The organism is Hymenobacter lapidarius, from assembly GCF_001816145.1.
GTDB classification, from domain to species: domain Bacteria; phylum Bacteroidota; class Bacteroidia; order Cytophagales; family Hymenobacteraceae; genus Hymenobacter; species Hymenobacter lapidarius.
In genome coordinates this window covers 1-57,068 of record NZ_MDZB01000094.1, presented here as the reverse complement: position 1 = coordinate 57,068, position 57,068 = coordinate 1, and the positions used below count along the sequence as shown (strand labels likewise).

General features: G+C 60.7%; 51 protein-coding genes and 1 pseudogene (1 of these 52 running past the window's edge). 25 read left to right on the top strand and 27 right to left on the bottom strand.

The window, feature by feature from the left end:
• The 13 genes and pseudogenes from BEN47_RS07390 to BEN47_RS07335 all read left to right on the top strand — a co-directional run.
• A protein-coding gene (locus tag BEN47_RS07390) for a putative endonuclease domain-containing protein (protein WP_070726776.1) crosses the window boundary here: on the top strand, nt 1–140 show its 3' end. 826 nt of this gene lie to the left of the window's left edge; 140 of the gene's 966 nt are visible here — the last part of the coding sequence; the start codon falls outside the window, past its left edge; it ends in the stop codon at nt 138–140.
• 205 nt (nt 141–345) lie between these two features.
• Nucleotides 346–1,062: a hypothetical protein gene (locus BEN47_RS07385; RefSeq protein WP_070726774.1), complete on the top strand. Its 717-nt coding sequence runs from the start codon at nt 346–348 to the stop codon at nt 1,060–1,062.
• Nucleotides 1,059–1,637 (top strand): recombinase family protein, encoded by a 579-nt coding sequence (locus tag BEN47_RS07380; protein ID WP_070726772.1) that lies wholly within the window; start codon nt 1,059–1,061, stop codon nt 1,635–1,637. Before BEN47_RS07385 ends, BEN47_RS07380 begins: the two co-directional genes overlap by 4 nt.
• A 138-nt stretch (nt 1,638–1,775) precedes the next feature.
• Nucleotides 1,776–3,203 carry an RNA/DNA-binding domain-containing protein gene (locus BEN47_RS07375; protein ID WP_070726770.1) on the top strand — a complete coding sequence of 476 codons (1,428 nt, stop codon included), beginning with the start codon at nt 1,776–1,778 and terminating at the stop codon, nt 3,201–3,203.
• A gap of 523 nt (nt 3,204–3,726) precedes the next feature.
• Entirely contained in the window at nt 3,727–5,283 is a 1,557-nt protein-coding gene (locus BEN47_RS07370; RefSeq protein ID WP_070726768.1) for a tellurite resistance TerB C-terminal domain-containing protein, read from the top strand.
• Nucleotides 5,277–6,602, top strand: a complete 1,326-nt coding sequence (locus BEN47_RS07365; protein WP_070726766.1) for an ATP-binding protein — start codon at nt 5,277–5,279, stop codon at nt 6,600–6,602. Before BEN47_RS07370 ends, BEN47_RS07365 begins: the two co-directional genes overlap by 7 nt.
• Nucleotides 6,602–8,761: a DEAD/DEAH box helicase gene (locus BEN47_RS07360; RefSeq protein WP_070726765.1), complete on the top strand. Its 2,160-nt coding sequence runs from the start codon at nt 6,602–6,604 to the stop codon at nt 8,759–8,761. Before BEN47_RS07365 ends, BEN47_RS07360 begins: the two co-directional genes overlap by 1 nt.
• A gap of 102 nt (nt 8,762–8,863) precedes the next feature.
• Nucleotides 8,864–9,673 carry a 3'-5' exonuclease gene (locus BEN47_RS07355; RefSeq protein WP_070726763.1) on the top strand — a complete coding sequence of 270 codons (810 nt, stop codon included), beginning with the start codon at nt 8,864–8,866 and terminating at the stop codon, nt 9,671–9,673.
• 87 nt (nt 9,674–9,760) lie between these two features.
• Nucleotides 9,761–10,411 (top strand): BRCT domain-containing protein, encoded by a 651-nt coding sequence (locus BEN47_RS07350; protein ID WP_070726760.1) that lies wholly within the window; start codon nt 9,761–9,763, stop codon nt 10,409–10,411.
• A 171-nt stretch (nt 10,412–10,582) separates the two neighbouring features.
• Nucleotides 10,583–11,269: a hypothetical protein gene (locus tag BEN47_RS07345; RefSeq protein ID WP_070726758.1), complete on the top strand. Its 687-nt coding sequence runs from the start codon at nt 10,583–10,585 to the stop codon at nt 11,267–11,269.
• Between the two features lie 26 nt (nt 11,270–11,295).
• A pseudogene (locus BEN47_RS22850) lies at nt 11,296–11,469 on the top strand (hypothetical protein); the annotation flags it as partial.
• A 212-nt stretch (nt 11,470–11,681) separates the two neighbouring features.
• Nucleotides 11,682–11,969 (top strand): transposase, encoded by a 288-nt coding sequence (locus tag BEN47_RS07340; RefSeq protein WP_070726757.1) that lies wholly within the window; start codon nt 11,682–11,684, stop codon nt 11,967–11,969.
• A 152-nt stretch (nt 11,970–12,121) separates the two neighbouring features.
• Nucleotides 12,122–12,871, top strand: coding sequence for an IS3 family transposase (locus BEN47_RS07335; protein ID WP_070726807.1), 750 nt, complete (start codon nt 12,122–12,124; stop codon nt 12,869–12,871).
• Between the two features lie 37 nt (nt 12,872–12,908).
• Here BEN47_RS07335 and BEN47_RS07330 read toward each other — a convergent pair whose 3' ends face one another.
• The 4 genes from BEN47_RS07330 to BEN47_RS07315 form a co-directional block, all read right to left on the bottom strand.
• On the bottom strand, nt 12,909–13,178 hold the full coding sequence (locus tag BEN47_RS07330; protein ID WP_070726755.1) for a hypothetical protein: 270 nt from the start codon (nt 13,176–13,178) through the stop codon (nt 12,909–12,911).
• Between the two features lie 215 nt (nt 13,179–13,393).
• Nucleotides 13,394–16,093 (bottom strand): NACHT domain-containing protein, encoded by a 2,700-nt coding sequence (locus tag BEN47_RS07325; RefSeq protein WP_070726753.1) that lies wholly within the window; start codon nt 16,091–16,093, stop codon nt 13,394–13,396.
• Nucleotides 16,094–16,170: 77 nt separating this feature from the next.
• A complete protein-coding gene (locus BEN47_RS07320) occupies nt 16,171–17,133 on the bottom strand; it encodes a tyrosine-type recombinase/integrase (protein ID WP_083322220.1) in 963 nt (320 codons plus the stop codon).
• 288 nt (nt 17,134–17,421) lie between these two features.
• Nucleotides 17,422–18,447: a 2-hydroxyacid dehydrogenase gene (locus BEN47_RS07315; RefSeq protein WP_070726751.1), complete on the bottom strand. Its 1,026-nt coding sequence runs from the start codon at nt 18,445–18,447 to the stop codon at nt 17,422–17,424.
• 229 nt (nt 18,448–18,676) lie between these two features.
• Between BEN47_RS07315 and BEN47_RS07310 the strand changes: the two genes are divergently transcribed.
• Complete coding sequence (locus tag BEN47_RS07310) at nt 18,677–19,501, top strand: universal stress protein (protein WP_125921561.1); 825 nt, start codon at nt 18,677–18,679, stop codon at nt 19,499–19,501.
• A gap of 318 nt (nt 19,502–19,819) precedes the next feature.
• Nucleotides 19,820–22,450 carry a cation-translocating P-type ATPase gene (locus BEN47_RS07305; RefSeq protein WP_070726748.1) on the top strand — a complete coding sequence of 877 codons (2,631 nt, stop codon included), beginning with the start codon at nt 19,820–19,822 and terminating at the stop codon, nt 22,448–22,450.
• A 59-nt stretch (nt 22,451–22,509) separates the two neighbouring features.
• Here the strand turns inward: BEN47_RS07305 and BEN47_RS07300 are convergent, their stop codons facing one another.
• Together BEN47_RS07300 and BEN47_RS07295 are read right to left on the bottom strand one after the other, a co-directional pair.
• Entirely contained in the window at nt 22,510–23,985 is a 1,476-nt protein-coding gene (locus BEN47_RS07300; RefSeq protein ID WP_125921560.1) for an alpha/beta hydrolase family protein, read from the bottom strand.
• Between the two features lie 47 nt (nt 23,986–24,032).
• Nucleotides 24,033–24,479, bottom strand: a complete 447-nt coding sequence (locus BEN47_RS07295; protein WP_070726745.1) for a hypothetical protein — start codon at nt 24,477–24,479, stop codon at nt 24,033–24,035.
• 184 nt (nt 24,480–24,663) lie between these two features.
• On the opposite strand from BEN47_RS07295, the gene hemA reads away from it, so the two are divergent.
• On the top strand, nt 24,664–25,935 hold the full coding sequence (gene hemA, locus BEN47_RS07290; protein ID WP_070726743.1) for a glutamyl-tRNA reductase: 1,272 nt from the start codon (nt 24,664–24,666) through the stop codon (nt 25,933–25,935).
• 82 nt (nt 25,936–26,017) lie between these two features.
• Here hemA and BEN47_RS07285 read toward each other — a convergent pair whose 3' ends face one another.
• The 8 genes from BEN47_RS07285 to ccoN form a co-directional block, all read right to left on the bottom strand.
• Complete coding sequence (locus BEN47_RS07285; RefSeq protein WP_070726740.1) at nt 26,018–26,725, bottom strand: hypothetical protein; 708 nt, start codon at nt 26,723–26,725, stop codon at nt 26,018–26,020.
• A 48-nt stretch (nt 26,726–26,773) separates the two neighbouring features.
• A complete protein-coding gene (locus tag BEN47_RS07280; RefSeq protein WP_070726738.1) occupies nt 26,774–27,694 on the bottom strand; it encodes a universal stress protein in 921 nt (306 codons plus the stop codon).
• Between the two features lie 43 nt (nt 27,695–27,737).
• Complete coding sequence (locus BEN47_RS07275; protein WP_070726736.1) at nt 27,738–28,469, bottom strand: sulfite exporter TauE/SafE family protein; 732 nt, start codon at nt 28,467–28,469, stop codon at nt 27,738–27,740.
• A gap of 3 nt (nt 28,470–28,472) precedes the next feature.
• Nucleotides 28,473–28,949 carry a FixH family protein gene (locus BEN47_RS07270; RefSeq protein WP_070726734.1) on the bottom strand — a complete coding sequence of 159 codons (477 nt, stop codon included), beginning with the start codon at nt 28,947–28,949 and terminating at the stop codon, nt 28,473–28,475.
• Between the two features lie 153 nt (nt 28,950–29,102).
• Complete coding sequence (ccoG, locus tag BEN47_RS07265) at nt 29,103–30,512, bottom strand: cytochrome c oxidase accessory protein CcoG (protein WP_070726732.1); 1,410 nt, start codon at nt 30,510–30,512, stop codon at nt 29,103–29,105.
• A gap of 162 nt (nt 30,513–30,674) precedes the next feature.
• Nucleotides 30,675–31,553, bottom strand: a complete 879-nt coding sequence (locus tag BEN47_RS07260; protein ID WP_239691531.1) for a cbb3-type cytochrome c oxidase N-terminal domain-containing protein — start codon at nt 31,551–31,553, stop codon at nt 30,675–30,677.
• Between the two features lie 5 nt (nt 31,554–31,558).
• The gene (locus BEN47_RS07255) at nt 31,559–31,756 is read right to left on the bottom strand and encodes a hypothetical protein (RefSeq protein WP_070726728.1); all 198 of its coding nucleotides are present in this window, start codon (nt 31,754–31,756) and stop codon (nt 31,559–31,561) included.
• 162 nt (nt 31,757–31,918) lie between these two features.
• Nucleotides 31,919–34,144 carry a cytochrome-c oxidase, cbb3-type subunit I gene (gene ccoN, locus BEN47_RS07250; RefSeq protein WP_083322219.1) on the bottom strand — a complete coding sequence of 742 codons (2,226 nt, stop codon included), beginning with the start codon at nt 34,142–34,144 and terminating at the stop codon, nt 31,919–31,921.
• 199 nt (nt 34,145–34,343) lie between these two features.
• Between ccoN and BEN47_RS07245 the strand changes: the two genes are divergently transcribed.
• Both BEN47_RS07245 and BEN47_RS07240 read left to right on the top strand, forming a co-directional pair.
• Nucleotides 34,344–35,477, top strand: coding sequence for a Fic family protein (locus BEN47_RS07245; protein ID WP_070726726.1), 1,134 nt, complete (start codon nt 34,344–34,346; stop codon nt 35,475–35,477).
• Nucleotides 35,478–35,613: 136 nt separating this feature from the next.
• Nucleotides 35,614–37,374, top strand: a complete 1,761-nt coding sequence (locus BEN47_RS07240) for a hypothetical protein (protein WP_125921559.1) — start codon at nt 35,614–35,616, stop codon at nt 37,372–37,374.
• Nucleotides 37,375–37,401: 27 nt separating this feature from the next.
• On the opposite strand, the gene ccoS is transcribed toward BEN47_RS07240, so the two are convergent.
• A complete protein-coding gene (gene ccoS / locus BEN47_RS07235) occupies nt 37,402–37,557 on the bottom strand; it encodes a cbb3-type cytochrome oxidase assembly protein CcoS (protein ID WP_070726722.1) in 156 nt (51 codons plus the stop codon).
• Between the two features lie 12 nt (nt 37,558–37,569).
• Nucleotides 37,570–39,993, bottom strand: a complete 2,424-nt coding sequence (locus tag BEN47_RS07230) for a heavy metal translocating P-type ATPase (protein ID WP_070726801.1) — start codon at nt 39,991–39,993, stop codon at nt 37,570–37,572.
• A 160-nt stretch (nt 39,994–40,153) separates the two neighbouring features.
• Here BEN47_RS07230 and BEN47_RS07225 point away from each other — a divergent pair, with 160 nt between their 5' ends.
• Nucleotides 40,154–40,543 (top strand): group III truncated hemoglobin, encoded by a 390-nt coding sequence (locus tag BEN47_RS07225; protein WP_070726719.1) that lies wholly within the window; start codon nt 40,154–40,156, stop codon nt 40,541–40,543.
• Nucleotides 40,544–40,704: 161 nt separating this feature from the next.
• On the opposite strand, the gene BEN47_RS07220 is transcribed toward BEN47_RS07225, so the two are convergent.
• From BEN47_RS07220 to BEN47_RS07200, 5 genes are all read right to left on the bottom strand, one after another.
• Nucleotides 40,705–41,769, bottom strand: coding sequence for an AI-2E family transporter (locus BEN47_RS07220; protein WP_070726718.1), 1,065 nt, complete (start codon nt 41,767–41,769; stop codon nt 40,705–40,707).
• Nucleotides 41,770–41,910: 141 nt separating this feature from the next.
• Nucleotides 41,911–42,228: a cupin domain-containing protein gene (locus BEN47_RS07215; RefSeq protein WP_083322218.1), complete on the bottom strand. Its 318-nt coding sequence runs from the start codon at nt 42,226–42,228 to the stop codon at nt 41,911–41,913.
• A 42-nt stretch (nt 42,229–42,270) separates the two neighbouring features.
• On the bottom strand, nt 42,271–42,654 hold the full coding sequence (locus BEN47_RS07210; protein WP_125921558.1) for a hypothetical protein: 384 nt from the start codon (nt 42,652–42,654) through the stop codon (nt 42,271–42,273).
• A gap of 130 nt (nt 42,655–42,784) precedes the next feature.
• Nucleotides 42,785–43,831, bottom strand: coding sequence for a response regulator (locus BEN47_RS07205; protein WP_070726713.1), 1,047 nt, complete (start codon nt 43,829–43,831; stop codon nt 42,785–42,787).
• Complete coding sequence (locus BEN47_RS07200; RefSeq protein WP_070726711.1) at nt 43,809–45,419, bottom strand: sensor histidine kinase; 1,611 nt, start codon at nt 45,417–45,419, stop codon at nt 43,809–43,811. The genes BEN47_RS07205 and BEN47_RS07200 overlap by 23 nt, the downstream gene beginning before the upstream one ends.
• Before the next feature lie 172 nt (nt 45,420–45,591).
• Between BEN47_RS07200 and BEN47_RS07195 the strand changes: the two genes are divergently transcribed.
• From BEN47_RS07195 to BEN47_RS07185, 3 genes are all read left to right on the top strand, one after another.
• On the top strand, nt 45,592–45,927 hold the full coding sequence (locus BEN47_RS07195; protein ID WP_070726709.1) for a hypothetical protein: 336 nt from the start codon (nt 45,592–45,594) through the stop codon (nt 45,925–45,927).
• 230 nt (nt 45,928–46,157) lie between these two features.
• A complete protein-coding gene (locus BEN47_RS07190) occupies nt 46,158–46,592 on the top strand; it encodes a BLUF domain-containing protein (RefSeq protein ID WP_070726707.1) in 435 nt (144 codons plus the stop codon).
• Nucleotides 46,593–46,743: 151 nt separating this feature from the next.
• Complete coding sequence (locus tag BEN47_RS07185) at nt 46,744–47,733, top strand: 1-phosphofructokinase family hexose kinase (protein ID WP_070726706.1); 990 nt, start codon at nt 46,744–46,746, stop codon at nt 47,731–47,733.
• Between the two features lie 85 nt (nt 47,734–47,818).
• Here the strand turns inward: BEN47_RS07185 and BEN47_RS07180 are convergent, their stop codons facing one another.
• The 6 genes from BEN47_RS07180 to ppsA all read right to left on the bottom strand — a co-directional run bounded on the left by BEN47_RS07180 (nt 47,819) and on the right by ppsA (nt 54,472).
• Nucleotides 47,819–48,127: a phosphoribosylpyrophosphate synthetase gene (locus BEN47_RS07180; protein ID WP_070726704.1), complete on the bottom strand. Its 309-nt coding sequence runs from the start codon at nt 48,125–48,127 to the stop codon at nt 47,819–47,821.
• Nucleotides 48,128–48,235: 108 nt separating this feature from the next.
• Entirely contained in the window at nt 48,236–49,213 is a 978-nt protein-coding gene (locus BEN47_RS07175) for an MlaD family protein (RefSeq protein WP_070726701.1), read from the bottom strand.
• 13 nt (nt 49,214–49,226) lie between these two features.
• Complete coding sequence (locus BEN47_RS07170) at nt 49,227–50,003, bottom strand: ABC transporter ATP-binding protein (RefSeq protein WP_070726699.1); 777 nt, start codon at nt 50,001–50,003, stop codon at nt 49,227–49,229.
• A gap of 137 nt (nt 50,004–50,140) precedes the next feature.
• Entirely contained in the window at nt 50,141–50,899 is a 759-nt protein-coding gene (locus BEN47_RS07165; RefSeq protein ID WP_070726698.1) for an MlaE family ABC transporter permease, read from the bottom strand.
• A gap of 53 nt (nt 50,900–50,952) precedes the next feature.
• Nucleotides 50,953–51,987, bottom strand: coding sequence for an alcohol dehydrogenase AdhP (adhP, locus tag BEN47_RS07160; protein WP_070726696.1), 1,035 nt, complete (start codon nt 51,985–51,987; stop codon nt 50,953–50,955).
• 43 nt (nt 51,988–52,030) lie between these two features.
• Entirely contained in the window at nt 52,031–54,472 is a 2,442-nt protein-coding gene (gene ppsA, locus BEN47_RS07155; protein ID WP_070726694.1) for a phosphoenolpyruvate synthase, read from the bottom strand.
• Nucleotides 54,473–54,703: 231 nt separating this feature from the next.
• Here ppsA and BEN47_RS07150 point away from each other — a divergent pair, with 231 nt between their 5' ends.
• The 3 genes from BEN47_RS07150 to BEN47_RS07140 all read left to right on the top strand — a co-directional run.
• Nucleotides 54,704–56,104, top strand: a complete 1,401-nt coding sequence (locus BEN47_RS07150; RefSeq protein ID WP_070726693.1) for an MBL fold metallo-hydrolase RNA specificity domain-containing protein — start codon at nt 54,704–54,706, stop codon at nt 56,102–56,104.
• 12 nt (nt 56,105–56,116) lie between these two features.
• Nucleotides 56,117–56,461, top strand: a complete 345-nt coding sequence (locus BEN47_RS07145; protein WP_070726691.1) for a hypothetical protein — start codon at nt 56,117–56,119, stop codon at nt 56,459–56,461.
• A 16-nt stretch (nt 56,462–56,477) separates the two neighbouring features.
• A partial coding sequence (locus tag BEN47_RS07140) for a calcium:cation antiporter family protein (protein ID WP_498365942.1) occupies nt 56,478–57,068 on the top strand: 591 nt, incomplete at its 3' end.

Sequence of the window (57,068 nt, the reverse complement as noted above, 5' to 3'; positions counted from 1 at the left end):
TGACGCAGCGGCACTACGCGGCCCGTTTCTACTGGGAGCGCTTGGTGCCGGTGCCCCAGTGGGATGAAGCCCACGCCCGGCGGATGGCTGTCCACCAGACCCGGGCCGCTTACCTGCCAGTCGCGCTGGCTAGGCCGTAAACCGGGGAAAGCCGCCAAACGGGTTCTTGGTAGGTACTGCGACCATGCTTTCGCCCACTGGCTGATGGAAGAACGTAGGCGTTCGAAAAACCCGGCAGCAAAAGGCCCACGAGACTGCGCGTTTGGGCCCTTTTGGATGCATTATTGGATGCATTAATAATGCTTTCGGAATTCGGTAGTTTTGGGAACAAATCACCGGGAACCTATGAGTAAAGAATCGTTGGATGTGCCTCAGGTAGATAGAGCTGACGCGGCACATTTAGTGGCCAGCACCATGATAGGGTTGATACCCTTCCTTGGGGGAGTTGACCTCTTCAAGTTTATTGTTTCGCCTTCACTTGAGAAGCGAAAGGAGCGGTGGATGCAGTTAGTAGCCGATGCAATTAGAGAACTTCAGGCACAGCCTGGGTTTTCGATAGAGTTGCTGCGCGAAAACGAAGAGTTCACGACGTTACTCATGCAGACCACGCATGCCGCGTATAAAACTCACCTAGAGGAAAAACATCTGCTTCTCAAAGACGGGCTACGCAATGCGTATTCCTCAGAGGCGCCTTTTGACATCAAGTACATTTACCTGAGCTTGCTGGACAAGTTTAACCCGGTGCACCTGGCCGTACTTCTAATGGTAGAGGAACATAAGGAGGCTTCAAAAAAATGCGATTCAGGAGGAGCTTTTTATGACCGATTGGTAGACTTGCGAGTGCCTACGGCCCTTGCAACCAACGGAATATTATTTCTGGCGGTGATGGAAGACCTGCACCAAGCTGGCCTTATCGTCGTGAGTTCAGATTTCATCATTACTGACGGAGACGTAAAGCAATCAGGCAGTCATCTATTAATTGGGAGCGAGCCAGCAGACATACAGAAGATTAATCTAACTGATTTGGGCCTGCATTTTCTGCATTTTATCAACAGTAAATGACCGCTGCTATCTACGCTCGTGTCTCGACCCGTGACAAGGGCCAAACCAATGACAACCAACTCCTGGAGTTGCGCGCTTTTGCCGGGCGTTTGGGCTACTCGGTCTACCAAGAGTATTGCGACCAGGAAAGCGGCGGCACCGCCGAGCGGCCCCAGTTCCAGCAACTCTTTCTGGACGCCCACCAACGGCGCTTCGACGTGGTGCTATTCTGGAGCCTAGACCGCTTCAGCCGGGAAGGAGTGGGGGAAACGCTCAACCACCTCCAGCGCTTGACTGTGGCCGGGGTGCAGTTCAAGTTCTTTACCGAGCAGTACCTCGACAGCACCGGGGTGTTCAAAGAGGCCATTATTGCCATCCTGGCCGCTATTGCCAAGCAAGAGCGGGTGCGTTTTTCCGAGCGCATCAAGGCGGGGCAGGCTCGTAGCACCAAGAAGCCCGGCCGTCCCGCGCTCGCCGCCACCAAACTGGCAGAAGTGCGGCGGTTAAGAGGGGAGGGGCTCAGCTTCAAAAAGATTCAGCTCGCTACGGGCGTACCCGTGGCCACGATGCACAAGTACTTGGTCGGCGAGCGGTGATTCCCATTTGGCAAATACGGTTGAGGGGGCTGTTTGCCAATGGTGCAGCAACCTGTTGCATAATGTTGAATAGCCTTCGCAGTTCAGTCGGCCTTTCTTTCAGATGAGTTGCGGCGTCCGCCGCCCGTACTTTGCGGGATGACTGCGGAAAACATCGCGCCGCTGCTCCGGCAAGGAGAGGGCATCGGCATTGAATACAAGCACGCGCGCCGGGGGCTACCGCGCGACGTTTTCGAGAGCGTGTGCGCGTTCTTGAACCGGCAGGGCGGGCACCTGATTTTGGGCGCGGACAACGCGGGCGCTCCCCTCGGCGTGGACGAGGCGGAGGCCGACCACTTGCAGCGGGATTTTGCGGCCCTGAGCAACAATCCGACGAAATTGCAGCCACCGTTTCTGCTGGAGTTAGAACCCGTCCGGGTGGGGGAAGCGCTGCTGTTGTACGCGTACGTCCCCCAGAGTTCGCAGGTCCACCGCGTGGACGGCGTGGTCTTTGACCGGGGACACGAAGGGGACTTCCGGGTGCTCGATCACGAGCGCATCGGGCAGCTCTACGCTCGCAAGAGCAACGCGTATTCCGAGGGGCGCATTTTTCCCCGTTTGGGGTTGTCGGACTTCAAGCCCGGCTTGCTGGACAAAGTGCGGGCGCTGCTGCGGGCCCGGCGATCCGACCATCCCTGGTTGCTGCTCCCCGACGAAGAATTGCTGCGCAGCGCGGGCTTGCACCAAACGGATCCGCTCACCGGGGAACAGGGCTACACGCTGGCGGCGGTGCTCTTGCTAGGCAGCGACCAAGTGCTGCAAACGGTCTTGCCCGCGTACCGCATCGACGCACTGGTGCAGCGGCAGGACCTCGACCGCTACGACGACCGCGTGGACATCCGCGGCAATCTGGTGGAGGCCTACGAGCAGTTAATGGCGTTTGTGGCCAAGCACCTGCCCGATCCGTTCTACCTGGAAGGCGACGTGCGCGTGAGCTTGCGCGATAAGATTTTTCGCGAGGTCGTCGCCAACCTGCTCGTGCACCGCGAGTACCTCAACCGCCGCCCCGCGCGCTTCGTCGTCTACGCCGACCGGGTGGAAGTTGACAACGCCAACCACGCGGTCAGCCATGGCCCGCTGGACCCGCGCGGCTTTGCGCCCTTTCCAAAAAACCCGACGCTGGCGCGCTTCTTCGCCCAACTCGGGCGGGTGGAGGAGTTGGGCTCAGGCGTACGCAACGTGACGCGCTACTTGCAGGCGTACCGTCCGGGTGGCCGCGCCGAGTTTGTGGAAGAAGACGTGTTTCGGACTATCGTGCCAGTACCGGCCACGGGCTCGTTGGTGCTCCCGGCGCCGACCTTAACGGATGCCCTGGCCACCGTCGGCGCCTTGAACATGACTGCCGCCGTCAAGCAGCGACTGCGGCGCGAACTCGAGTTGTTGAGCGTGGCCCCGCTGACCGCGGCGGCCGTAGCCGCTGAGCTCCAGGCCGAACCCCGCACGGTGCGGCGTGACTTGCAATTGTTGCGGGACGCGGGCCTGCTGGAGGCGGGAACCCTGTACGGCAGCTACCAATTCCGGCAATAGGAAAGTGGCCAAGTTGGCCAACTTGGCCAACTTGGCCAGGTGAGAGACGCATGGACCTCTCTATAAACCAGTAGCTCAGCAGTCCGCGGACGTATATATACCAATTCCGCTAAGACACTTAACTCGATAGCAAGCAACGATCTACGGAATATAGTTTCCGTATTCGCTTACGCTTGTGTAGCTTGGGACTCATTTTGCTTCCTAGTATCTATATACTTTGCTAATGCCCTCAGAAGCTATTGCCTTATTCTGGTTTAGTGCGATTATCATCTGCCTCGTGCGGGCGCGCAATCGGGGGCGCTCGATGCTGGGCTGGGGGCTATTTGCCTTCTTTTTGTGGCCGCTGGCCCTCCTGGCCACATGGTTAGTGGGACCGAAAAACCGGCTTCCTACGGTCGTTCCCCCCAAGCCGTCGCCACCAACGGTCCCTCTACCAGTTGCCGCAATGCCCGCCGCCCCGCGTGGGTTGGGAAACGCACACAAAACGCCCCCTGCTCATTTTCCGCCATTCCCGCCCGTTTCCGTGTCAGCCCCCGTACCCATTACCTCAAAGCTGGACGCCGCCATAATTGACGTAACCGGGCAGGACGTGCCCTTGTGCGGGCAGCTACTGGTTTCGGCAACCGAGCCGGTTCACCCGGCGACATCCACTGGGAGCTCTGACTACCCGGTGCCCGACTACGGCTACTACATGCCTAGGCTGGGCACGAAGTATCGCAAAAAATTGGGCTTGACCGCGCAGCAGGTAGAGTGGCTGGACAAGTTTTGGCCGCCGCACAACGTGTTTGTGGCCACCGAAGGCTGCTGCGTCGCGACGGTGCAGCTGTACCTGCGGGCCCTGCCCCTGCTGGAAGCGGAGCTGCTGCGCACGGGCGCGTCGTTGGCCCAAGTGGTGGCGCACAGCCAACAGGAAAGCCTACGGCTGCGCAAGGCGATGCCCAACCCTTACGGTTACGGGTGGGGCGAGTACGACGAGCGGTACCTGCAGGAGCAGACCGAAGCCGCCATCTATTCGACCCTGTTTCGGCGTTGCGAGAACGTGGTGCGCGAGGCCTACGGCAACAAACGAAAGTTGGCCGCGGAGTTCTCGGGGCTGGACGGGCCCCTAGCAGCGGCGGTAGAACAGCAGTTGGGGGAACCATTGGACGCACTGCTACCGAATTTGGTGGCAACCATCGCAGCACCCGACGAAGCCACTGAAGTGGAATTGAACCTGCAAAACGTGACCCGCTGGAAGCAGCAGCTCGACCAGTTGGCCGCTCAACTCAGCGCCGCAACCACGCGGGAGTTCGTCGAAGTGGTAAACCGATTGGGGCAGCGCAACGCCCGCAACCCAGCCCTCGAGCACATCTTCTTCGAAGCGTCCAAGCTCGTGGCCAAATTCGACCGGGAGGAAGCGCTGCGCTTCTACGTGCAATACGTGCACCATGACCTAAACTCGGCCACCGTCAACAATAAGCCCCTGACCAAGACGATTCAGAAAAGTCTGTTTCCGCAGCCCGAGCACTTACAGCGGTTTGAGGCCTTGATTAGCCAACTGACCCGCGATAAAGACGTATCCCAGGCCCTGAGTCAGGTGCCGACGGTGTACGCGCGTGAACGCCGAAAAATCGAGTTAAACCTAAGCGCCATTCGCGAAGTGCAGTATCAGCATGCGGGAACGGTAGAATTGCTCAACGAATACCTCCAAGACGAGCCGGAAGCCGCCGTGCCTTCCTTAGCCGACGCCCCACCGGCTCCGCTGGTAGTCGGAGCCGTTCCGGGAGACGAAATTCAATTATCCGTGCCGGTTCCGGCGCCTAACGAGTCGTTCGCGGCCGCAGGGGGCGCTTTCGTCGCTACGTGGGGCCTGAACGCGCCGCAGTCGGCCCTGCTGGCCTACTTTGGGGAGCAGGGGCTGGTGCTGCTGCAGTCAAGCGTGGAGACGTTCGCCAAACAGCACGGCACTTTGCGCAACCAACTCATCGACGGCATTAACGAGCGGTGCTATGCGCACCTAGATGACGTGCTGATCGAGGAAGACGGCGACACCTATACCATTTACGAACCCTACTACCAGCAACTGGCTACCCCATGTTAGAAAACGTCAAGCCCAAAGAAGCCACGGCCATCATCAATTCCCTACTCGGCGGCGTCGTGCCCAAGGTGGGGGTGCAGCACATCACGGTGGGGCGCTCGCCCGAGATCGAGGCATTCGTCAAGGCCCTCGACGACGTGAAGAACGGGCACAGCATGGTCAAGTTCTGGATTGGGGACTTTGGCTCGGGCAAGTCGTTTATGCTGCACCTGCTCAACACGGTCGCCCTGAAGCAAAAGTTTGTGGTGGCCAACGCGGACTTCACCCCCGATAACCGCCTGTACGCCAACGACGGCAAGGGCGTGGCCCTATACTCGTCCATCATGGACAACATCGCCATTCAAACCAAGCCCGAGGGCGGGGCGCTGGCCACGCTGCTGGAGAAATGGATTGAGCAGGTCATCACCAAAACGGCCCAGGAGCAGGGGCTTTCGCTGGGCGACATCCGCGACCCGCAGCACCTGCCCCGGATTCAGGCCGGCATCATGCAGACCATCCAGGAGCTGACCGACGTGGGCGGCTTCGACTTCGGCATTGTGGTGCTCAAGTACTACGAAGGCTACGTGACGGAAAACGACGGGTTGCGGCGCAACGCCCTGAAGTGGCTAAAAGGGGAATACCGCACCAAGACCGAGGCCCGCCAGGATCTGGGGGTGCGGGAAATCATCCACGACCTGAATTATTACGACATGCTCAAGAACTTCTGCCGGTTGTTCGTGAGCATGGGCTACAGCGGGTTCATGATCAACCTCGACGAAGCCATCAACCTGTACAAAATCTCCACCGCGGTGATGCGGGAGAAGAACTACGAGAAGATCCTGACCATCTACAACGACTGCTTCCAGGGCAAGGTCAGCAACTTCTTCCTCAACTTTGCCGGCACCCGCGAGGTGCTCGAAAACGACCGCCGGGGCCTGTTCAGCTACCAGGCGCTGAAGTCCCGCCTCGAAACCAACAAGTTTGAAACGGCCGGGGTACGCGACTTCGCCCAGCCGGTGATCCGGCTGCTGCCGCTCACCCACAACGAAGTCTTCGTGCTCCTGCAGAAGCTCAAGGAAATCTTCGATTTCAATTACAAAACGCAGCTGGACGTCACCGCCGATGACATTCAGGCCTTCATGGAGGAGATGTTCAACAAGCCCGGCGCCAGCGAATTCCTGACGCCGCGCGAAGTCATCCGCGACTTCCTCAACATCCTGAGCTTGCTCCGGCAGAACCCAGGCCTGGACAAGCAACAGCTGTTCGGCGACATCGAGATCCGCGACGAGCGCCCCAATGAGTCGGCCGTGGACCACCTGGTCGATAGCATCGAGGTGCTCTGATGTCCTTCGACCTGCTTGCCGAGCCCATCCGCCGCTACGTGCGCGACCAGCGCTGGGAATCGCTGCGTCCCATCCAGGCGGCGGCCATTCAGCACATCCTGGCCTCGAACGATAACTTCATCCTGGCCTCGCACACCGCGTCCGGCAAAACCGAAGCGGCCTTTCTGCCCATTCTCTCCAAGGTGGACTTCCGGCAGCCCGGCGTGCGGGTGCTCTACATCTCCCCGCTGATTGCCCTCATCAACGACCAATTTCACCGCATCGAGCAGCTTTGCAAGTACCTGGACGTGAAGGTGACCAAGTGGCACGGCGAAGCCAGCCGCGCCGAAAAGAAGAAATTGGTGCAGAAGCCCGAGGGCATCGTGCTCATCACGCCCGAGTCCTTAGAAGCCATGTTTGTCAATGCCCCGTACAGCGTCCACGCGCTGTTTGAGAACCTGCAGTACGTGGTGATTGACGAGATTCACTCCTTCCTGGGTACCGACCGGGGCATTCACTTAAAGTCGCTGCTTTCCCGGTTGGAAGCCGTGACAGCATCCCGTTCTTTTGCCATGGTGGGGCTTTCGGCCACCATCGGGGACTACGCGGAAGCCAAGCGCTTTACTGGCCATGAAGAGCGCACGAAGGTGTTGCTCGACCGGGCGAGCAAGGACATGCTGACCTCGTTTCGGTATTTCAGTGGTAAGGACGACAGCAGCGACGTGCCCTTGAGTCTGTTGAAAGACTTGTACAAGCAGACGAGCACCAGCAAAGTGCTCATCTTCCCCAATAGCCGGGGCCTTGCCGAAGTCATCGCTGTGAAGCTGCGGCAAATTGCCGACCGGGTCGGGGGGCACGATAAGTACTTCTCGCACCACTCGTCGGTGGACAAGGAAGTGCGCGAGTACGTCGAGCACTTCGCCAAGAACAACCAGCGCCAGCCCTTCTGCATTGCCTGCACCTCCACGCTGGAACTAGGCATCGACATTGGCTCCGTCGAGAAAGTCGTGCAGGTCGACGCGGCCCACTCCATCGCCTCGCTCATCCAGCGCGTGGGCCGCAGCGGACGCCGCGCGGGGGAGCAGAGCGAGCTGCTGCTCTACGCCACCAAACCCTGGAGTCTGCTGCAGTCGTTGGCCTGCTGGCTGCTTTACCGGGAAGGGTTTGTCGAACCGCTGCGCACAGCCACCAAGCCCTACGATCTGGTCTTGCACCAAGCGCTCTCCATTACCAAGCAGCTCTCGGGGTGCTCCGAGGCCGACCTAGTGGCCCGGTTGCAGGCCAATGCCGCCTTTGCCACCATTACCGCCGATGAAATAGCCGAAATCCTGGCGGAGTTGGTCCGCATCGACTGGCTGGAACGCCTGCCCCGGGAACTGATCATTGGGGTGGCAGGCGAGTTCACCGTCAACTCCCGGGACTTCTACAGCGTGTTCCAGACCGAGCTGGCCTTCAAGGTGCAGCACGCCGGCAAAACCATTGGGGAAATACCGCTCACGCCGCAGGTACGAGAAAATGAAAACCTGCTGCTGGCGGCCAAGATTTGGAAAATCAAGTACATCGACGTACCCACCAAGAAAATCGAGGTCATCCCCGCCCATGACGGCAAGCGGCCCATTTTTCTGGGGGGCGGCGGAGTAGTCGATGCCAGGGTGCGGGAAAAAATGCTCCAGCTGCTGCGCACCGCCAGCACCCATCCCGAGTTAGACCAGCCAAGTCAGCAGGAGTTGCGGGAGCTGCGGCAGGAATTCGCCGCCTTTGGCTTCACCGACGATCCCAACGACCGGCCCGTGCTCGTCAAGGAGGAAAAGCTGGTACTCTACACGTTCACCAGCACCAAGATCAACCGCAGCCTGGCTTTCTTGCTCAATGTCCTGGACGTACCCGTGCCGTACGACTACGACGAGCCGACGAGTAGCTTCACCCTTACGCTGCCGCCGGCCCGGTTGCCTGAGTTGCTGGAGCAACTGCGCTTGTATGCGCAGGACGTGGAGGTGCACTTAGTGGCAGCTATCCAAGAAAACCCCGGGTTGCTGGACTTTGCCAAGTGGGGCGCCTCCCTACCCACTTATTATCAGAGCGAAGTACTGAAAGAGCGCTACTTCGACTTTGAGGGAACGGCGACCTTTTTACAGAACCTGCGTCCTATCTTTTCCAGCGAATCAATCGCGGCTACCTAAGCCGGCAACCGCCATCCTGAATAGCTCCAAATGGGCGTATGCAAGGCCTATTGCCTCTCCTTATCCTTTGCTTCTCCAGCACCCTTTCACCTAACCTTCTGCATGCTAAAACTGACCCGTCCCCTAGCAATTTATGACCTGGAAACTACCGGCACCAACCCGGTGAGCGACCGGATCGTGGAAATCTCTATTTTGAAGGTTTTCCCGGATGGGACGCGGGAAGTGAAAACCCGCAAACTCAACCCCGAGCGGGCCATTCCCAGCGAAGCCACGGCCGTGCACGGCATTAGCGACGCTGACGTCGCGGAACAACCCCTCTTCAGGCACATTGCCAAGGGGTTGTTAAGCTACCTGTCCGACTGCGATTTATGCACCTTTAACGGGAAGCGATTTGATGTGCCCCTGCTGGCCGAGGAGTTTGCGCGGGTGCAGCTGGACTTCCCGGGTCGGGACGTGGCCATTCTCGATGTGTTTGACATCTACCGCATTTTAAACCCGCGGAGCTTGTCGGCCGCCGTGCAACAGTACCTGAACCGGGAGCACACTTTGGCCCACTCAGCCGAGGCCGACACGACCGTGACCTTCGAGCTGCTGGAAGCCATGATCACCGGTCCGTTGACCACTTTCATTGGGGCCGACCAGAAAGTCACCGCCGAAGAGTTGTTCTGCCCCAGCGGGCTGTGCGACTTCGGCGACGGGGTCCACCACGGCCGTAAGCGTACCGTGCGCATCGACCCTGCCGGCAAGCTCGTACGCAACCCCGAAGGGGCAATCGTCTGGAATTTTGGCAAGCACCTCGGCCTGCCGGTCAACAGCACCGACACGGGGTTTATCACCTGGATGCTGAACAATGACTTCCCGGAAACCACGAAAATGACGGTGCGAAAAGTCGTCGCCGGCGCCGTTGTCTAAGACGGAGTACTAATTAGCCACAAGGCCTGCAGCCCGAAACCTGATTCCATAGCAACTCACCATCCCATTTCTAACTGCCTAAAATTTATGGTAAACCCATTTACTCCCGTTGATGCCCATGGGCAGCCCGTTCGCCTCTTTAATCGGGCGAATAACAGCGCGAAAGCCATCGACCAACTCGTGGGCATCTGCACCGGCATCCTGGCCGACGGCGAAGTCAACGAAAACGAAGCCGTCTTTTTTGCCGAATGGGTGCGCAAACACGCGCCCGCGGAACCCGTGTGGCCCTTCACCGACATCCTTCAACGAGTGGAGCGGATTTTTGCGGATGGCGTGTGCGATGCCGAAGAGCGAGGAGAACTCAAGGACGTGATGGAGGCTCTTTGCGGATTTACCGAGCAACCCGTCCCGATGGCCGAGACGCTGTCAACCACCTTGCCGCTGTGTGTGCCGGCGCCACACCCCTTGGTGTTCCAGGATAAACAGTTTGTGGTCACGGGCAAGTTTGCTTATGGTGCCCGTACGGCGGTTTTTGACGCTATTGCGGCCCTAGGAGGACAGCCCACTGACTCGTCCCCAACGCGAGCTACCAATTACGTGGTGATTGGGGTTTTTGCCAGCCGCGACTGGATCAACACCAGCCACGGGCGCAAAATTGAGAAAGCCGTTCAATTGCGCGAGAAAGGGGTAGGGGTTAACATCATTTCAGAAGAGTATTGGCAGCAATTCGTGCGATAAGTCTTGGAAGCCATCCGTTCAAGTTAGTCCTCGGATTAAGTCATTTAAAGCAAACATTTCCAGCGCTGTAAGAGGGTCGCTAAATGTGTTCAAAAAAGAAATATATTATGAACGGCTTTGGAACGTCCCATTACATTTACTCCAGTAAGAAATTTGCATTACTTGGCACTTATGGAAATTAACCACAGCATTGTTCTCGAATACTTAAAGCTGATTCTTTCCTGGCCATGCATCACGCTCGTCATAGTACTTGTGGTGATGAAAAAATATGGGGAAACTATTAAAGGGCTTTTCCCTCGATTAAGAAGCGTAAAGGCTTTAGGCACTGAAGCTGCTTTTGACCCAACTGCATTAATTGAATCCGTAGCTGAGGAAACCATCCAGCAGAAGCGAGAAGAAATTCAAGAACTTCCAGAAAGCAGCGATAAAGAAAAGCAAATCGCGGCTTTAGAATTAGAGAAGCAACAGTTAAAGCTTAGACTCACAGAAGCAATATCAAGCCAATTAATTGGTGATATTCTGCCTCCACAGCAGGAAGCCGTCCCAGAAAATTTCAAGCAGCTCTTGCTGATGAACACCTTAATGCAAAGGTGTGGGGATGTGATAGCTCGTTGGATTGTCGAACATGATATCCGAGCTTCCAATAGCCGGAGAGCTACCTCTTACAGTCGACACATGATGGAAGAGTTGATTATGGAGTGCAGAAAAATACTTCCCGAATACCTTAATGATCACTCCTTTCATGCCATTGAAGTGGCCTTGTCTAAAATAATTCGGACTAAAGCACCCCTCTCAAATGGGCCTCTTATAGGAAAATCATCGCGAGATGGCGTTTTAAATGATAAAATAGAAGCATGAGAGTCGCCCTTTAGGCCCGCGTTTCGACCAGCGACAAGGACCAGAACCCAGAGAACCAGCTGGTGCTCCTGCGCAGGAAATCCGAGCACGCCGGCGACACCATATATAAAGAGTATGTTGACGAGAAGTCAGGCGGCAGCTCTAACCACAAGGCCTTCCAGGAAATGATTCGCTCTCCAACGCCTTTACCAGTGGAATAAAAGCACCGCTTCTTTTACATGTGGTAAACGTCGGTTAACAGCAAGCGAAAGCGTGCGTTGGGGTAGTCCCGGAAGTCGGACCAGCTGAAAGGAAGCGCGCAATAGCTTACAATCCCCTCAGTTAACAACATAGCCTCCCATTTAGGGAAAGGGAGGCTGTGTGAGGTGGTCTAGTTAAGCAGGAGAGAATTGGGTGCTAACTTCCCAAGCTCATGGAAAAAGCCCCTGCTACAAAACGGCCGCGTTATGATGCGGCCTTCCGCGCCGAAGCCCTGCGGCTGGCCAGCGAAAGCCGCTCGACGCTGGCCGCCGCCCGCGCCCTGAATATTGACGCCAAGCGCATTTATGCCTGGCAGAAAGCGGCCCAACCGCCCGTGCCCGCCGACCCGGCCGAAGCCGCTGAGGTGCGGGCGCTGCGCGCCGCCAACAAACGGTTGGCGCAGGAACTGGACATTTTAAAAAAAGCCATCGCCATCTTCTCACATTCCCCGGCCCTGTGAGTATGATGCAATTTGTTGATAAACAGCGTGCTTGTTATCAAGTTCAGCAGCTCTGCCAGGTGCTCGGGGTCGTGCCCAGCCGCTACTACGCCTAGCGGTTGGCGCATGGGAGCGGGGCGGTGGGCCCGCAAGAACCGGCCTGGGAAACGGACATGGTGGCGGTTTTTGACCACCACAAACGCCGCTACGGCACGCGCCGGCTCCGGGTCGAGTTGCGGGAAAAGGGCCACCGGGTGGGCCGCCAGGCCTTGCGCACGGGGCTGCGCCGCCACGGGCGGAAAGCCTTGCAGCCCAAGTCCTTCGTCCCGCGCACCACCGATTCCACCCACGGGCAGCGCTGCGCGCCCAATTTGCTGCTTGACCAGCCGCGCCCCACCCAGGCCAACCGGGTGTGGGTGAGCGACATCACCTACTTGCCGCTGGCCAGCGGGGCCTGGGCGTACCTGTGCGCCTTCCAGGACGCCTGCACCAAGCACGTGGTGAGCTGGCAGGTGCGCGCCGACATGTCCGAAGCCCTGGTCACCAGCGTCTTGCAGCGGGCGCTGCTGGCCCAACGGCCCGCTCCGGGCCTCGTCGTCCACTCCGACCGCGGCGGGCAATACGTGGGCAACGCCTACAAGGCCCTGCTGCGCGGCGCCCAGGCCCAGCTCTCGCACAGCCGGCGCGGCGAGTGCTACGACAATGCCCAGGCCGAAAGTCTCTGGTCCCGCCTCAAAACCGAGGAACTCGAAGCCCGCGACTGGCCCGTCTTTGCCGACCTGGCCGATGCCCAGGCCAGTGTCGCTGATTATTTTGACTATTATAATCACGAGCGTCGCCACTCCAGTATTGGCTATCAGAAGCCTTATCAATTTCACCACCAACAACAACTTACCAACATCACCCAATTCTCTCCTGCTTAACTAGACCACCTCAGTGTTATTGTCCTAGCTTGCGAGTTTAGGCAGTCTTCTTGGGGCGCCCGGGTTTCTTCGGAGCGGTGTCCTCTGCGGACCCTGTGCTATTCTCCCGGGGCGTGCGGGGCTTACGGAATTTCGGCGTGGCCACGTAGTCGTTCGAAAGCATGGTCTCCATTTCGGCCAGCGCCGCCTGCAGCGCTTCCAGGGCAGTAGTGGCCTTCCGTATGGTGCGCTTAAGCTCAGATTTAATCGTGTCCGCCTGCTGCGCAGTTTCTAGGACTTTTTGAATTTCATCAAAATTGAGGGCCATGTGGGAGTGGGGGTTCGTGAAGGGTGTGGTGCAAAAGTAAGGAGAGGGGAAACGACAGGTTATCGCCTCCTTATAGCCTTTAGTGAAAGGAAGGCTGGGCATTGAGATTAGGCAGACCCACAGACTTGCCTTAGTACCGATAGCAGGTCCTTGTCGGTAATGATTTAAAATACCCAGTTATCACAAAAGCTCATAGTTATAAAGAAAATTAATCTTTATTTCTTTTTTGCAAAGGCGTCTTTCAACTTTATAGCAAGTTCGTTATCTGACCCTTCAAACGCCCCCTCGTTAGGCTTTCTAACCTTATCATTCTTGCCAATAGATTCAATCTTATTAAGTTTTGAAATGAATGGCATCTGGTAATTCTGAGGCATTTCATCTAAAACTTTAATGCAAACTTGTTTGCCTATACTTCGGCGATTGTTCCTAATGGCAATTTCAACATAATGTGTAAGTCCATCTAACACCCAGTTTCTGCAGCTAGGCGATAAGCTCATTAGGTCAATATCTTTTACAATGTCGTAAAGCCGAGAGCCCGGATATCTGAATAACTCGCTCATCCGCTCCTTTTGTTCATCATAAAGTTTATTGTATTCCTTTCCTGAAATTTCCCCAAATTTATATTTAATTTTTAACTCATCCCGCTCAGAAACAACTATAACCCCTTTATAGGTAGTTAACATGCCTAACAACTCCAGATAGGTTTCCTGGTCCAATTTTGGCTTCGTAGTTAAGAAATCCTGTAAAATTTTAACAGCTTGATGTTTAGAGTTGCTATTTGAGCTCACCCATGCACAAACAGCAAAGCTCTCTATATATGCGGAGTCGGTTCTAAATAACTGATGGTAGTCCTGATACAGTTTTAATGCTTTATCTACTTTGTTTTTATTGGAAATTAGATATGAAGCAAAATTGATGAGCGCCGTACGCTTAATGTTATAAGGAGCTTTATCCCTGTTCAATATATAACGGTACTTGTTTTCAACCTCTGCCTCAGTTTCCAACATTCTACTCGCATCAGCATTATCCAGAAGGGCTTTTTCAGTAGGAGCACTTTTGTCTGCAATAATAAGACTAATTCTACTTACAACACTGCCATCGAATTCAGGCCCCTTTTTATGATAATATAATTTCATCAACTTGTAAATGTCAGGAGAATACACTTTGAAAAAATCCCTATTTTCAATAACAATAATCTTTAATTTAATTAGTTCATTCAATGAGTTTTGGAACTCATCTTCTCTCTCCTCTTTGCTCAAAATGAATTTAAGGTTACTAATCAATCCTGTTAAGTCGTTCTCTTCGACGAGAAGACTTATGCCCAAAAACATATTTTTAGCATTGGTTGAAAGGTAATCGTACAGCCTGTCATACAAAAAATTAATTGCAGACTTAGTGGATTTGATTTCCGAATTTAATGCCAAAGATAATGTGCCTTTTTGAGCAGCAAAAATGCCCAATTGCAATATAAAAAGAGGGCGACCTGAGGTTATTTCAAATACCTTAGATCTAATTTCTTTATTAGATAGTTCCCTTTGTAATAGCTCTGTGTCAAAACCGGGAACTTCGTTCTTGATGGATTCTTCTAAGAAAATAATTGTTTCATCCTCATCTAGTTCCTTGGTCTGAATTTCTTCCCCTGTAATCAGAATGGCCGCACGAGTTGTTAAAACTACTTTATGGTGATTTATGTCAAGCTTTTTGATGAAAGAAACAATTTTGTCTTTTTCTGTTTTAGAAAAGGTTTCAAAATCATCAATGACGATAAGTAGTTTGCCGTTGTAATTTATTAGTTGGTCTTCTTCCAGACTTGCTATGCCAAACATTATGAAGTTAGTCTTTGATAGTATATCCTCTAAGGATAGAATACCACCATCTATACTATCGACCTTACCTTGATAATAGTTATAAACGCGGTCTTTAGCAGATAAAAAGACTATATAATCAAAAAATTTGCTTTCTTGATTGCAAAGTATTTCACAAGCTCGTTGTATCGATGCCGTTTTGCCAACCCCGCCATGTCCCCATATAGTTGCGAAAACTGATGCTCTATTTTTCTCTAAAAACTGAATTATTCGTTTTGTTATACCAATATCAATGTATTTTTTAAAATTATTGTCAAAAACATTTATTACTGTACCGTTAGCAGATTTCCTTTTTACATTATCACTAAGTATCGAAAGTTTTTCGAATTCTTCGACATTTATTGTTAATGAGGCTGTTTTAAGTAGGCGATTAAATTTGGTTCTACCAGTTAACTTCTCTTCAACCGATACAAAAGAGAAAAACTCCGAGTCGCTTTCTATTAAAATAAACGGAGACAACCTAAAATACATACCTTGTTCCGTACATAGATAAACGTCCCCTACATTGAATTGACATGCGGCCTTTGGGCAACTCCAAGCAAGATATGTGGCCCCATCGGGCTTATAAGAAATGCCTTTATATGAGTCTACGTCTTCTCTTGATACTTTGATTATATCTAACTCGCTGAAGATAAGAGCTGTGTTGGACGACTCAATGATTTCGAAAAAAGACTCAAAGAATTGCAAATAATTTGCAATATCATCATCAAAAGAAAAGCCATGTCCAATCTTTTCATTTCTGAAATTGGGGTACTTATCTATAAACTGGCTTAGTTGTTTTAGACGCTTATTCCCGAAAAATTCATTATCAATGTCGAGTTGTCTAATTATTGACACTATTGTCCCAATTGAAGGCTTTAGTATTGACTTTGCAATACTTTCTCTTAGATCTAAATCAGCGTTTGTCCAGTTTTTGTTCCATAGGTATGAAAGGATATATATCAAATAATATTCGAACTTAGATTGATAGTGTGCTCTCAATTCGGACTTTTGGCCATCGGACTTTAGAAAATTAATTTTCTTATTTATCTGACTCGTGATGAAATTCATAAAAGTGCTGAAAATGAAGTTTCTATTGCTAAAGATGCAATTAAGTATTCTTTAAAAGTTATTTGTAATACAGTATTCTATAAGCCTAATTTCTGCGCAGCATTGTGTTGGCGCACATTATCTAGTCGAGTGTATCTGCGAATCATCTCACTAGTCTTGTGTTTGGTCTGGTTCATGACTTCGGAGTCATCTGCCCCAGCCAGCTTAGCCACTGTAACGAATGAAGCCCTAAGCGAATGAGCTGAATATTTAGGCCCAAGGTAGCGCTGCACAATCAAATTGAGGTGCTTGTCCGTCAGCCGCCGCTCCGTGAGCCGTTCGCCTTTGCGAAAAGACACAAACACCGGCCCCGCGGCGCGGTCCAGCCGCTTGACCCAGGCCTCCAGCGTGCGAATGGGGCACAGCTTGAAATCCGGCGAATAGAAAATGGCCTTTTCCTCGGCCGCGCTGTACTGGTTGGTTTTGCTCTTGGCCAGGTTCACAATCAGCCCTTCTTCAGAGAAAGACAAGTCCTCAATATTCAGTGCTGCCAATTCCGAGCGCCGAAAGGCCCCCGTAAAGCCCAGCAACAGAATCACTCGGTCTCGCATCCCCGCCAGTGTCTTGCCATCAATGCTTTTGACCGTGCGCTTGAAATTGGCCAGCGTAAAGGCCGGCGCCTGCTTTTGCCGCACACCCTTGAGCCGGGCAATGCCTTCCATCAGCACCTTAAACTTCTTGTCGTCGGTCGGTGAATCAATCCCGCGCAAAGCATGGGCTTTGGCCACTGCCGCGCAGTGCCGCTGAATGGTCGAGACCTTTTTGCCCGCTTCGGCCAAGTGCGTCACAAACCCCGCCAGTGTTTCCACCAATGCCGGCAACGGCTCCAGTCCATGTTCGGCGCACCACAAACCGAAACGCTTTAAATCCCCGGCGTACGCTCTGGCCGTATTCGCCGCGCCGCTCAGCCCGGCCTCGACATAGCGGTTGGTGTGCTCGGCCAGGTGCGCGAGCGCCGACGAGGCGTGACCGGAAATCGAGAGCTCGGCGGAGTTTTCCATGCAACCTATATATAAAGGAGTAAAACGCGACTTTTGGCGGCCAAAAGCGAAAGTAATAATAAGATCCGATAAGTAAGATTTATCGGACCTTATCATAGTCAGTAATTAGCGAATGATAATGGGGTGTTATCAGTCCTTATTGTGAACGTGTATGATTTAGTTGAACCTACGCACGGAACGTACAATAGTCTAAAAGCAGCCAACTTGTCCAGTGTAACAAGAGTTGGTTACGCCCGTGAATAAGTTCATGATATATGTGCAATGGTGGGTGCCCGCTACTTCCCGCATTTAATGGGTGGCCAGTTGGGCAACGGCAATTGGGGCCGCTACCAATTCGTTCGGAGCGGCCTCGCCGGAGAGCCAGCAGCGAAGGGTTTCGAGGGAAGTGGTGGCAATGCTGGTCAGCGCCTCCTGCGTGAGAAAACCCTGGTGGCCCGTTACCAGGACGTTGGGATGGGCCAGCAATTGCACAAGAAGTGCGTCCTGCAGGGGTTGCTGGGAATGGTCGTTGAAAAACAGGCCTTTTTCGTGCTCGTAGACATCCAGGCCCAGGTAGCCGAGCTGGCCGGAATCGAGGGCGGCCAGGGCGGCTTGGGTATCCAGCAGCGCCCCCCGGCCCGTGTTGATGAGCATCACGCCCCGCTTCATGGTGGCCAGCTGCCTTTCGTTCAGCATGTAGCGCGTTTGGGGCGTGAGCGGCGCGTGAATGGAAATGACGTCGGCCAGTGCGCAAAGCGTATCGAGCGGCACGTATTCCAGGCCGTAACGCTGCGTCAGCTCATCATTGGGCTGCACATCGGTGCCCAGCAGGCGGCAGCCGAAGCCGTGCAGCAGCCCCGCCAGCGTGCCGCCGATGGTGCCGCAGCCGATGATGCCCACGGTTTTGCCGTGCAGGTCGAAGCCCACGAGGTGGTCGAGCCGGAAGTCGGCGCGGCGCAGTTGCGCGTCGGCCTGGCGCAGGTGGCGGTTCAGGGCCAGCATGAGGGCCAGGGCGTGTTCGGCAATGGCGTAGGGTGAGTAGTGGGGCACTGTGGCCACGCGCAAGCCCAGGCGGTGGGCGGCGGGCAGGTCCACGTTGTCGTAGCCGGCGGCGCGCACCAGCAGGTAGCGCACCCCCAGGGCATACAGGCGTTCCAGCACCGGCGCGGAGGCATCATCGTTGACGAAAACAGCCACCGCGACGCTGCCGACGGCCCGCTCCGCGGTGGCCAGCGTTAGCGCCTCGTCCACAAAGTTCAAGTCATACTGCTGCTGGGCTGCTGCCAGCAGAAAAGGGCGCTCAAAAGGATAGGCGCTAAAAATGGTAATGTTCATAGGAGGGCATTGAGCGTGACAAGCGACGGGAGGCCGGAACAGCGGCAGCGCCCTTGTGGGGCCTGCTGCGGGTAACCCCTGTCCGGAAGGTAGGCCAGGCAAAAGTCGGGTGTGGAGGAACGCCGGAGTATGACACAAGTCAGGCAATCGGCCGATTTTGGACAGGGCTTTCCGAACGGCTGGGTTGGAACCTTGCGGCCGCACTTACGCTTCCAGCCCCGCCCTGACCATGACTCCTTCGCTGCTGATTCTGACCGACTTTTTTCAGGCCGCCAACCGGGCCCTCGACTACGCCACGAACCTGGCCGGGCCGCTCGGTGCCCGCCTGGTGCTGCTGCACGTGCGCCGCGACTCCATCATCGACCCGGAAATGTTTACGGGCAAGCTGTCTAACCTCGACAGCGAGGCCATCAAGATGGCGTTGAGCAGCGTTGCCAACGACCTGCCGGTGCCCGTAGTGGTGGAAGTAGGCCACGGCCGCGTGGCCTTTGCCGTGGCTGATGCCGTGAGCCGCCACCAGCCGCTGCTGGTGGTGCTGGGCCGGCCCGACTACTCGGCCACGCCCGACGAGCTGGTGCACACCACCGCCCTGGACATCCTGCGCACGGCGCCGTATCCCATGCTCATTGTGCCGCATAAGGTGACCAGCAACACGTTGCCCCGGCGCGTGCTGCTGGCCGTCGATGGGGAGGACTTCACCCTGGGCCCGCACGCCGGAGCCATGCGCCACCTGCTGAACACCCTGGGCGCGGAGCTGACCGTGCTCCACGTCGCGCCGGAGGCCACCGCCGCTGATTCAGAGCATACTATACTGGACTCGGTACGGCGCACGGGGCTGAGCATTGATTTGCCGGCCCCGCTGCGTTTCCGCCGCCCGGTGGCGGCCCGCCCGGCCGATGGCATTCTGCACGCCGCCCAGGCCGACGACACGGACCTGGTAGTGGTGCTGGCGCGGCCCCGCAGCTTCTGGGGGCAGCTGTTTCACCAGAGCGTGACGGCCGAAGTGCTGCTGCACAGCCCGGTGCCCGTGCTGGTGCTCCCCACTATTGCCTGAACCAGCTCGCCGCGCCCTGAACGCAACGGTTTTCAGCACGCCGCGCTCACTACGCGGCACTACGCGGCGGGCCTGCCTCTGGCAAGCCTTTTTCGCCCATGAGCTAGAGACGTGGTGCACAGAAAAAAGGCGACACCTGCCAACGTGGCTACAGAAGCCCAGGGGGCGGTACCCAACCAAGCCCACCGCTGAACAGCTACCGCTACGGCCAGCGAATGTCCGAATCCGGGACTGACAGCGGCAGCCCTAACGAACGGCTGCCTAAACTCTTACGCCGTGCCCAAGTTGGCCTAAACCCTTCCCAACCAGCGCCTACCTATGGACTATTACCTAACCCCCGTAACCGAAGTGGCCGCCGAGCTGACCACCTCGCCGGCTGGCCTCGACGCGGCTACGGCCGGGCAGCGCCTGGCCGAGCACGGCCCCAACCAGTTGGCCGACGCGCAGCAGAAAACCATCTGGCAGCTGGTGCTGCACCAACTGGCCGACGTGATGATTTTGGTGCTACTAACCGCCGCCGGGGTGTCGGTGCTCATTGGCGAGGCCAAGTCGGCCTACGTCATACTAGCTATTGTGATGCTCAACGCCGTCATCGGGTTCGTGCAGGAATACCGGGCCGATAAGGCGATGGAGGCCCTGCAAAAGATGGCCGCCAGCCACGCGCAGGTGCTGCGCGACGGCCGGCCCCAGGAAATTCTCACGGCCGAGCTGGTGCCCGGCGACGTGGTGCTGCTCGAAGCCGGCCACGTGATTCCGGCCGATGTGCGCTTCCTCGAAACCCACACGCTGAAAGTGGACGAGTCGTCGCTCACGGGCGAATCCAGCAACGTGGAGAAAACGCCCGATGCCCTGCCGCCCGGTGAGTACCCCCTCGGCGACCGGCTGAACCTGGGCTACAAGGGCACTTCCGTCACCAACGGCCGGGCCACGGCCTACGTGGTAGCCACCGGCATGAAGACCGAGCTGGGCAAGATTGCCGCCCTCATCCAGACGGCCGAAGTGGTGACGCCGCTGCAAAAGCGGCTAGGCACGCTGGGCAAGCGCCTGTCGGTGGTCGCGCTGGTGGTCGGAGCCCTGTTTTTTGGGGTCGGCTGGCTGCGGGGCGAGGCCTGGCAGGACTTGCTGCTGGTTTCCATCTCGCTGGCCATTGCGGCGCTGCCCGAGGCGCTGCCGGCGCTGGTCACCGTCTCGCTGGCGCTGGGAGCCGGCCGGCTCATGAAAAGCCACGCGCTGATGCGCAAGCTGCCGGCCGTGGAAACGCTGGGCTCGGTTACCTACATCTGCACCGATAAGACGGGCACCCTGACCCTCAACCAAATGACGGTGGAGGACCTCTACGAAGTTCCGGCGGTGACCCTCGCCGGACTAGCCGACCGCAACGGCCTATTGACCGCCCTGGCCTTGAACACCGACGCCAGCCACGATGCCGAAAACCACTGGCTCGGCGACTCGACCGAAGTAGCCCTGGCGCAGTACGCGGCTGATAAAGACTACGCCCGTCCCGCGCTGGAGGAGCAGTTTCCGCGCCTGGCCGAGCTGCCGTTCGACTCGGAGCGCAAGTGCATGACGACGCTGCACCAAACCCCGGAGGGCGTGCTGGTGCTCACCAAAGGGGCCGCGGGCTCCCTGTATAAGCAGCTCACTGACAGCCAGCAGGCCGGCATTGCCGACCTCACGCGGCGCGTCGATGCCCAGGCCGCGCAGGGCTACCGCGTGCTGGCCTACGGGGCCAAAATGCTGCCCGAGCTGCCCGCCGACCTCACCCCGGCCACCGTGGAAACGGGCCTCACCTTCCTGGGCTTCGCCAGCCTGCTGGACCCCCCCCGCGAGGAGGCCCGCCAGGCCGTGGCCGAGTGCAAAACCGCCGGCATCATCCCGGTTATGATTACCGGCGACCACAAGCTCACGGCCAAGGCCATCGCTGAAAAGCTGGGCATCATTTCTTCCGAGGATGAGCTGGTGCTCACCGGCCCCGAGCTGACGGCGCTGGATGAACCGGCCTTTGCCGCCGTGGTGGAAAAAGTGCGGGTGTACGCCCGCGTCGACCCGGCCCAGAAGCTGCGCATCATCAGCGCCTTGCAGGCCCGGCACCAGTTCGTGGCCATGACCGGCGACGGGGTGAACGACGCGCCGGCCCTCAAAAATGCCGACATCGGCATTGCCATGGGCATCAACGGCACTGAAGTGGCCAAAGAGGCAGCGGCCATGATTCTGCTCGATGACAACTTCGCGACCATCGTGGAGGCGGTCCGGCACGGCCGCCGGATTTACGACAACATCCTCAAGTTCATTCGCTACCTGCTGGCCGGCAGCGCGGGGGAAATAATCGCTCTGTTTTGCGCGCCGTTCTTCGGTTTGCCCGTGCCGCTGCTGGCCATTCACATCCTGTGGATTAACCTGATAACCGACGGCCTGCCCGGCCTGGCGCTGGCCTACGAGCCGTCCGAAAAGAACAGCATGCGGCGCCCGCCCATCGACCCGCGCCAGACTATTTTCGCCGATGGCCTGGGCTGGTTTATCCTGGGCGTGGGGCTGCTGGTGGGCGGCCTGACCATTGGTACAGAAGCCTGGGCCATCCGGCAGGACCTGCCGCACTGGCAAACCATGGCCTTCACCGTGCTCTGTTTTAGCCAACTGGGCTTAGCCTTGGCCATTCGGTCGCGGCGCGAGTCCATTTTCAGCATCGGGCTGCTCTCCAACAAACCCCTGCTGGGAGCGGTGGTACTGACCGCAGGCCTGCATCTGACCATTCTGTACGTTCCTTTCTGCAACGAGCTGTTCAGCACCCAGCCGCTCACCGTGGCCGAGTTGGGCCTGGCCGTAGCCATAGCCAGCGTGGTGTTCTGGGTGGTCGAACTCCAGAAGCTTATCAGTCGGCGGTGGAAACGGCCGGGAGTGCAGGTTCCGGCACTATCGGGTGGTGCTACCTTGGCACTGGTATCGGATTAGGAAGCAGGACCAGCCCGTAAGTGCCGCCACTCAAGCGGGCTCTCCTGGTTGCGCAAGCGTTACGGCCGGCGCGATTCGAAAAGCACTTCCGGGTACGCGGCGGCCAAGCTGTCCAGCCGCGCGGCGGGGTGGGTTTTCAGGTGCTGGTCGAAAAACGCCACCGAGTAGGCGTTGACGATGGCGTGCCCCCGGTCGGCATTGAGCGGCCCGGTGAGGCCGAGCCAGGAGCCGAAGGGAAACCAGCGGGGGAGGTCCGTGAAATTGCTGTGAAACATGCCGGGAAGGCGGACCAGGTAGCCCGCGCCTTTCAGGTGCCGGTAGGCCGCGCGCACGCTGGTTTGCTGCGACTGAATGTCTTCCTCCGACCAGCCGCCCGCGCGCCGCCGTTCGAGCCGCATGGTGGCGGCATCGCGGGTGAGCCACAGGGTGGGCTGGCGCAGGCCGGCCCGCACCACGGCGGTGGGCACGGGGGCATCGAGCACCAGGCAGGCCCGCAGGCGCGGCTCGACCCGGCAAGCTTCGGCCGCCACGATGCCGCCGAGGGAGATGCCGAACACGCCCGCCCGTTGCACATCCAGCCGCCCGGTCAGCAAGCCGTGAGGGTCGGCCTGGTGCAGGCCGGCCAGCCGCCGCAGGACGAAGCGCACGTCCTGCGCCAGGTACGGGACAAGGCTGGTGTCGGCCAGGGCCCGGCCGAATAGCCGAGCCCTAGGGACGCTGCGGACGTGGCTGGGCCTAATCAGGGCGCGGAGCTGCGCCACCGGCAGCCCGGCCGCGCGGTGCCCGTTCGGAAACACGACGGCCGCAGCCGTGCCCGGCTGGTCGAGCGCCGCCACCACGTAGCCGTGCGAAACCAGCTCTTCGACCTGAAACGTATTCATCTGGCGAAAGCCCGTGACCCCTTCCAGAAACAGCAGCACCGGGAAGCGCGCCGCGCCGGCCGCCACGGGGGCCGCGGCCACGGCATTGGTGCGGACGTAACGGAAGTGAGCAAACACAAACGCCGGCAGGTGGTGAAGGCGGGCCAACGCCGGCATCACCACAGCCGCATCGGGCAGGTAAGGCGTGCGCGGAGCAGAGGGGCTGGGCGCGGCCGGGTACCAGACCTGCACCAGTAGCTCCCGCCGGGCCCGCGGGTCGGGGCTGAAAAGCTCCTGCCGTTGCTCATCCACCCAATGGTACGTGACGGTGCCGATTCCGTAGGGCCCGCCGGGCGGGGGGAAGTGAAATACCGGAAACGCCAGCGGCAACAGGCCAATGGCCGCCAGCCCGAGCACGCTCAGGCCAATGGCCCACGCCGGGGTGTGGGGCGGGCGTGAAGGCCGGGAGATACGCCGCAGCCAGACCAAAAACCCCCCCCCGGTGAGGCCATACGCGGGCACTAGCTGCCAGCGCGGACCTTCAGCGGCCAGTTGCACGACGAGGACGAGCAAGGCGGCCGGGGCCAGCTGGCGCAGCGCCTTGGGCAACGGCACCAGCATTCCGCAAACCACCAGCGAATTGACAAACAAGAGCAGGGTTTCTATTAATCGCACCTTTCAGAATTTGCTGGTGAGCCTTCGGGCCATGCTGCGGTAGCCAGCTATTTACGACCGGCCCGGTGCTGCTTGCGGCCATCGGCGGTAAAGACCAGGGTGCGGCTGACGTTGCTTTCGCAGGTCGCGGCCTCGTAGGTAATGGCTTCCGTGCGGGCGTTCACGTACTTGGCAGCCTGGCACACTTTGCGGCTGGGGTAGTGGGCGGCCAGGGTGTGGCGTACGGAGGCGGGCAGGGCGCCAATGGTCAGGGGTGCGCCGGTGGCTTCCACATCGCCGTTTTCGGTGAAACGTACCGATTGTTGGGCCGGGCCCTGGGTAAAGCTGGCTTGGTACAGCCCCTGGGTCTTCTTCCACTGCACTTTGGTGGCGTGCGGGTAATGCTGTTGCAGGGCCACGAAGGCCAGCGGCGACACTTGGTCGGGGGTAATGAGCTGGGCCTGGCTACTGCCGGCCAGCAGCAGGGCCGCGCCGAGCAAGAAAAGGGTTTTCATAGCGGGAGGGGGACAACTGAAGGCCCTGGCAAAGGTGACGGTTCCCGGCCCGGCCGGCCATGACACCAATCAGGCGGATGAGTGACGTGCGTCATGCTTTCCCGTTTGGGCAGAAAGGACCTTTGTGGGTGGCCGCCCCGCCCGTGAACGGCGGTTAACCAGCTTCTCCCTTTGTTTTCCACCCATGAACCAGCGCTTTAAAGTTGTCAGCCTCACTCACCAGAAAGCGCCGCTCGCCATCCGGGAACTGCTGGCTCTGGACGAGACGACCGGCCGCCAGCTGTTGCTCATCCTGAGCCAGGAGCTGGGCTTGGCGGATGTGCTGGTGCTGAGTACCTGCAACCGCACGGAGGTCTACTACAGTGCCCCACAGGACCAAAGCGCCGCCATTCTCAGCGAGTTGGCCCGGTTGAAGCATCTTCCCGATGCCGCCCAGATAGCCCCCTATTTCACCAGCATCACCAGCGCCAAGGCGGCCGTGGGTCATCTGTTTGAAGTGGCCATGGGCCTGGAGGCGCAGGTGGTCGGCGACCAGCAGATTAGCCACCAGGTGAAGCAGGCCTACCAATGGTCGGTCGATGCGGGCGCGGCGGGGCCGTTCCTGCACCGGCTGCTGCACACCGTGTTTTTCACTCACAAGCGGGTGCGCCAGGAAACAGGCTTTTGCGACGGAGCGGCCTCGGTTGCCTACGCGGCCCTTCAGTTGGTGGAAGACCTGACGGCCCACCTGGCCAGCCCGCGGGTGCTGCTGGTGGGCGCGGGTACGTTTGGGGCCGATGTGGCCCGATATTTCGGCGCCAGCTCCCGGTTTGCGCCGGTCACCATCTGTAACCGGACGCGGGACCGGGCCGAAGCTTTAGCCGCCGAATGCGGCCTGCGGGTGCTGGATTTTGCCGACCTCGCCCAAGGTGTTCAGGAGGCGGACATCGTTATTTCCTCCGTAGCGGCGGGCGCGCCTATCATCACGCCGCAGCTGCTCACTAACCACGCCGTACTCAGCCACAAGTACTTCGTGGACTTGTCCGTGCCCCACAGCATTGCCACCGCCGTCGAAACGGTGCCGGGCGTGCTGCTGTACCCTCTCGATGCCATCCAGAGCAAAGCCTCGGCGGCCCTGGCGCTGCGGCTGGCGGCCGTGCCGCAGGTGCGGGCCATCATCGCCGAAAGCATGGCTAGTTTGCAGGACTGGAGCGAGGAAATGGAAGTTTCGCCCACCATCCAGAAGCTGAAAAACGCCCTGGAGCAGCTGCGGCAAGACGAAATGAAGCGCTTCAGCAAACGGATGAGTCCCGCCGAGACGGTCCTGTTGGACGAAATCACTAGGTCCCTGATGCAAAAGGTACTCAAGCAGCCCGTGCTGCAACTCAAAGCCGCCTGCAAGCGGGGCGAGCCCGGCCAGCTGGTGGAGTTGCTCAGCGAGCTGTTCGATTTGGAGCGGCAGCCGGTACTGGCGTAAGTTGACCGGTGGGCTCATCGCTCTTACTGAAAATACCCGGCTGACAACTCAGCCGGGTGTTTTCGTTGGTAGGCCCGAAGCCTCAGGCCATACAAGGTTCACGCAGGTCGATGAAAATGAGGCGCCAGCGCCCCCCGGCCCCGGCCGACTTGGCAAAGTGAAACCGGAAGCCTGTGCGGGTTTGCAGCACTGTGCGCACGGTGCGGCCCTGCGCGGCCTTGCCCTGCGCCGCCGTGCCGCCTTTCACGGTAGCACTGGGCCAGAGGTCCAGGCGCCGAAAAGCGGTGGCGGGACCGGCGAAGCAGCCCGATTGGGCAAACCCCGCGTTCTGCTTGGTTTGTAGCCCGCAATCAGCTTCGGGCAGATGGTGCATCACCCGCAGCTGCGGGCAGGTCATTAGCTGTTTGTCCAGCGAAAACAGCGGTAGGTTTTGGGTAGCGCGGCGAAAAGCCCCCACCTTGGCCACCCGCGTCACCAGCGGTATTGCGCCGGTCTGTTCCAAAATCCAGAGGCCAAATTCCGGGTCGATGAGCTGGTTGAGGACCTCGGCATCGTGGCCGCGCAGGGCGCCTTCCAGCAGCAGCCAGGCCCCGGCCACGGACGTGTCGGCGGGCATCACCGCGTTTTCGGTGCGCGCGGCGGCCGAGTCGGGCTTGGGAGCGGTGGCCGGCAGGGCCTGCACCGAGCTTTGTCCGGGCGGTTGGTCGGGCATGCCGTTGGGGTTTTTGGTTTCGCAGGCTGCTAGCAAGAAGGCAAGAGCGGCAGTGGAGAGGATGGGGCGAATGCGCATGAGGTCGGGGTTAAGAAACAACAGAATAAATGGGGCCGTGCAGCTGGTTCAGACCCAATGCGCGGCGCGGTAAGCCGCTAGTCGGGCGGCGGTTGCTTCCTGCGCCAGCCGTTCGTGGCAGTGCTCGCAACAGGTGTCCGCCGCCGGTTGCTCCGTGGCCTGTAGCACCAGCACGGGAATTTGGGTGTGGTAGGCCTGCGTTTGGGTGTAGCACAGGTCGAAGTAGCGCAGCAGTTGCGCGGTGTTGGCCGGGGCGATGATGAGCAGCTGCGCCAGCGTGCGGGCGCAATATTCGCTCACGCCTTCCAACGGGGCTTCATCTTCCACCAGGTGCTCGGTGATAGTGGGCCAGGTGAGTTGGGCCGCGGCCCGGCCCAGGGCCTGCTTCAGCTGCCGCCGCCGGGGGCGGGCCGTGCGCGGGTAGAACTGCACCAGGTCCAGCGGGCCCGGGAAGGCATTGGCCAGGCCTGAGAGCCGGGGCAGCAGGTGCAGGTTCAGCGCGTCGAAATCAGCCGAAAAAACCAGGCGGTTGGGCAAGGTCCGGCGGCCGGCTGGTACTACCAGCACCGGGCAGCCGACCAGCGCGGTGATGGCCGCCGCGTGGTTGCCGGGGGCCTCTTGCTGGCCGCAGTCGATGTGCGCCAGGCCCATCACCACCAGGTCGGCGGCGCAGGCGGCGGCTTCGGCCTGCACGTGGTCGTGCAGGCAGCCGGCCAGCACCCGGTAGCGGTACTGAATCCGGCGGCCGTTCTGGCGGGTGAGCTGCTGGTAGCGCAGGCGCTCCACCAGCCCGCGCAGCCGCTGCTCCTGGGCCAGCAGCACGGCGGCGGGCTCGCCAGCCGCGGCGTCGGGCTGGTGGCAGTACAGCAGCACTACTTCGGCCGGCCAGCGCACGGCCAGCTTGTTGGCGTAGGCCAGGGTATGCTCGGCGGCCGGGGTGTGGTCGATGGGGACGAGAATGGTTTTCATGGGCGGGGGCGGGCAGAAGGCCGAAGAATTAGGAATGAAGCCGCTAGTGGCAGTAGTGTACCGTAGCCGGTTGGGCGGCGCTGGTTGTAGTAGTGGACGGGCTTAGCTGCGGGCTGAGGTAGGGAATGCCCAGCCCCAGGCCCCGCACAATGAAGAGCACCGCCAGCACCGAAGCCGCGTAGGGCACGGCCTGGCGCATGCGGGTGCGCCAGAGCAGCGGCACCAGCCGCCCACTCAGCGACAGCCCGAACATGAGCGGCAGCGTGCCCAGCCCGAAGCAGGCCATGTACGCCGCCGCGCCCGCCACCCCCGGCGCGCTCAACGCTCCGGCCAGGGCCAGATACACCAGGCCACAGGGCAGCAAGCCGTTGAGCACGCCCGTGGCGTACAAGGCAGGCAGCGTAGGCTGCTGAAACAAGCGGGCCAGGGTGTTTTTCACCCAAGCCAGCGGCCGGTTTAAACCCAGCCAACCCGCCACGCGGCTGCTGTAGCGCTCCGGCACGGCCACCAGCAGCAGAATCAGCACACCCGAGGCAATAGACAGGCCCTGCTGCACGCCGGCCAGGCGCAGGCCCTGACCCACCAGGCCCGCCCCGGCCCCCAGTGTGGCGTAGGTCGTCACCCGGCCCAGGTTGTAGAGCAGGCGGCCACCGGCGTAGCGCAGCCGGGAGGTGGCCGCATCCGTCCCGCCCGGCAGCGCCAGGGCAATGGCCCCGCACATGCCCACGCAGTGGAAGCTGCCCAGCAACCCAAACAGGAATCCGGCCCAGAGCATGGTTCAGTTAAGCATAAGGTTTTGTTCGAGAAAATAGGCCTGCCCGCCCGCCGTGAAATCCAACTGCACCCGCCAGAAGCCGGGCGCCATTTTGCTGGTGTTGATGGATTGCTGCAGGTCAGCCGCGGGTTGTAGGGGCAGCGCAAAGTCCAGGGCCTGATTGGAGGGACGGAAGAAGTGAACCTGCCCCCGCACGGCCTGCCCAGCCAGAGCAGCCGGCAGCTGCAGCGTCAGGCGGCGGCTGGTGGCATCGTGGCGCACCTGCACGGGCGTGGGCAGGGCGGCGGTGCGGGCCACCGCGTCCATGCGCTGCTGGTGGGCCAGCTCTTTCTGGTAGTAGTCGGCGCTGACCAGGTTCACGTCGGTCTGCATGGCCTGATACACCATTGAGCCGATGTACAGAGCGAAGAGCACGAAGACGGTAACGATGGCATAAGGCCAGACGCTGCGTTTGGGAGGGGAAATAGCCGGGTTGGTCATGGGAAAAGGAATAACAGAACGTCATGCTCATCTGGCGTCCGCGCAGCCGAAGCATCTCTACTGCTTCGTTGCAACCGCATTGAATAGTATTGAGGTAGAGATGCTTCGACAAGCTTAGCATGACCGTTTTTTTCTGATTGTTTAATCGGCCCATCACTGCGACGGGCCGAGAAACTTGGTGCTGGTTTCCGAAATCAGCTCGCCGCCGCTGAACAGGCCGATGCGGATTTTCTGATTGGTGCGGTGCAGGGCCGTGCGGGGCAGCTCGGCGAAAAAGACGCCTTCGGTGCTGCCCTGCGCGGGCAGCTTGAGGCCAGTGGTGCCGATGAGTGAAATCCGGCCCTGCGCCGGTTCGAGGATGCGCAGGGTGATGGGGTAGCGGCGGTTGGTTTTGTTGATGACCGAGATGTTGTAGAGGTTGGTGATGGTGCCGCGGTCGGTTTTTTGATAGAGCTGCCCCGGCGTGCGCAGCACGGTGGCTTCCACGTTGGAGCGCGACACCAGCAGGCCCGTGAGCACCGCCAGCAGCAAGACCAAGCCACCCGACAAGGCCTTCACGCGGCCCGTGAACCGGAACTTGGTGCCGTTGGCAATGCCATTTTCCGAGGCGTGGCGAATGAGGCCCTGCGGCAGCTTCACCAGGTCCATGATGGAGTTGCAGGCGTCGATGCAAGCGGTGCAGTTGGTGCATTCCATTTGCGTGGCGCCGTTGCGGATGTCGATGCCGGTGGGGCAGACCTGCACGCACTGGTGGCAGTCGATGCAGTCGCCGGCGGTGCGCGCCTGGTTTTTGTGCAGCTTCTCGCGCGGCTCACCGCGCTTGTAGTCATAGGCTACCACCAGGCTGTCCTGGTCCAGCAATACGCCCTGCAAGCGGCCGTAGGGGCATACAATGGTGCAGACCTGCTCCCGGAACCGCGCAAACACGGCGTAGAACACACCCGTGAAACCGACCATGGCCGCCAGCCCGCCCAGGTGCGCCGTTGGCGGGTCCGTCACGATGGCCACCAGCGCATCCGAGCCGATGATGTAGGCCAAAAAGGTGTTGGCAATCAGAAACGACAGGGCCAAGAACAGGACGTGCTTGGTGGTTTTGCGCCAGGTTTTGTTCCAGTCCCAGTCGGCCCGGTCCAGGGCCTTTTGCTGCGGCGCGTCGCCTTCCAGCCAGTACTCGATGCGCCGGAACACCATCTCCAGAAAGATGGTCTGCGGGCACACCCAGCCGCAGAATACCCGCCCATACACCACCGTGAACAGGATGATGAACACCAGAAACGTGAGCGACGCCAGCAGCAGAATGAAAAAGTCCTGGGGCCAGAAAATCTGGCCTAGGATGATGAACTTCCGGGCCGGTAGGTTCCACATCAGCAGCGGCAAGCCGTTGAGCCGCAGCCAGGGCCCGGCAAACAGTACGGCCAGCAAGCCGTAACTCAGCCACTTGCGGGCGCGGTAAAGCCGGCCGGCGGGCTTCTTGGGGTAAAGCCACACTCGTTTGCCCGCCGCATCCACCGTGGAGATGGTGTCGCGGTAGGCATCGTCGGGCTTGAATTGGGTGGGGAGCATGAGGTTATATGGGAGGAGAATCGAAAAAGCACGTCATGCTGAGCTTGTCGAAGCATCTCTACCGCAGCAGTAATCAATGCCATTGCAACGAAGCGGTAGAGATGCTTCGACTTCGCTGCGCTCCGCTCAGCATGACGTTCTGTTTGAAATTGCAAACCGCTGCTACAGCCCGGCCACCGGCTTCCCCACCGCTTCTTTCTCGCCCTGCGGCGGCTTGGCATTGGCTGGCAGCGAGCCTTGCAGACTCAGCGCGTAGGAAGTCACCTGCAGAATCTGCTTGCCCGAGAGCTTGCCTTTCCAGGCCACCATGCCCTTGCTCGGAATGCCGAACTTGATGGTTTTGTATACCTGGTTCACCTCACCGCCGTGCAGCCAGTAGTCGTCGGTCAGGTTGGGGCCTACTTTGCCCTCGGCGCTGGCCCCGTGGCAGGGGGCGCAGTTGGTGGCGTAGATGCTTTTGCCGCTGCTCAGGTCGGCGGCGGTGGTCAGGGCCAAGTAGGTGGTGAGCTTGGTCGGGTCGTCGGAACCGGCCGAGACGAGTAGCGCTGCTTGGCGCATCTCGGTTTCGTACTCGGCTACTTGCAGCTGGCCCTTCGTGGTGAGGTGGTAGTAGCCCACGTACACGAAGGCAAACACGATGGTGAAATAGAAGCCGTACTTCCACCACGGCGGCAGGTCGTTGTCGAACTCGTGGATGCCGTCGTAGTCGTGGTCGAGCAGCTCATCCCGGTACTCGCCCCGCACCAGCGTGGCATCGCCCACCAGCAGGCCCAGCACCTTGCCGCTCCAGGTGCCATGCACCGTGGGCAGGTTGTAGAGTAGGCGCAGCTGCGGTTTCATCTGCACCACGATGGTGATGCCCACGGATAGCAGCACCAGCAGCAGCACGCCCAACAGGCCCAGCAGCACCCAGAACAGCAATTCCTGCTCGTTCATCCCAGCGGCTTTGGCGGGCGCGGCGGCCTCCGGGGCTTGGGCTTTCGCCATTCCACTCAGCAGCAGACTAGCCGCGGTAAGCAGCCCCATTCGGGTAGTTTTCACTGACGCTAACATGAGGGCTCGGGTTTAGCAGGCGCGACGGGTCCGTCTTCCAGCAGCGGCAGCATGCTCATGGTGCTGATATGCTGGCGGTTGACGACCAGCACGTACACCAGCAGGGCCACGAAAAACAGGAAGAAGATGACGAAGGAAATGAGCGGGTAAATGGCAATGCCCGTAATGGACTGCAGAACTTCTTTGTACATGATGCGTGGGGTTTTAGAGGCGTTAGGCCGTCATGCTCATCTGGCGTCCGCGCAGCCGAAGCATCTCGCTCGCATCGTTGAACGATTGAATTACTGCTGCACGCGAGATGCTTCGGCTGCGCGGACGCCAGATGAGCATGACGTTCCTTATTTGCTACTCGGCTACTGCGCCGCGGCTGCTTCGGCCGAGGTGGCGGCCTGCTCAGGCTTCACCTTGATGTCGGTACCGAGGCGCTGGAGGTAGGCAATCAGGGCCACGATTTCCTTGTCGGATTTCACGTCGATGTCCTCCTTTTTCAGCTCGGCCACGATGCCTTTAGCCTGTTGCTGCGCGTCGGCCACGGCTTGCTGGTCGTAGCCGGCGGGGTAGGGCGTGCCCAGCTGTTGGAGCACCCGGATTTTGGCGGGCAGGTCGGTGTAGTCGATTTCGTTGTCGAGCAGCCACGGGTAGGGCGGCATGATGGAGCCGGGCGACATGCTGGTGGGGTCCATCATGTGGTTGTAGTGCCAGGAGTGCGGGTACTTGCCGCCGAGGCGGTGCAAATCGGGCCCGGTGCGCTTGCTGCCCCACAGGAAGGGCCGGTCGTACACGAACTCGCCGGCTTTGCTGTACTCGCCATAGCGCTCGGTTTCGGAGCGGAAGGGGCGCACCATCTGGGTGTGGCAGTTCGAGCAGCCTTCCTTGATGTAGAGGTCGCGGCCCTGCAATTCCAGCGAGGTATAAGGCTTCACCGAGGCAATGGTGGGCACGTTGCTTTCCACCAGAAACATGGGCACCATTTCGATAACGCCGCCGATGAGGATGGCGACCGTGGCGCCCACGGCCAGCTGAAACGGGCGGCGCTCCAGCCAACGGTGCCAGTGGCCGCCGGTGGCGTGCGGGTCCTCGGCGGCGGGTAGCAGGGCGGGCGCCTCGGCTTTTTCGTTGACCAGCAGCACGCCGCTTTTGGCCGTTTTGTAGAGGTTGAACATCATCAAAAACACGCCGCTCAGGTAGAGCACTCCGCCGATGCCGCGCAGGTAGTACATGGGCACCAGCTGCAGCACGGTTTCCAGGAAGTTGGGGTATTGCAGCATCCCTTCGCTGTTGAACTGCTTCCACATCAGCCCCTGCGTGAAGCCCGACCAATACATCGGGATGGCGTAGAACAGGATGCCGAAGGTGCCCAGCCAGAAGTGGGTGTTGGCCAGCTTGGTGGAGTGCAGCGGCGTTTTGTAGAGCCGCGGCCACAGCCAGTAGAGCATCCCGAAGGTCAGGAAGCCGTTCCATCCCAGGGCGCCGACGTGCACATGGGCCACAATCCAGTCGGTGAAGTGGGCCAGGGCATTCACGTTTTTCAGCGCCAGCATGGGGCCTTCAAACGTGGCCATGCCGTAGGCCGTGATGGCCACCACGAAGAACTTGAGCACGGGCTCGGTGCGCACCCGGTCCCAAGCGCCGCGCAACGTCAGCAGGCCGTTTATCATGCCGCCCCAGCTCGGGGCAATCAGCATGATGCTAAAGGCCACGCCCAGGCTTTGGGCCCAGTCGGGCAGGGCGGTGTAGAGCAAGTGGTGCGGCCCGGCCCAGATGTAAATAAAAATCAGCGACCAGAAGTGAATGATGCTCAGGCGGTAGGAATACACCGGCCGCTCCGCCGCCTTGGGCAGAAAGTAGTACATCAGCCCCAGGTAGGGCGTGGTCAGGAAGAAGGCCACCGCGTTGTGGCCGTACCACCACTGCACCAGCGCGTCCTGCACGCCGGCGTAGGCCGAGTAGCTTTTCATGAAGCTCACCGGCAGCGCCGCCGAGTTGACGATGTGCAGCACGGCCACCGTCAGGAACGTGGCGATGTAGAACCAGATGCCCACGTACAGGTGCCGCTCGCGCCGCCGGGCAATGGTGCCGAACATATTCCAGCCAAACACCACCCACACCACCGTAATGGCAATGTCAATCGGCCATTCCAGCTCCGCGTATTCCTTGGAAGTGGTGAGGCCCAGCGGCAGCGAAATCACGGCCGAGACGATGATGAGCTGCCAGCCCCAGAAGTGAATCTTGCTGAGCACGTCGGAGAACATCCGGGCCTTGCACAAGCGTTGCAAGGAGTAGTACACGCCCGTGAAGATGCCGTTGCCTACGAAGGCGAAAATGACGGCGTTGGTGTGCAGCGGCCGGATGCGGCCAAACGTAGTGTAGGCGTTGCCCAAATTCACCTCGGGCCGGGCCAGCTGAAAGGCGGCCAGCACTCCCACCAGCATCCCGATAATGCCCCAGATGACGGTGGCAATGCCAAAGTCGCGGACAATCTTATTGTCGTAGAAGAAGGTTTCGATGCCGCGCACGGGCGGCGGGGCCACCAGCAGCGGCAGCGTGGCCGCAGTGGGTAATTCTAGTTCAGCTTGCATGGCCTGAGAAGAGTGTTTTTTACTGCTTCAAAGGTCCCCCAGGGCCATTTCTGAAAAGCTGACGAACGTCAGTCGGGCGGCTGATTGATGTCAGGCACCTGGCCTAGCATCAAAAAAGCTTGTTTTTGATGCTAGGCCAGTAAATACGGTTAAATTTGATGCTTGAAAGGCCGACTAACATCAATTAATCCTGTTTTTGATGCCTGAAATTAGTACATACCGCATAAATCCCGACCGCGACAAGCCGTGGAATGGCCTGCCCGACTTGCCCATTGCACCGGAATTGTGGCGCACGCCGGAGTTGCTGGAGCAGCTTGGCCACGCCCGCGAAGCGCTGGGGCGACTGCACGGCCGGAGCGTCGCCATTCCCAACCAGGGGCTGCTGATAAACTCCATCAGCCTCCAGGAAGCGAAAGCCTCCAGTGCCATCGAAAACATCTTCACCACGGATGATGAGCTATACCAGGCGTTCAGCGAAACCAAAGCCGACCGGGCGGAAGGCCCCGCCAAAGAGGTGTTGCGCTACCGGGAGGCGCTGTGGAGCGGCAACGATTTCCTAAAAAGCGAGGCTGGCTTCACCCGCGACTATTTCGTGCGCATGGTGCGGGAAATCAAGCAGGTAGAGGAAGGCATTCGGCCGCCGTTCACGGCCACCGTCATCCGCCAGGGCGGGAGCGGCCCCCACGCGGGCAAGGCCATTTATACCCCACCGCGTGGGTCGGGAATCCTCGAAGCCAAACTCGACAACCTGCTCGCGTTCGTGAACGACGACGACGCTTATCCGCTGCACCCGCTGCTGAAAATGGCCATTGCCCACTTTCAGTTCGAAGCCATCCACCCGTTCCGCGACGGCAACGGTCGCACGGGCCGCATTTTCAACATTCATTACCTGGTAAAGAAGGGCTTGCTCGACTACCCCATTCTGTACCTGAGCCGCTACATTCTGGCGCACAAGGAAGCGTACTACGGGGCGTTGGCCGGCGTGTCGCAACGCGGCGACTGGGCCACTTGGCTGCGCTACATGCTTACGGCGGTGGAGGTAACGGCCAACCTCACCTTCGACAAAATCAACCGCATTCTGGAAGCGCGCGACGCGGTGCTGGCCGTCATCCAGGCCCAGAAAAGCATCCGCCGCCCCGACCAGCTCACCCAAAAGATTTTCACCCAACCCATCACCCGAATCAAGCACCTCACCGAAGACCGCACCTACGCCCTCAACACCGCCCGCGACTATCTCAACAAGCTGGTGGAGCTTCAGATACTGGAGAAAAAGTCCGTGCAGGGCAATATCTACTACATCAACCGGGAGCTGTATTCGATTCTGGAGGACTGAGGAAGTCCCTGCCAAGTAAACGCTAAGGTTAGCAGCCGGAGGCTATTTAACGCTGTGCAACAAGTCCTTGTTCTTCGCCCAAGCAGCGATGCATATTCATCCATTCGCGTCCACCCTTTTACTATTAACTACCGTCATGAAATTAGGACGACTAGTAGAATTCGAAGAAGCATTCGACGAGCCAAAGCAGGACTGGCGCAACTATCTGGCCGGCATCGGCAACGACGCATTGCTGTTGGCAGCCACTCATTTTCTGGGCCGCCAAGAAACTGGGCCTCGCAGCTATTACAGCGATATGGAACAGATGTTCGGGCCGCATAATGAAATTGCCGCGAGAAACGTGTTCAGGCGTTTGGAGAGGATTGAGCAGGAAGAAAAAAGCGTACTAAAAATAGTGCACCCCAAAAGCGCCCTGCGTTTGTTTGAATACGCCATACAGCGCCCAGAAGAACCACACACGCAAACCGATGCTGAACTGGAATTGAACCTGTTCAAGGCATTCATTGCCCAAAACAACGAGTATAGCGATGAACAAAGTGCTGCTTTGAAAGCGCATATTGAAGAGCCGGGTTTGTCTACTTTGGCTAAGCTCTCGTTAGCGAGCACGCATTCCGACTTTGAACTGGTCAATTTCGATACATCCCGCGTACTGCTCATACAACTGATGAAATCGGTTCGGTTGTTTCAATTTTTAGAAGCGGACGTGACCTACCATCCTCTCCTAGCAGCCTTCCTGCATCAGTATGACTGCCCGAAGTGGCAAGACTATATGAGGCGGCTCGCGGGGGTCGTCAAAACCATCATTTACTATAATAAAAAGGGCCGGATAGAAATACAGATACCCCACGATGAGGATTATGCGGCGAGTTGCGCTTTTTTGGACAAGCTGACCATAACTCCCGGCAGCAAGTTGGATGAGCACGATTTTCTATCCACTCGCGCCAAGCCAATTTACAAGCAAAGCGAAGGGATTTACGCGGTAGTATTTCCAGTGTTTGTGGCGGAAATGCTGCACAAGGGTATGTTTTTTCAACTCAACGAACTGGTTAAAAAAACAAAGCCGAAGCTGTTGAAAGGGGTTGATTGGCGGGGGGCGTATTGCCAAGCTTTCTCGGAAGATTACCTGCTCGGCGGCCTATTGGATACTATCTTTCGAAAGCGCGGCTTGGCCTGGAGCGGCAAGCGCATCAAGGCCGAGCAATGGCTAAAAGGTCAAGGCGATGCGGAGCCCGACTACTACTTCCGAACTGGTAAGCGTGTCATCTTATTCGAGTCCAAGGATGTTAACATTAAAAAAGAGGCGAAAGCAGGTCAAGACTTTGCAGGTTTCTTAGCAGAAACGAGGAGCAAGTTCTACCACTACCTGGACAAGAGCGGAAATATGCAGGAAGTAGGCGTATTGCAACTGATGCGAAACATCAAGCGGCTGCTGAGTCCAGATAAGGAACTGCGGTTTGACACGGCTTACAATCCCACGAGCCTGCTCATCTACCCAGTGCTGGTGGTTCACGACCGGCTTTATAACATGCCGGGACTAAACGAGTTGGTGAACGGATGGTTTCAGCAAGAGCTGATACAGTTAGGGGAACAGGCCGTTAAGCAAGTCCATCCACTGGTCATTATCGACATTGACACACTGCTGGCTTACCAAGACCATTTTGCCAGCAAAAAACTGGTATTGTGGGAGGTAATAGAGGCTCACAACCGTTCGGTGCATCCGCAAAAAAGAATAGTGCGCTCTGAGCAAGAAGCTAGACGATTGATGCTGCGAACGGTTGACCCCTTCGTGCAGTTTTTGGATGATTACGCCCGAAAGCAGGGGCTTGCCCCAACTCCTACAAAGCAGTTTGCTCAGCTTATCGAGGCTATGCAGGACATCACCGAACCTACTGAGTGAGCTTGTGAAGGAGAGTAGAAGCAGCCGTTATTCTAACTTTTCTGGCTCGTCCTCAAACAGCATCCGCACCGCGGGCGTGTAGGTGTCCTCGTACTGGCCCGAGCGCACAGCCCACAGGAAAGCACCCAGAAAAAGCAGCGCAACCAGCAGGCTGATGCCAATGAGCAGAAAGATGATGGTCATGTCAGGGAAAGGTTAAAGCCGGCGGCGGTGGGCGGCGTAGCGTACCAGCAGGGTAGCAAATACCATCACGCTGAGCGAGCTGATGGGCATGAGGATGGCCGAGGCAATAGGCGTGAGCAGGCCCTGCACCGCCAGGCTCAGGCCGATGCCGTTGTAGCAAAACGAGAGCAGAAACGTGGCCAGCACGGTGTAGCGGCAGTCGCGGGCGAAGCGCAGGATGGTGGCCAGCCGGCCAAAGCTGCCCGCCTCCAGAATGGCATCGCAGGCGGGCGAGAAGTTGGTAAGCGTTTCGGTGAGGGCAATGCCGACATCGGCCCGTTGCAGGGCGCCGGCGTCGTTGAGGCCGTCGCCTACCATTACTACCCGGCGGCCCTGCTGCTGCAAGGCTTCCACGTAAGCGAGCTTGTCCAGCGGCGACTGCTGGAACCGCAGCTCGGCCCCGGCCCCGAACAGCTGACGGAGCGGGATGACCTCCGCGTCGTTGTCGCCGGTGAGCAGCGCCAGCTGGTAGCGTTGGCCCAACTCCCGCAGCAGCGCCGGCAGGTTCTCGCGGTACTGGCTGCGGATGTCGTAGCACCCGGCCGGCTGCCCGTTTAGGGCCACGTACACGCGGGTTTGCTGTTCTGTCGGGGCCATTGCCGGCGGGTTAGTCCCGATAAAAGCGGCTGAGCCCACGCGAACCGGCGTGCCGGCTACCACGCCGCTAATGCCCTGGCCGGGGATTTCGGCGTACTCCTCCAATACAAAGTCAGTAGGTCCCAGATGCGCGGCCAGGCGCTGGCTCAGCGGGTGCGTGGATTGACTCACGAGGGCCGCGACGCGCTGCGCATCTGCGCGGGAAAGGGCCAGGCCGGAGAAACGGACGGGGGAGCGTTGGGTATCGGTGAGCGTGCCGGTTTTGTCGAACACCAGCGTATCGGCGCGGCTCAGGGTTTCAATTACGGCGGCGTTTTTCAGGTAGAGCTGGCGTCGGCCCAGCACCCGCAGTGCGGCACCCATGGCGAAGGGCGTGGTCAGCGACAAGGCGCAGGGGCAAGCGATAATCAGCACTGAGGTAAAGGCCCGCAGGGCCATTTGCGGGTCCTTGGGGTACCAGTACAGCACCGAGCCCACGGCCAGCGTCAGCGTGAGAGCCACGAAGTAGCGGCCGACGTGGTTGGCGTAGGTTTCCAGGGTGGGCCGGGCTTGCTTCTCGAAGGCGGGGTTGTTCCAGAGTTGCGTGAGGTAGCCCTGCGATACTTCACGCACCACTTCCAGCTCCAGGGCCTCCCCTACCTGCCGCCCGCCGGCGTACACCACCTCGCCCACGGCCTTGGCCACCGGCACGCTCTCGCCCGACACGAAGCTGTAGTCAATTAACCCCGCGCCGCGCCGCAGCACGGCATCGGCCGGAATGATTTCCTGGTGGCGCACCCGGATGCGCTGGCCGGCCTGCAATTCCTTTACCGATACCGACTGCTCGCCCGCTTTGGTGAGTAGGGTCACCGCCACGGGGAAGTAGGAGGTGAAGTCGCGGTCGAAGCGGAGGGCGTCGTAGCTGTGCTGCTGCACCCATTTGCCGATGAGCATAAAGAACACCAGGCCCGTAAACGAGTCGAAGTAGCCCGGCCCGCGCTGCGTGAGCACGTCGAACACGCTGGTCGTAAACAGGGCCGTGAGACCCAGGCTGATGGGAAAGTCCAGGTTGATGTAGCGCTGCCGCAGGCCCTGCCAGGCCGACTGGTAGAAGCTGCGCGCACTTACCAGCAGCACCGGCAAGGCCAGCAGCAAACTCAGCCACCCAAAGAACCGCCCGAAAGCGGCGTGCAGCCCTTCGGTGAAGGAAAAGTAGTCGGGAAAGGCCAGCAGCATCACGTTGCCGAAGCCGAAAGCGGCCACGCCCAGCTGGTAGTATAGCCTGCGGCTGGCGGCGTGGGGCTGCGCGCCCAGCTCGGCCAGCGTAATCTGCGGCTCGTAGTTGATGGCGGCCAGCAGCGTCACCACGTCCTTGAGGCTGGTGGCGGCGGGCTGGTAGCTTACCGTCAGCTCTTTGCGCAGGAAATTCACCCGCGACTCTGAAATGCCCGCGTTCAGTTTGAACAGGTTTTCGAGCAGCCAGATGCAGGAGGCACAGTGCATCTGCGGGATGGTGAGCGTGAGCCGGGCCAGCGTGGGCGAACGGAACGCCAGCAGCTGGCTCTGCACCGATTCCAGGTCGAGGTAGTCGAAGCGGCCGGGCAGGTCCACCGTTTTCACGCGCTGGCCGGGCTGCGCGTCGAGGCGGTAGTAGCCGCACAGGTTGCTGGCCGCCAGCAGCTCGTACACGGCTTTGCAGCCGTGGCAGCAAAAATGCAGCTCCGGCTGCCCGGTCAGTTGAATAGGCTCGTCGGGGCAGTCGTCGCCGCAGTGGGTGCAGGCAACTTGGGTACTGGGTTTGGGGGCAGCGGTAAGGGGCACGGGCGGGCGGGCTGATGGCAGCCTCAAAGCTCCGATTAGCCTCACAGGGAAAAGCTGATGAACGTCAGGCCGAAGGCTGATTCATCTCAGTCCAGCCAGGCTTCCAGCGTGGCACCTTTGCGTCGTGGTTGCATCAGGGCAGCCAGCCGCTATACCAGCCATGACCAACCCCAGGCCCGACATTGCTTCCGAAGCCGACATCCGGCTGCTCGTTGATGGGTTCTACGCCAAAGTTGGGCAGGACGCGCTGCTGGGCCCGGTGTTCAATGACTTTGCGCACGTCGACTGGCCCCGGCACCTGCCCGTGATGGTTGATTTCTGGAGCAGCCTGCTGCTGGGCACTACGCGCTACCACGGTCGGCCCTTTCCCAAGCACCTGCCGCTGCCCATTGCGGCCGCCCACTTTCAGCGCTGGCTGGCTTTGTTCGAGGCGACGGTAGATGAGCTATTCGCCGGCCCCAAGGCGGAGGAAGCCAAGGTGCGCGCCCGGAGCATTGCCACCCTGTTTGAGCACCGCTTGCGCGAACCCAACCCGCTTTCGTTGGTGTGATTACGACTTGGTGAGGGGGATTATGACAGGATGCCAGGCACTATCGAAAAGCGTGCGGGCGTTGGGCGGAGGTTAACAAGTAATATAAAATCACCCTAATATACCTTTAGGAGCTTTTTGACGGGCGCTGGGCGGAGGTTAACACGCAACCCGCGGGGCGATTAAGCCGCCAGAGATGCTGGTGCTTCGGTGGTTTCGGTGGCCCGTGTCCGGCGGTTTTCTTCGGCAAACACTTCCAGCAGCACCCCGAGGTAGGAGAGCAGCAGCGGCCCAATCACCAGCCCCATGATGCCAAACAGGCCCACGCCCAGCGTTACGCCCGCCAGCGTCACGAGCGGGTGGATGTGGCCCATGCGCTTGGCCAGCACGATGCGCAGCAGGTTGTCCACGTTCATCACCACCACGAAACCCACCAGCAGGATGCCCACGCCCTGTCCGGTGGCCCCCTGCGCAAACTGGTAAAGCGCCGCCGGCCCCCAGACCAGGGGCGTGCCCAGCACCGGAATGAAGGCCACGAAAAACCCAATGGCGCCCCAGAACACCGGGTCGGGTACGCCGAATGTCCACAGCAGCAGGCCCGTGAGCAGGCCTTGCACCGCCGAAATCAGCACCTGCCCCAGCACGTTGGCCTGCACGTTGTTTTGCAGCGCGTCCTGGAGCTGGTCGAGGGTATCGGGCCGGAAGGGCAGGTAGCGGCGCAGGTTGCGCAGAAACGCTTCTTCCTGCACGAAGAGAAAATACAGGCTGAACAGCAGCAGCCCCACCACCACGGCCAGGTGCAGCACGCTGCCGGCCAGCGTGGGCAGCCAGCGGCTCACGGCGCCGGCCGCCTGGCCCAGCAGGGTCCGCACGTTTTGCTCGCTGCTGAACGTGTAGCCGGTCAGCCGCTCCAGCCGGCGCACCACTGCCACCACCTGCTCGGTGTACTGCCCAATGCTGCGCAGCCGCTCAAAAAGCATGGCGCTGAGGGCGTAGAAGGGAACGAGCAGGACCACCACCGTAAAAACCAGCAGCCCCACCGTCACCAGCTGCCGGTTCCAGCCGCGCCGGTGCACTAGGGCCGTGAACCAGGGCCGCAGCGCCACGTACAAAATGCCCGCACCCAGAAACGCCGATACGTAGCTAGCCAGCCCCACGACCACGAGGCCGCCCAGCGCCAGCAGCGCCACAATCAGCAGCAGGTGCCGCTGGTACGGTGTGTAAATGTTGGGGGGCGGGCTGGTCATTTACAGGCGTTTTTTGAAGCTGGGGTTGCGCATCATTTTGCCGTTCATCATCATGTGCTCGCCCACTTTCAGGTGGAGGATGGTGCCGTCTTTGCGCTTGTTGGTGAGTTCCCTGGATTGGGAATAAAGCTGGCTTGGCGCCTACCGATATATCAGAATGCGGGCGGCTTCCAGGCAGTGCAACGAATGCGGCGCACCGCTTGGGATGATGACGTAGTCACCGGCCGTTACCTCAGTCGGTACGTCTTCCTGGGTGATGATGAGCCGGCCGGCCAGCACGGCCACCAACACGTCGACAGAGGCGTGGTGGGTGGGCATGACTTCGCCGGCCGCGAAGGTTTTGTAGATGACCTTCTGGCCGTTTTTCTCCAGCAGTACCAGGGATTTTTGTTCGCCGGCGGCGAGGTGGCTGCCCGCCAGCAGGCTGCCGCTTCTCAGGGGTGGGTAAGTCAATGTCATTGGAAACAGGATTATAATTGTTGAGAAAGCGAACCGAAGCCGTCAGAACTTATGGGAGTGGCAGGACGCGCAGTCCGACAGCGTGGGCAGGGCATAAGCCTGCTTCTGAATAGCCTCATCCATAGCCTGCTGAAAGGCATCCAGAAGCTGACTGCGGGCGGCATCCGGCAGGCTCGGCAGCACCTCCTCCATAGCCGTGCGGTACACATGGGCCATGAAGTTCGGCCCGTAGCGCGTAAAAAAACGGTCGTGGAGGTTGCCGAACGATGCCCGCTCCGCCGAGGAGATGGACAGCGACAGGGCCCGCCACTCCTTGGCGTTGTTCTCCAGGTCGAATTGTAATTCCTGCGTCATGGGCTGGTGAGCAATGGTGCCCGTCGAAACAGGTTCCAGATGGTCCGGAAACCCGCTTCGGCGGGCTCCCATTGGATGGCCCAAAACTACCGGCCCCTTTTCGGCCCCCACATGACAAACCTCACCCGCCGGCATGAGCTTCATCAGCCCAAGCCGTGGCCCTCAGCAGCCGGCGAAACGTGCCGTAGCAGCGACAACTACCCTACCACCGGGCCCGGCGCAGCTTCTCAGCCTCCAGCACCCGGATGGTTTTCGGCGTCAGCTCAATCAGCCCGTCGGCTTTGAACTCACTCAGGGTCCGAATCAGCGACTCGGGGGCCGTGCCGACCATCGCGGCCATGTCGTCGCGCGAGAGCTGAATGCCGCCGTCCGGCCCGGCCTGCTCGTGCAGACGCAGCAGGGTGTCGGCCACCCGGCGGCGAATGGAGCTGTAGGCCATGGCCAACAGCTGCGTTTCCCGCTCGCTCACCCGGCCGGCCAGCAGGCGGATGAACTGCTGGCCCACTTCGGGGTTGCGCAGCAGCAATTGCGTGAAGTCGTCCTTGGGAATGTACACCAGTTCCGAGTCATCGACGGCCACGGCCGAGTCGGGGTGGGCGGTGTGCTGCAACAGCGGCAGGTAGCCGAAGAACTCGCCGGGGCCATAGAAGCCGGTTATCAGCTCCTTGCCGGCGTCGGTAGTTTTCACGGTTTTCACCCGGCCGGCCTGCACGAAATACACCCGCGTGGGCTCGTCGCCTTCGAGGTACACGTCCTGCTTTTTGCGGATGAGGTGGATTTTGCGGTCGGCCGAGAGGCTGTGCAGCTTGCCCACGGCGCGGGCATCGTCCAGGAACTCGCCCAGGCCGCCCTGCTGCAAGTCGTACTCGGGCTTGAGGTGTTGGAAGCGGTTGAGGCGGCCGGTGATGGCGCTCAGCAGCTCGGCCTTGTCGAAGGGCTTGGTGAGGTAGTCGTCGGCGCCCAGCTCCATGCCGCGGCGCAGGTCGGTGCGCTCGGTTTTGGCCGTTAAAAAGATGAAGGGCACGCCGGCCAGCTGCGCGTTCTGGTTGAATATCTGGAGCACGCCGTAGCCGTCGAGCACGGGCATCATGATGTCGCAAATCACCAGGTCGGGCTTGGTGGCCAGGGCCTGCGCCACGCCCAGCTGGCCGTTTTCGGCCGTGAGCATGGCAAAGCCGGCCATTTCGAGCAGCTCGGCCGTGTTCTCGCGGATAATCTGGTCGTCCTCAATCAACAGAATGGTTTTCATAGGGGATGGTGATGGTGACGGTGGTGCCCACGTTCAGCTCGCTGTGCAGGGCAATGGTGCCCCCCATCAGCTCTAAGTACTTGGCAATGATGTAGAGCCCGAGTCCGGTGCCCGGCACGGTGCTCACGTTGCGGGCCCGGAAAAACCGCTCGAACAGGTGTTCCTGGTCTTCCCGGGAAATGCCGACGCCCTGGTCCTCCACCGTGAGCGTGAGCTGCCGGTCCTGGCACGCGGCGCGGACGTGGACGACGGTGTTTTCGCCGGAATACTTGATGGCGTTGGACAGCAGGTTGACCAAGATTTTGCGCAGCAGCGAGGCATCGAGCCGGATGAGGCCGGCGCATTCCGCGTCGCACTCGATGCGCTGGCCGGCCCTGAGCAAGCCCTGCACGTCGGCCACCGTTTCGCCCAGCAGCACCGCCATATCCAGCGTAGCCGGGGTCGCCTCGACCCGGCCTTCCTCAATGCGGCCCACCGACAGGAATTCTTCCAGGATGTCGTTCAGGTGCTTCACCGAGGAGCGGATGCGGTTTACGTGCTTCAGCTGCTTCTCCTTTTGCGGACCCTGGGCGTAGTCGGCAATCAGCTCGGCCGAGGTGAGTACGCCGGTAAGGGGCGTGCGGAACTCGTGCGAGGCCATGCTCACGAAGCGCGACTTCATCTCGCCCAGCTCCTGCTCAGCGGCCAGGGCCTGGGCCAGCTCCTGGCCCCGCTTTTCCAGCTGCTCCAGCGTAATCATCAGGGCGTGGGTGCGGTCGGCTACCTTTTGCTCCAGGTCGGCGTTGAGGCGGGCCACGCGCTGGTGTTGGGCCACCAGCTCCTGCGCGGCGTCGTGCTTGGCCGTCACGTCGAGCACGTAGGCCACCACGTACAGCTCCTCGTCGAGGTGGAAGTAGCTCAAACTCACTTCCACGGGGAAGTCAGTGCCGTCCCGGCGCTGGCCGAGCAGCACGCGGTTGTGACCCATGCCGCGCACTTGCGGGTGGGCGTTGAAGCTCTCGCGCAGCTGCTGGTGGTGCCGACCGGCGGCGTCGGGCACCAGCACTTCAATGCGCTGGCCCAGCAGCTCGGCCGGCGGGTAGCCAAACTGCTGCCCGGCCAGCCCGTTGGCCGACACAATGTCGCCGGCCCGGTCGCAGACGATGATGCCGATGGTGGCGTTGGTGAACACGGCCTCAAAGCGCCGCACGCTGTGGGCCAGCTCGCGCTCGGCCTGTTGCAGGCGGCTTTGCTCGGTGATGTGAATCAGGAAGAACGGCCGCTCGCCGTCCTGGAAGTAGGTCAGCTCCAGGTAGGCGCTGAAGGCCTGGCCGGTGTGGTGGCGGATTTCCGCTTCCACGGCCTGGTGGCCGTCGCGCCGGGCCTGCTCGCAGAGGGCGTTCCACTGCGCGCCGGTCCAGGGCGGGGAGCGTAGCGAGTGGTCGGGGTCGGCGAGGAAAACTTCCTCCGAAGGGTAGCCCAGCAGGCGCACGCCGGCCGGGTTCACCTGCGTAAACCAGCCCAGGGCCGGGTCGTAGAGCCCAAAGAATTCCTTGGCCTGTGTGTACAGCAGCTCGGTCAGGACGCTGGAAGAAGGACTTGGTGGCATGGGAATGGAGTAGGCCGGCGCAGTTGGGTGAGTGGCCCGTCGGCCCGCGTTCCGGAAAGGTCGGCATTAATCTGCCCGAACCTGATAATTGTCATTTCTCCGCCTGATGGGCATCATACGGCCCGCTCCTCCCGTACGATAATTTTGCAGCCACTTGATTACCCCAGGTCCGATGACAGCCACTCCCCTTCCACCGCCACAGTCCGCCGATGCCGCCATGCTGCTGGTGCTGCTGCCGCCCGTGGGCACGGCCCCGCAGGTGCGGGTGGCCACCCTGGCGGCGCTGGCGGCCTTGCAGCGGGAGTTGGGCGCGGCCATCCGGGTGCTGACGGTGGATGAGCTGAGTCATCCCGTGGTGGTGCGCAGCTTCCACGCCACCGACCTGCCCTGCTTCGTGCTCATGCAACAAGGCGTGGAGCTGCTGCGCGAGGGCGGCCTGCCCGAGGGCGCGGGCATGGTGCCGCGGCTGCTGAGCAAGCTTGGGCCGGCGGGCGTGGTCGCTGAATAGCGGTTGGTTTTTCTGCTGGTTAGAATCAGCGATTTCAGTGAAAGCCAGCGTCGGTGTCGCCCTTCAGCCGGCAGTTTGCTCCGCAACGGGCATCTATTCGCCGCCAATTCCGTTGAGAAACAAGCAGGAGATGGCCAAAGCATCCTGTTTCTCTGCCAGTTCCCTTCAGGTCAGGCGGTTGCCTACAGCATTCGTACGGGAGGTTGTCGTTCAATTTCCTTGTCGTCTTTATGGGCCTCTATCACCTCATTTACCAAAGCCGGGCCGTTGTGTCGTTCTCCGACGCCGAGCTGGCGGCGCTCTTGCAGCAGGCCCGCACCCACAACCGGAAGATACATGTCACGGGCTTGCTGTTGCACTCATCCGACGACCGTTTCCTGCAAATCCTGGAAGGCGAAGATGCCGACGTGCGGCAGCTTTACTATCAGCACATCCTGTCTGACCCGCGGCATTGCCAGTGCCAGGTGCTCGGGGAAGGAGGTTGCGCGGAACGTAGTTTCGCCGACTGGAGCATGGGCTTTCGGCTCGCATCGGCGGCGGACCTGCACGAGCTGCTGCAAAGCGGCGCATTGAACCCACCGACCCGCCACGGCCCCAAGCCCACCATTCGCCCCGAATTGATGGAGCGGCTGTTGGACTTCGTGGAAACCAAAACCGCCTGTTAGAGAACGATATAGGGACGGGACTTGACCCGCCCGCCGTCTGCGCCGCCTCAACGATGGTCGTGCAACGACGGGCGGGGGCAACCAAAGGACAGTGTAGCTAAGCCCCGCCCTACATCGTTCAGATTTTCACCACACCGCCCCGCCTCACTCTATGCCTTACGTCGTCACCCTCACCCTGAACCCGGCCATTGACAAAAGCACGAGCGTGCCCCAGCTGGTGCCCGACCAAAAGCTGCAATGTGCGCCGCCCACGGTAGAGCCCGGCGGCGGGGGTATCAACGTAGCGCGGGGCCTGCAACGCCTAGGGCTGCAGGCGCGGGCCGTGTTCGTGGCCGGCGGCCCGCCCGGCGAAGTGCTCCAGCAGCTAATGGCGCGCGAGGGCCTGGCTGCGCACCCCGTGCCCACCGCCGCCTGGACCCGCGAAAACCTGACCGTAGTGGACGCCTCCACCAACCAGCAGTACCGCTTCGGGATGCCCGGCACCACCGTCACGGCCGCCGAGCAGGCGCAGGTGCTGGCCGCGCTAGACGCCCTCGCGCCCCTGCCCGACGTGCTGGTGGTCAGCGGCAGCTTGCCCCAGGGCGTGGCCCCGGCGTTCATGGGCGACGTGGCCCGCTGGGCTCGCCAGGCTGGTGCCAGGCTAATCGTGGATACTTCGGGCGAAGCCCTGCGTAGCGCCGTGGCCGAAGGCGTGTACCTGCTCAAGCCCAACCTGGGCGAGCTGGCCCGGCTGGCCGGCGTACCCGCCCTCGACAGTGCTTCGGCCGCTGCGGCGGCGCAGGCGCTCATCGCCCAGGGCCGGTGCGAAATCGTGGTCGTGTCGCTGGGGCCGGTCGGGGCCTGCCTGGTTACGCGCGAGGTGGTGGAGCACATCGCCGCCCCGGCCGTGAAAAAGCAAAGCACCGTGGGCGCCGGCGACAGCATGGTGGCCGGGCTGGTGTTCGCGCTCAGCCAGGGCCGCCCCGTGCGCGAGGCCGTGCGCCTGGGCGTGGCCTGCGGCACGGCCGCCACCATGAACCCCGGCACCGAGCTGTTTCACGCCGCCGACGCCGAAAAGCTGTTTCAATGGCTGCTGCAAACCATGCCGGCGGCGGTGCCCGCTGGTCCGGGAGTTGAAATTCAAGCAGTAGTCCCGAAGTAATCGTCGTTGTAATGCTTGGTAGCGCGGACTTTTAATCCGCCAGCAGGGGGGCGCCAGCAGGGGGTCGCCAGCTAAAGCTACTTTGTTACTGTGGCTTCTCCCGCAACGCCTTTACCATATCGTCGGTCAGGGGGTCGGAATACATGCCATAGCCATTCACCAGGATGCCTTTCAGGTGGTATTTAAGCGAGGAAATGGCATACACCACGGCCTCATCGGCCGGGTCCGACTGCCCTTCGAACCGGTAGTGCTTGTCGACTACAAAATCGTCAGGGAATATTTGCACTACGTTGCCCCGGCATTCCAGGCAGCCATCCTTCAGGTTGAAATCTTCGGTGTACCCCTCGTTTTTTAGCTTGGTCGTGATTTCCGATAGCGTGGTCATGGTATCCATTTGGATGTATTTTAGGAGGCGAGAGGTTGAAAATTCCTGTGAATCAATTCAAGACGAGCTGCCGGGTTCGGCGCTTGCGTTGCGCAGCGCGGAAAGCAAATTGAACCCTTATTTCTCATTCGCTTCGGCCCGCGCCTTCTTTTTTTCCTGCCGCCGGAAGTAGCCGCGCAGCAAAAAGTTATGTTGCAGCGCCTCCATGCTCTGGTCCAGCTTTTGGGTGCTCAGCGCGGCGTTGCGGACGGTTTGGCGCAGCTGCCCGCTCATGGCGGTGTCGGTAAGCAGCGTTTGGGCCGGCCCGCCGCCGGTGGCCACCTGCCGTTTCAGGCCGGCCACGGTGGCCGCCAGTGTGTCGGACGTGCCCGCCAGGTTCTGCGCGGCGCGGCCCAGCTGGCGCGCAAATTCCTGGTCCTGGAGCAGGTAGCCGATGGGTCCCCGGCCCGCCCGCACGCCGCGGGTCAGGGCCTGCACGTCGGTGGAAGCGCTGCGCAGCTGGTCCGTGGCCACGGCGGCATTGCGCGCGCTGCGGCTGATGTCGGCCGTGAGCTGCTCGTTGCTCAACAGGTTCCACAACGCCTGGCTGCCGTTAAGCTTGGCGGTCACTTCGCGCAGGCTCTGGGTGATGACCACCAGGTTTTTATTGGAAACGTCGAGGGTGCCGAGCATGGCGTCGATGCCCACCGGGGTGCGGGTGCGCAACTGGTCGCCGGGGTCCACGGGGGCGGCGGGCCCCACGCCAGCCATCAGGTTGATGATGGTGTTGCCCACCAGCCCGTCGGTGCCGATGACGGCCACCGCGTTTTTGCGCACGAAGGCCCGGCTGTCCTGGTTCAGGTTCATTTGCACGCGCACGGTGGTGTCGTTGATGATTTCAATCTTCTTGACGGTGCCCACGGTGATGCCGCCCAGGCGCACGTTGTTGCCGGTGAGCAGGCCCGACACGTTCCGAAAATCGGCCTGCACGGCCAGGCTTTTGCTGAACAGGTTCTGCTGCCGGCCCAGCAGGTAGAGGGTCGCCAGCAGGCAGCCCAGGCCCACGACCACGAACAGGCCGAGGCGCACATGATTACTGGCGGGACGTTCAGTCATGGCAGGGGTTGGGTTAGGCGGCAAAAAATTCGTGAATTTGGGGGTCGTCCTGCTGCTCCAGTTCCTCGTAGGTGCCCTCGGCGTAGCAGCGGCCGTCCACGAGCAGGGCCACGCGGTCGGCGGTGAGGCGCACGCAGTTCATGTCGTGCGAGATGATAAGGGCCGAGGTGTTGTACTTCTGCTGCACTTCGCGCAGCAGGCCGCTGATTTCGCGGGCCGTGATGGGGTCGAGGCCCGTGGTGGGCTCGTCGTAGAGAATGATGTCGGGCCGCAGAATGAGGGTGCGGGCCAGGGCAATACGCTTGCGCATTCCGCCCGACAGCTCGGCCGGCATCTTGTCGGCGGTGTCGGCCAGGCCCACGTCTTCCAGCGCCTGCCGCACCATGTCCTTTTCCTGGGCCGGCGTGTGGGCCAGCCACTGCCGACGCAGCGGGAAGAGCAGGTTCTCGCTCACGGTCATCGAATCGTAGAGGGCATTGCTTTGGAAGAGAAACCCCAGCTTGGCCCGCAGCCGGTCCATAGCCTCGTGGTCGAGGGCGGCCACGTCCTGCCCCAGCACCGTGATGCTGCCTTCGTCCACCGGCAGCAGGCCGATGATGCACTTCACCAGCACCGACTTGCCCGAGCCGGACTTGCCCAGCACCACCACGTTTTCGCCCCGCCGCACCGTCAGGGTAAAGTCCCGCAGCACGTGCTTGTCGCCGAAAGATTTGCTCACGTGGTCCACCGTGAGCACCGCTTCGGCGGGCGCGGAAGCTTTCGCGGTGGCTGGCGGCGCTTGAGGTAACATGGAGGTAATTTATTTGGAAGAAAGCACGGTCATGCTGAGCTTGTCGAAGCATCTCTACCGCTTCGTTGAACGGCCCTGATGAAGCGGTAGAGATGCTTCGACAAGCTCAGCATGACGTTCATTTATAGGCAAAAATCCTAGTTGATGCCCAGCAGGCCGGTAATCTGCACGGCCAGCAAGTCCAGAATGAAAATGACCAGCGACGACACCACCACGGCGCTGTTGGCGGCCTGGCCCACGCCTTCGGTGCCTTTTTCGGCGTGATAGCCTTTGTAGCAGCCGATGAGGCCGATGGCGAAGCCGAAGAAGAAGGTTTTAATAACGGCCGGCAGCACGTCGCCGAAAGTCAACCCGCTCAAAATGTTGTTCGTGAACAGGGCCAGCGTGGTCGTGCCTTTGGTGTTGATGCCGACGTAAGAGGCAAAGAGGCCGATGCCATCGGCCAGCACGGTGAGCACCGGCAGCATGAGCGTGGTAGCCAGCACCCGCGTCACCACCAGGTACTTGAACGGGTTGGTGCCCGACACTTCCATGGCGTCAATCTGCTCGGTCACGCGCATCGAGCCCAGCTCGGCCCCGATGCTGGAGCCGATTTTACCCGCGAAAATCAGGGCCGTGATAATCGGCCCCATCTCCCGGATGATGGTCAGGCCCACCATGGTCGGAATCCAGGACTCGGCCCCGAACTGGGCCATGGTGGGCCGGCTTTGCAGCGTGAGCACCAGCCCCATGATGAAGCCCGTGATGCCCACCATCGGCAAGGACTGGTAGCCCACCGCGTAGCACTGGTACAACAGCTCGCGCACCTCGTAAGGCGGCCGGAACCCCTCGCGGAAGAACCGGCCGGCGAATCGGGCAATGGCGCCGGTTTCGGCCAGGAAAGGGCTTTTGAGCACGTTATCTAACTTGAAAGGGGATTGAGCGGTAACCGGGTTGGCCCAGCCCCGAATCAGGCCGCCGTGAAATCGAGCACCACCCGGCCATCCACCCGGCCGGCCCCGAGGTCGGCCAGGACCTGGTTGATGTTTTCCAGCCGGTCGAGGTGGTAATGCACCTTCACCTGGCCCGCGGCGGCAAAGGCCAGGCTCTCGACCAAATCCTGCCGGGTGCCCACGATGGAGCCGCGCACGGTTTTGCCCGTCAGCACCACGTCGAAGATGTTCAGGGGGAAGTCGCCGGCCGGCAGCCCCACCAGGGCCAGGGTGCCGCGCCGGCGCAGCATGGCCACGCCCTGGGCAAAGGCCGGTTGGGACGCGGCCGTGACCAGCACGCCGTGGGCCCCGCCAATCTGGTCCTGGATAACCGCCACCGGGTCCGCCGTGGCGGCATTCACCACCAGCTCGGCGCCCACGGACTGCGCCAGGGCCAGCTTGTCGTCCTGCACGTCCACGGCTGCCACCCGCATGCCCATGGCTTTGGCGTATTGCACCGCCAGGTGGCCCAGGCCCCCGATGCCGGAGATAACCACCCATTGCCCCGGCTTCACCTCCGTTTCTTTGAGGCCCTTGTATACCGTCAGGCCCGCGCACAACAGGGGCGCCGCTTGCTGAAACGAGAGGTTGTCGGGCAAGTGCCCCACGTAGTCGGGGTCGGCCAGCAGGTACTCGGCGTAGCTGCCCGGCACAGAGTAGCCGGTGTTTTGCTGCGCCTGGCACAGGGTTTCCCAGCCCGAGAGGCAGTACTCGCAGTGGCCGCAGGCGGTGTGCAGCCACGGCACGCCTACCCGGTCGCCGGTCTTCACCTGCGTCACGCCGGGGCCCACGGCCACCACCGTGCCCACGCCCTCGTGGCCCGGAATCAGGGGCAGGGCCGCTTTCACGGGCCAGTCGCCGTTGAGGGCGTGCAGGTCGGTGTGGCACACCCCGCAGGCCGCCACCTGCACCAGGATTTGGCCGGGACCCACGGCGGGGACGGGGACCTGCTCTATTTGCAGCGGCTGGCCGTAGGCGTGGGCCACAGCGGCTTTCATGGTGGTGGGGAGCATGGATTGGCTTTGCTGGTTTGGGCTTTGAATAATTCCGTCCGTATCAGGCAACGACTGGCTCTACTGCTTCCGCTTCGGGCACTTCCTGCTCCAACCCCAGCGCCTGCTCGGCCTGCACCATGTTGGCCAGGCCCTTGAGCAAGCCGTCGGCGGTGAAGGAAATGCTGTCGATGCCTTGCTCGACCAGGAGTTTGGCGAAGTCCGGGTAGTCGCTCGGGGCCTGACCGCACAGCCCGATGGGCCGGCCGCAGGCCTTGGCGGTCTGGATAACCTGGGCCAGCAGCTGCGTCACGGCCTCGTTGCGCTCGTCGAACAAGTGGCTGACGATGGCCGAGTCGCGGTCGATGCCCAGGGCGAGCTGCGTGAGGTCGTTGGAGCCGATGGAGAAGCCGTCGAACACCTCGGCAAATTCCTTGGCCAGGATGACGTTGCTCGGAATTTCGGCCATGACGTAGATTTCCAGCCCTTCCTCGCCCTGCTTCAGGCCAAACTCTTCCATGAGGGCCACCACCTGCCGGCCCTCGGCCACGGTGCGGCAGAAGGGCACCATGACTTTCACGTTGGTCAGGCCCAGGTCGAGGCGCACCCGGCGCAGGGCGGCGCACTCCAGCCGGAAGCCCTCGCGGTACTCGGCGCTGTAGTAGCGCGAGGCCCCGCGGAAGCCCAGCATGGGGTTTTCCTCGGCCGGCTCAAACTGCCGGCCGCCCACCAGGTTGGCGTACTCATTGGTTTTGAAGTCGCTCAGGCGCACGATGACTTCGCGGGGAAAGAAGGCCGCCGCCACGAAGGCAATGGCCTGCGCGAGCTTATCGACGAAATATTCCGGCTTGCTGTCGTAGTGCGCCGTGAGCTGCTCAATCTCGGTGCGGGCGTGCTGGTCGGTCAGCTTATCGAAATCGACCAGGGCCATGGGGTGAATGCGGATGGCGTTGTTCACCACGAATTCCATGCGCATCAGGCCCACGCCCTGGCTGGGGTAGCGGGCCAGCGTTAGGGCGCGGTCGGGGTCGGCGAGGATGAGCAGGGCTTTGGTGCGGGGCCGCGCCACTTGGGTTAGGTCCAGGTCGGTTTCTTCCCAGGCCAGCGCCCCGTCGAACACCAGGCCCGCGTCGCCCTCGGCGCAGGACACGGTGATGAGCTGCCCGTCCTTAATCTTGGCCGTAGCATCGAGCGTACCCACCACGGCCGACAAGCCCAGCTCGCGGGCCACGATGGCCGCGTGGCTGGTGCGCCCGCCCTTGTTGGTCACGATGACGGCCGCGTTTTTGAGCACCGCGTTCCAGTCGGGGCTGGTGCTGTCCGTCACCAGGATTTCGCCCGGCAGCAGCCGGTGGCCGTCGGCGGGCGAGTCGATGAGGCGGGCCACGCCCGACACCACCTGACTGCCCACGGCCTTGCCCGTGGCCAGCACCGGCCCGTCCTGGGTGCGGTGAAACTCGTGCAGACGCAAAGCCTGGCTACCGTGGTGAATGGTTTCGGGCCGCGCCTGCACGATGTACAAATCATTGGTGATGCCGTCCTTGGCCCACTCAATGTCCATGGGCATTTTGTAGTGCTCCTCGATTTGCAGGCACCAGCGGCCCAGCTGCTCGGCTTCGGCGTCGGTGAGCACGAACAGGGTTCGCTGCTCGGGCAGGGTGTCCGTGTTTTCGATGCCGGCCGCCGTGCCATCCGGGCCGGTGGCGTAGCGCATGGTTTTGGCCTTGTCGCCCAGCTTTTTGGTGACGAGCGCGCGGTGGCCGTTGCGGAGCGAGGGCTTGAAGAGGTAGTATTCGTCGGGATTCACAGCGCCCTGCACCACGTTTTCGCCCAGCCCCCAGCTGCCGGTCAGGTAAATCAGGTTGTCGTGGCCGGTTTCAGGCTCGATGGTGAACGCCACGCCGGCCGAGGCCATATCCGAGCGCACCATGGTTTGTACGCCCACGGAGAGAGCCACACTCATGTGGTCGAACTTATTGAGGACGCGGTACTTGATGGCCCGGTCGTTGAACAAGGAGACAAAGCACTTCTGGCAGGCTTCCACCACCGCGTGTGCGCCCTGCACGTTCAGAAACGAGTCGTGCTGCCCGGCGAAGCTGGCCGTGGGCAAATCCTCGGCCGTGGCGCTGCTGCGCACCGCCACCTGAATGTCCTCGGGGTACTCGGCGCGCAAGGTCCGGTAAGCGTCCGTGATGGCCGTGACCACGGCCGTGGGCATCACCCCGCCGTGCACTAGCGACCGGGCCCGGGCGCCGACTTCCGGCAGGTTGGTGAATTCTTTGGTGTCGAGGCTGGCTAGTAGCTCGGTCAGCGGCGCGCGCAGGCCGTTTTCGTCCAGGAACAGCCAGTAGGCCGCGGCCGTGGTGGCGTAGCCGTCCGGCACGCTGATGCCCTGGTCGTTGAGCTTGTTGAACATCTCCCCCAGGGAGGCATTCTTGCCGCCCACCAGGGCCACATTGTCGTTGGTCAGTTCCCGAAAAAACAGGGTGAATGCGTCTTGTGCCATGGGGAGTGGGGATGGAAAGATGAAGCAAAAGGAAGGGCCGGCTGGCCGTTAATCGGGCCGGATAATGACCGTCGGCTAAGCGTCAGCAGCGCCATACAAAGGACTCGCTACGGGCGGACTGCGGGCATGACGAAGGTTAGCAGGGGCCCTGATTTTTGTCATGGGCAGCGCGCCGGACGGGGCGTAGTCTTGTACTGCATTTCCGCCCCGCCCTTTCACCCCCCTCCCCGCATGGACGTTAGTCTGCAATTTCTCGGCGCCGCCCACTGCGTCACCGGCTCCAAATACCTGCTCACGCTGGATGACCACGCCGCCAAGCACCAGATAATGGTGGACTGCGGCCTGTTCCAGGGCCTGAAGGAGCTGCGCCTGCGCAACCGCGAGCCACTGCCGCTCACGCCCGCCGACGTGGACATCGTCGTGCTTACCCACGCCCACATCGACCACACCGGCTACCTGCCCAAGCTGGTGCGCGACGGCTTCCGGGGCCGCATCTTCTGCACCGAGCCCACCGCCGACCTGCTCAGCATCATGCTGCTCGACTCGGCCAAGCTCCAGGAAGAAGAAGCCGCTTTCGCCAACAAGAAAGGCTACTCCAAGCACCACCCCGCCGAGGCCCTCTACACCAAGCAGGACGTGGAGCGGATGCTGCCCTTGGTGGAAAGCGTGGCCTACGACGCCCCGCTCATCCTGCTCGACGGCGCGCTCACGCTCACCTTCCGCGAGGCCGGCCACATTCTGGGTTCCGCCAGCGTGGAGCTGGCCGTGCAGGGCGAACATCAGCGCAAGCAGCTGGTGTTCAGCGGCGACCTGGGCCGCTACGACAACCCGGTGATGCACGACCCAGCCCCCGTCGCCCACGCCGACGTGCTGCTGGTCGAGTCCACCTACGGCGACCGGAACGTGCGCGTGGACGACCCCGAAGCCGAAGTGGCCCGCGTGGTGAACGCGGCCCTGGACCGGGGCGGCGTGCTGCTCATCGCCGCCTTCGCCGTGGGCCGCACCCAAACCCTGCTCTACTACCTCAAAAAACTCATTAAGGAAGGCCGCGTGCCCCAGGTGCCGGTGTACGTGGACAGCCCGATGGGCATCCGCGTGTCGGACCTGTACCCGCGACATCCCACGGCCCACCGCCTCGGGCACGGCAACGTGTTCGACTTCCCCGGCGTGCGCTTCGTCACCGAATCCCGCGAGTCCAAGGGCCTGAACCAGCTCACCGGGCGGGCCATCATCATCTCGTCCAGCGGCATGTGCACCGGCGGGCGCATCGTGCACCACCTCTTCCACCGCCTGTCCCGGCCCGCCGACATGCTGCTGCTCATCGGCTACCAGGCCGAGGGCACCCGCGGCCGCCGCCTGCAGGAAGGCGAAACCGAAATCAAGATGTTCGGCGAGCAGGTGCCCGTGCGCTGCCACGTCGAGCACCTCACCGGCCTCTCGGCCCACGCCGACCGCTCGGAGCTGCTGCGCTGGCTCGGGAATTTCAAGGAAGCCCCCAAGCACACGTTCATCGTGCACGGCGAGCCCACGGCGGCCGAAGCCCTGGCCCACACCCTGCGCCAGGACCAGCACTGGCCCAATGTGACAGTGCCCGACTACCTGGACAAGGCGGTGCTGTTCGAGGGCATCTAGCGCGGTTTGCCATTGACTGCCAAGGGTAAGCTACTGCTGATAAGACTGGCTCATACGCTGGTATGGGCCTTCTTCGTGGCGGCCATTGGCTACGTGGTGTACAGTGGGCTGGCGGATAAAATAACGGCGCACACCTGGGTGGCCAGCGGCTTGGTGTTGGCCGAAGGCGTGTTGTTGCTGCTGTTCAACCGTCGCTGCCCGCTCACGATTCTCGCCCGGAAATACTCCCACTCCTACCGGGCCAACTTCGACATCTTCCTGCCCGAGTGGCTGGCCCGCCACAACCAGGTGGTCTTCACCTCCATTTACATGGCTGGCCTGGTGCTGCTGGCCTACCAGCTGGTGCAACAACCGTAGCTTACCCCCACCTGCTATGTTCACCGATATCCTGGGCTTTCTAGTCTGCGCCGCCGTCATCATCTACAGCGGCACCAAGCTGTCGGTGTACGGCGACCAGCTTGCCTCCCTCACCGGCCTGAGCCGGGCCTGGCTGGGCCTGGTGCTGATGGCCTCCGTCACCTCCATGCCGGAGCTGCTGACCGGCTACAGCGCCGCCTCGCTGGTGGGCGCGCCCGATTTGGCCGTGGGCAACGTGCTGGGCAGCTGCCTGTTTAATATTCTCATCATTGCCCTGGTCGATTTGCTGGCCCCGCGCCGCGCCGTGGCGGCCCCGGCCAGCCTGGAGCACATGGTCACGGCCGCCTTCGGGGTGCTGATGTTAGGCGTGGTGGGGGTGGCGTTTTTGCAGCCCGGCGCGTTTGGGCAGGTGGGCTGGCTGGGCGGCTACAGCGTGGTGCTGGCGGGCCTCTACCTGGTGGCCATGTACACGGTGTTTCGCTACGGCCAGCAAATGGCCCCGGCCCTGAACGGCCGCCGCCTCCAGGCCAGCAGTGGCGGGCTGGTGCAAGGCCCGCAGCGCCGAACCGGCGCTGGTGTCGTTGCGCAGCAGTGCGGGCGTGGTGGC

What these genes read in the sequence shown, in the direction of transcription:
- ccoS (WP_070726722.1), bottom strand. Translation starts at nt 37,557, where the DNA reads ATGACCATCATCTTTCTGCTCATTGGCATCAGCCTGCTGGTTGCGCTG.
- BEN47_RS07200 (WP_070726711.1), bottom strand. Translation starts at nt 45,419, where the DNA reads ATGCCACCAAGTCCTTCTTCCAGCGTCCTGACCGAGCTGCTGTACACA.
- BEN47_RS07210 (WP_125921558.1), bottom strand. Translation starts at nt 42,654, where the DNA reads ATGGGAGCCCGCCGAAGCGGGTTTCCGGACCATCTGGAACCTGTTTCG.
- BEN47_RS07325 (WP_070726753.1), bottom strand. Translation starts at nt 16,093, where the DNA reads ATGAATTTCATCACGAGTCAGATAAATAAGAAAATTAATTTTCTAAAG.
- BEN47_RS07245 (WP_070726726.1), top strand. Translation starts at nt 34,344, where the DNA reads ATGCCTGAAATTAGTACATACCGCATAAATCCCGACCGCGACAAGCCG.
- BEN47_RS07350 (WP_070726760.1), top strand. Translation starts at nt 9,761, where the DNA reads ATGGTAAACCCATTTACTCCCGTTGATGCCCATGGGCAGCCCGTTCGC.
- BEN47_RS07240 (WP_125921559.1), top strand. Translation starts at nt 35,614, where the DNA reads ATGAAATTAGGACGACTAGTAGAATTCGAAGAAGCATTCGACGAGCCA.
- BEN47_RS07295 (WP_070726745.1), bottom strand. Translation starts at nt 24,479, where the DNA reads ATGAAAACCCTTTTCTTGCTCGGCGCGGCCCTGCTGCTGGCCGGCAGT.
- BEN47_RS07360 (WP_070726765.1), top strand. Translation starts at nt 6,602, where the DNA reads ATGTCCTTCGACCTGCTTGCCGAGCCCATCCGCCGCTACGTGCGCGAC.
- ppsA (WP_070726694.1), bottom strand. Translation starts at nt 54,472, where the DNA reads ATGGCACAAGACGCATTCACCCTGTTTTTTCGGGAACTGACCAACGAC.
- BEN47_RS07255 (WP_070726728.1), bottom strand. Translation starts at nt 31,756, where the DNA reads ATGTACAAAGAAGTTCTGCAGTCCATTACGGGCATTGCCATTTACCCG.
- BEN47_RS07340 (WP_070726757.1), top strand. Translation starts at nt 11,682, where the DNA reads ATGGAAAAAGCCCCTGCTACAAAACGGCCGCGTTATGATGCGGCCTTC.
- BEN47_RS07190 (WP_070726707.1), top strand. Translation starts at nt 46,158, where the DNA reads ATGGGCCTCTATCACCTCATTTACCAAAGCCGGGCCGTTGTGTCGTTC.
- BEN47_RS07275 (WP_070726736.1), bottom strand. Translation starts at nt 28,469, where the DNA reads ATGCTCTGGGCCGGATTCCTGTTTGGGTTGCTGGGCAGCTTCCACTGC.
- BEN47_RS07170 (WP_070726699.1), bottom strand. Translation starts at nt 50,003, where the DNA reads ATGTTACCTCAAGCGCCGCCAGCCACCGCGAAAGCTTCCGCGCCCGCC.
- BEN47_RS07220 (WP_070726718.1), bottom strand. Translation starts at nt 41,769, where the DNA reads ATGACCAGCCCGCCCCCCAACATTTACACACCGTACCAGCGGCACCTG.
- BEN47_RS07285 (WP_070726740.1), bottom strand. Translation starts at nt 26,725, where the DNA reads ATGCGCATTCGCCCCATCCTCTCCACTGCCGCTCTTGCCTTCTTGCTA.
- BEN47_RS07330 (WP_070726755.1), bottom strand. Translation starts at nt 13,178, where the DNA reads ATGGCCCTCAATTTTGATGAAATTCAAAAAGTCCTAGAAACTGCGCAG.
- BEN47_RS07215 (WP_083322218.1), bottom strand. Translation starts at nt 42,228, where the DNA reads ATGACATTGACTTACCCACCCCTGAGAAGCGGCAGCCTGCTGGCGGGC.
- BEN47_RS07315 (WP_070726751.1), bottom strand. Translation starts at nt 18,447, where the DNA reads ATGAACATTACCATTTTTAGCGCCTATCCTTTTGAGCGCCCTTTTCTG.
- hemA (WP_070726743.1), top strand. Translation starts at nt 24,664, where the DNA reads ATGAACCAGCGCTTTAAAGTTGTCAGCCTCACTCACCAGAAAGCGCCG.
- BEN47_RS07380 (WP_070726772.1), top strand. Translation starts at nt 1,059, where the DNA reads ATGACCGCTGCTATCTACGCTCGTGTCTCGACCCGTGACAAGGGCCAA.
- BEN47_RS07365 (WP_070726766.1), top strand. Translation starts at nt 5,277, where the DNA reads ATGTTAGAAAACGTCAAGCCCAAAGAAGCCACGGCCATCATCAATTCC.
- BEN47_RS07205 (WP_070726713.1), bottom strand. Translation starts at nt 43,831, where the DNA reads ATGAAAACCATTCTGTTGATTGAGGACGACCAGATTATCCGCGAGAAC.
- BEN47_RS07385 (WP_070726774.1), top strand. Translation starts at nt 346, where the DNA reads ATGAGTAAAGAATCGTTGGATGTGCCTCAGGTAGATAGAGCTGACGCG.
- BEN47_RS07175 (WP_070726701.1), bottom strand. Translation starts at nt 49,213, where the DNA reads ATGACTGAACGTCCCGCCAGTAATCATGTGCGCCTCGGCCTGTTCGTG.
- BEN47_RS07335 (WP_070726807.1), top strand. Translation starts at nt 12,122, where the DNA reads ATGGTGGCGGTTTTTGACCACCACAAACGCCGCTACGGCACGCGCCGG.
- BEN47_RS07310 (WP_125921561.1), top strand. Translation starts at nt 18,677, where the DNA reads ATGACTCCTTCGCTGCTGATTCTGACCGACTTTTTTCAGGCCGCCAAC.
- BEN47_RS07195 (WP_070726709.1), top strand. Translation starts at nt 45,592, where the DNA reads ATGACAGCCACTCCCCTTCCACCGCCACAGTCCGCCGATGCCGCCATG.
- ccoN (WP_083322219.1), bottom strand. Translation starts at nt 34,144, where the DNA reads ATGCAAGCTGAACTAGAATTACCCACTGCGGCCACGCTGCCGCTGCTG.
- BEN47_RS07180 (WP_070726704.1), bottom strand. Translation starts at nt 48,127, where the DNA reads ATGGATACCATGACCACGCTATCGGAAATCACGACCAAGCTAAAAAAC.
- BEN47_RS07185 (WP_070726706.1), top strand. Translation starts at nt 46,744, where the DNA reads ATGCCTTACGTCGTCACCCTCACCCTGAACCCGGCCATTGACAAAAGC.
- BEN47_RS07150 (WP_070726693.1), top strand. Translation starts at nt 54,704, where the DNA reads ATGGACGTTAGTCTGCAATTTCTCGGCGCCGCCCACTGCGTCACCGGC.
- BEN47_RS07270 (WP_070726734.1), bottom strand. Translation starts at nt 28,949, where the DNA reads ATGACCAACCCGGCTATTTCCCCTCCCAAACGCAGCGTCTGGCCTTAT.
- BEN47_RS07280 (WP_070726738.1), bottom strand. Translation starts at nt 27,694, where the DNA reads ATGAAAACCATTCTCGTCCCCATCGACCACACCCCGGCCGCCGAGCAT.
- BEN47_RS07375 (WP_070726770.1), top strand. Translation starts at nt 1,776, where the DNA reads ATGACTGCGGAAAACATCGCGCCGCTGCTCCGGCAAGGAGAGGGCATC.
- BEN47_RS07345 (WP_070726758.1), top strand. Translation starts at nt 10,583, where the DNA reads ATGGAAATTAACCACAGCATTGTTCTCGAATACTTAAAGCTGATTCTT.
- BEN47_RS07355 (WP_070726763.1), top strand. Translation starts at nt 8,864, where the DNA reads ATGCTAAAACTGACCCGTCCCCTAGCAATTTATGACCTGGAAACTACC.
- adhP (WP_070726696.1), bottom strand. Translation starts at nt 51,987, where the DNA reads ATGCTCCCCACCACCATGAAAGCCGCTGTGGCCCACGCCTACGGCCAG.
- ccoG (WP_070726732.1), bottom strand. Translation starts at nt 30,512, where the DNA reads ATGCTCCCCACCCAATTCAAGCCCGACGATGCCTACCGCGACACCATC.
- BEN47_RS07225 (WP_070726719.1), top strand. Translation starts at nt 40,154, where the DNA reads ATGACCAACCCCAGGCCCGACATTGCTTCCGAAGCCGACATCCGGCTG.
- BEN47_RS07305 (WP_070726748.1), top strand. Translation starts at nt 19,820, where the DNA reads ATGGACTATTACCTAACCCCCGTAACCGAAGTGGCCGCCGAGCTGACC.
- BEN47_RS07320 (WP_083322220.1), bottom strand. Translation starts at nt 17,133, where the DNA reads ATGGAAAACTCCGCCGAGCTCTCGATTTCCGGTCACGCCTCGTCGGCG.